44 protein-coding genes and 4 pseudogenes (2 of these 48 only partly in view) are annotated in these 57,671 nt (G+C 59.5%); 19 read left to right on the forward strand and 29 right to left on the reverse strand.

Features of this window, described 5'->3' with window-relative positions:
• Together FLM52_10510 and FLM52_10515 are read left to right on the forward strand one after the other, a co-directional pair.
• Positions 1 to 831 (forward strand): annotated as a pseudogene (locus FLM52_10510) (L-lactate permease) (it extends 863 nt beyond the left edge of the window).
• A 213-nt stretch (positions 832 to 1,044) separates the two neighbouring features.
• A complete protein-coding gene (locus FLM52_10515) occupies positions 1,045 to 1,956 on the forward strand; it encodes a 2OG-Fe(II) oxygenase (GenBank protein NVN56220.1) in 912 nt (303 codons plus the stop codon).
• Positions 1,957 to 2,049: 93 nt separating this feature from the next.
• Here FLM52_10515 and FLM52_10520 read toward each other — a convergent pair whose 3' ends face one another.
• The 4 genes from FLM52_10520 to FLM52_10535 all read right to left on the reverse strand — a co-directional run bounded on the left by FLM52_10520 (position 2,050) and on the right by FLM52_10535 (position 6,305).
• Positions 2,050 to 2,688, reverse strand: a complete 639-nt coding sequence (locus tag FLM52_10520) for a DUF1294 domain-containing protein (GenBank protein ID NVN56221.1) — start codon at positions 2,686 to 2,688, stop codon at positions 2,050 to 2,052.
• Between the two features lie 27 nt (positions 2,689 to 2,715).
• Positions 2,716 to 3,258, reverse strand: coding sequence for a DUF2628 domain-containing protein (locus FLM52_10525; GenBank protein ID NVN56222.1), 543 nt, complete (start codon positions 3,256 to 3,258; stop codon positions 2,716 to 2,718).
• Positions 3,259 to 3,481: 223 nt separating this feature from the next.
• Positions 3,482 to 5,779, reverse strand: a complete 2,298-nt coding sequence (locus FLM52_10530; GenBank protein ID NVN56223.1) for a 2Fe-2S iron-sulfur cluster binding domain-containing protein — start codon at positions 5,777 to 5,779, stop codon at positions 3,482 to 3,484.
• Positions 5,664 to 6,305, reverse strand: coding sequence for a glutathione S-transferase (locus FLM52_10535; GenBank protein ID NVN56224.1), 642 nt, complete (start codon positions 6,303 to 6,305; stop codon positions 5,664 to 5,666). Before FLM52_10535 ends, FLM52_10530 begins: the two co-directional genes overlap by 116 nt.
• A 175-nt stretch (positions 6,306 to 6,480) precedes the next feature.
• Here FLM52_10535 and FLM52_10540 point away from each other — a divergent pair, with 175 nt between their 5' ends.
• The gene (locus tag FLM52_10540) at positions 6,481 to 7,404 is read left to right on the forward strand and encodes a LysR family transcriptional regulator (protein ID NVN56225.1); all 924 of its coding nucleotides are present in this window, start codon (positions 6,481 to 6,483) and stop codon (positions 7,402 to 7,404) included.
• A 6-nt stretch (positions 7,405 to 7,410) separates the two neighbouring features.
• Here the strand turns inward: FLM52_10540 and FLM52_10545 are convergent, their stop codons facing one another.
• Complete coding sequence (locus tag FLM52_10545) at positions 7,411 to 8,331, reverse strand: LysR family transcriptional regulator (GenBank protein NVN56226.1); 921 nt, start codon at positions 8,329 to 8,331, stop codon at positions 7,411 to 7,413.
• Between the two features lie 128 nt (positions 8,332 to 8,459).
• Here FLM52_10545 and FLM52_10550 point away from each other — a divergent pair, with 128 nt between their 5' ends.
• The 3 genes from FLM52_10550 to FLM52_10560 all read left to right on the forward strand — a co-directional run bounded on the left by FLM52_10550 (position 8,460) and on the right by FLM52_10560 (position 11,327).
• Positions 8,460 to 9,380 (forward strand): NAD(P)-dependent oxidoreductase, encoded by a 921-nt coding sequence (locus FLM52_10550; protein NVN56227.1) that lies wholly within the window; start codon positions 8,460 to 8,462, stop codon positions 9,378 to 9,380.
• A gap of 60 nt (positions 9,381 to 9,440) precedes the next feature.
• Positions 9,441 to 10,949 (forward strand): aldehyde dehydrogenase, encoded by a 1,509-nt coding sequence (locus FLM52_10555; GenBank protein ID NVN56228.1) that lies wholly within the window; start codon positions 9,441 to 9,443, stop codon positions 10,947 to 10,949.
• Between the two features lie 222 nt (positions 10,950 to 11,171).
• Positions 11,172 to 11,327 (forward strand): hypothetical protein, encoded by a 156-nt coding sequence (locus FLM52_10560; GenBank protein ID NVN56229.1) that lies wholly within the window; start codon positions 11,172 to 11,174, stop codon positions 11,325 to 11,327.
• Positions 11,328 to 11,629: 302 nt separating this feature from the next.
• On the opposite strand, the gene FLM52_10565 is transcribed toward FLM52_10560, so the two are convergent.
• The gene (locus FLM52_10565) at positions 11,630 to 12,631 is read right to left on the reverse strand and encodes a LysR family transcriptional regulator (protein NVN56230.1); all 1,002 of its coding nucleotides are present in this window, start codon (positions 12,629 to 12,631) and stop codon (positions 11,630 to 11,632) included.
• A 140-nt stretch (positions 12,632 to 12,771) separates the two neighbouring features.
• On the opposite strand from FLM52_10565, the gene FLM52_10570 reads away from it, so the two are divergent.
• Positions 12,772 to 14,199 (forward strand): sodium:solute symporter family protein, encoded by a 1,428-nt coding sequence (locus tag FLM52_10570; GenBank protein ID NVN56231.1) that lies wholly within the window; start codon positions 12,772 to 12,774, stop codon positions 14,197 to 14,199.
• Between the two features lie 168 nt (positions 14,200 to 14,367).
• Complete coding sequence (locus FLM52_10575) at positions 14,368 to 15,732, forward strand: FAD-dependent oxidoreductase (protein ID NVN56232.1); 1,365 nt, start codon at positions 14,368 to 14,370, stop codon at positions 15,730 to 15,732.
• 146 nt (positions 15,733 to 15,878) lie between these two features.
• On the opposite strand, the gene FLM52_10580 is transcribed toward FLM52_10575, so the two are convergent.
• Positions 15,879 to 17,180, reverse strand: coding sequence for an SLC13 family permease (locus FLM52_10580; protein NVN56233.1), 1,302 nt, complete (start codon positions 17,178 to 17,180; stop codon positions 15,879 to 15,881).
• 52 nt (positions 17,181 to 17,232) lie between these two features.
• Entirely contained in the window at positions 17,233 to 18,057 is an 825-nt protein-coding gene (locus tag FLM52_10585; GenBank protein NVN56234.1) for an amidohydrolase family protein, read from the reverse strand.
• Between the two features lie 151 nt (positions 18,058 to 18,208).
• Between FLM52_10585 and FLM52_10590 the strand changes: the two genes are divergently transcribed.
• Positions 18,209 to 18,961 (forward strand): GntR family transcriptional regulator, encoded by a 753-nt coding sequence (locus tag FLM52_10590; protein NVN56235.1) that lies wholly within the window; start codon positions 18,209 to 18,211, stop codon positions 18,959 to 18,961.
• Between the two features lie 142 nt (positions 18,962 to 19,103).
• On the opposite strand, the gene FLM52_10595 is transcribed toward FLM52_10590, so the two are convergent.
• On the reverse strand, positions 19,104 to 19,589 hold the full coding sequence (locus tag FLM52_10595) for a FadR family transcriptional regulator (GenBank protein ID NVN56236.1): 486 nt from the start codon (positions 19,587 to 19,589) through the stop codon (positions 19,104 to 19,106).
• Positions 19,590 to 19,606: 17 nt separating this feature from the next.
• Between FLM52_10595 and FLM52_10600 the strand changes: the two are divergent.
• Together FLM52_10600 and FLM52_10605 are read left to right on the forward strand one after the other, a co-directional pair.
• Positions 19,607 to 20,182: pseudogene (locus FLM52_10600) on the forward strand (TRAP transporter large permease subunit).
• A 415-nt stretch (positions 20,183 to 20,597) separates the two neighbouring features.
• Positions 20,598 to 21,467 (forward strand): DUF4437 domain-containing protein, encoded by an 870-nt coding sequence (locus tag FLM52_10605; GenBank protein NVN56237.1) that lies wholly within the window; start codon positions 20,598 to 20,600, stop codon positions 21,465 to 21,467.
• A 161-nt stretch (positions 21,468 to 21,628) separates the two neighbouring features.
• Here the strand turns inward: FLM52_10605 and uxuA are convergent, their stop codons facing one another.
• Positions 21,629 to 22,744, reverse strand: coding sequence for a mannonate dehydratase (gene uxuA / locus FLM52_10610; protein ID NVN56238.1), 1,116 nt, complete (start codon positions 22,742 to 22,744; stop codon positions 21,629 to 21,631).
• A 308-nt stretch (positions 22,745 to 23,052) separates the two neighbouring features.
• Here uxuA and FLM52_10615 point away from each other — a divergent pair, with 308 nt between their 5' ends.
• Entirely contained in the window at positions 23,053 to 25,008 is a 1,956-nt protein-coding gene (locus tag FLM52_10615) for a TonB-dependent receptor (GenBank protein ID NVN56239.1), read from the forward strand.
• A 120-nt stretch (positions 25,009 to 25,128) separates the two neighbouring features.
• Here FLM52_10615 and FLM52_10620 read toward each other — a convergent pair whose 3' ends face one another.
• Positions 25,129 to 25,878, reverse strand: coding sequence for a siderophore-interacting protein (locus tag FLM52_10620; protein NVN56240.1), 750 nt, complete (start codon positions 25,876 to 25,878; stop codon positions 25,129 to 25,131).
• A complete protein-coding gene (locus FLM52_10625) occupies positions 25,871 to 26,356 on the reverse strand; it encodes a MarR family transcriptional regulator (protein NVN56241.1) in 486 nt (161 codons plus the stop codon). The genes FLM52_10620 and FLM52_10625 overlap by 8 nt, the downstream gene beginning before the upstream one ends.
• Positions 26,357 to 26,593: 237 nt before the next feature.
• Here FLM52_10625 and FLM52_10630 point away from each other — a divergent pair, with 237 nt between their 5' ends.
• From FLM52_10630 to FLM52_10640, 3 genes and pseudogenes are all read left to right on the forward strand, one after another.
• Positions 26,594 to 27,268: an HAD-IA family hydrolase gene (locus FLM52_10630; protein NVN56242.1), complete on the forward strand. Its 675-nt coding sequence runs from the start codon at positions 26,594 to 26,596 to the stop codon at positions 27,266 to 27,268.
• Positions 27,269 to 27,655: 387 nt separating this feature from the next.
• Complete coding sequence (locus tag FLM52_10635; GenBank protein NVN56243.1) at positions 27,656 to 28,606, forward strand: SDR family oxidoreductase; 951 nt, start codon at positions 27,656 to 27,658, stop codon at positions 28,604 to 28,606.
• A 50-nt stretch (positions 28,607 to 28,656) separates the two neighbouring features.
• Positions 28,657 to 29,352: pseudogene (locus FLM52_10640) on the forward strand (hypothetical protein).
• Between the two features lie 372 nt (positions 29,353 to 29,724).
• Here the strand turns inward: FLM52_10640 and FLM52_10645 are convergent.
• The 8 genes and pseudogenes from FLM52_10645 to FLM52_10680 all read right to left on the reverse strand — a co-directional run bounded on the left by FLM52_10645 (position 29,725) and on the right by FLM52_10680 (position 42,551).
• Complete coding sequence (locus FLM52_10645) at positions 29,725 to 31,332, reverse strand: BCCT family transporter (GenBank protein NVN56244.1); 1,608 nt, start codon at positions 31,330 to 31,332, stop codon at positions 29,725 to 29,727.
• Between the two features lie 688 nt (positions 31,333 to 32,020).
• Positions 32,021 to 34,531: a carnitine dehydratase gene (locus tag FLM52_10650; protein ID NVN56245.1), complete on the reverse strand. Its 2,511-nt coding sequence runs from the start codon at positions 34,529 to 34,531 to the stop codon at positions 32,021 to 32,023.
• An 86-nt stretch (positions 34,532 to 34,617) separates the two neighbouring features.
• Positions 34,618 to 36,255, reverse strand: a complete 1,638-nt coding sequence (locus FLM52_10655) for a BCCT family transporter (GenBank protein ID NVN56246.1) — start codon at positions 36,253 to 36,255, stop codon at positions 34,618 to 34,620.
• A gap of 205 nt (positions 36,256 to 36,460) precedes the next feature.
• Positions 36,461 to 36,829 carry a tautomerase family protein gene (locus FLM52_10660; protein NVN56247.1) on the reverse strand — a complete coding sequence of 123 codons (369 nt, stop codon included), beginning with the start codon at positions 36,827 to 36,829 and terminating at the stop codon, positions 36,461 to 36,463.
• A gap of 68 nt (positions 36,830 to 36,897) precedes the next feature.
• Positions 36,898 to 37,659: an enoyl-CoA hydratase gene (locus FLM52_10665; protein ID NVN56248.1), complete on the reverse strand. Its 762-nt coding sequence runs from the start codon at positions 37,657 to 37,659 to the stop codon at positions 36,898 to 36,900.
• 311 nt (positions 37,660 to 37,970) lie between these two features.
• Positions 37,971 to 39,161 (reverse strand): annotated as a pseudogene (locus FLM52_10670) (CoA transferase).
• Between the two features lie 26 nt (positions 39,162 to 39,187).
• Positions 39,188 to 40,945, reverse strand: a complete 1,758-nt coding sequence (locus tag FLM52_10675) for a choline dehydrogenase (protein ID NVN56249.1) — start codon at positions 40,943 to 40,945, stop codon at positions 39,188 to 39,190.
• An 88-nt stretch (positions 40,946 to 41,033) separates the two neighbouring features.
• Positions 41,034 to 42,551, reverse strand: a complete 1,518-nt coding sequence (locus tag FLM52_10680; GenBank protein NVN56250.1) for a CoA-acylating methylmalonate-semialdehyde dehydrogenase — start codon at positions 42,549 to 42,551, stop codon at positions 41,034 to 41,036.
• A 491-nt stretch (positions 42,552 to 43,042) separates the two neighbouring features.
• Here FLM52_10680 and FLM52_10685 point away from each other — a divergent pair, with 491 nt between their 5' ends.
• The 4 genes from FLM52_10685 (at position 43,043) to FLM52_10700 (ending at position 45,936) form a co-directional block, all read left to right on the forward strand.
• On the forward strand, positions 43,043 to 43,939 hold the full coding sequence (locus FLM52_10685; protein ID NVN56251.1) for a LysR family transcriptional regulator: 897 nt from the start codon (positions 43,043 to 43,045) through the stop codon (positions 43,937 to 43,939).
• Between the two features lie 273 nt (positions 43,940 to 44,212).
• Positions 44,213 to 44,581, forward strand: a complete 369-nt coding sequence (locus FLM52_10690) for a PH domain-containing protein (GenBank protein ID NVN56252.1) — start codon at positions 44,213 to 44,215, stop codon at positions 44,579 to 44,581.
• Between the two features lie 86 nt (positions 44,582 to 44,667).
• Complete coding sequence (locus FLM52_10695) at positions 44,668 to 44,955, forward strand: hypothetical protein (protein ID NVN56253.1); 288 nt, start codon at positions 44,668 to 44,670, stop codon at positions 44,953 to 44,955.
• Positions 44,956 to 45,372: 417 nt separating this feature from the next.
• The gene (locus FLM52_10700) at positions 45,373 to 45,936 is read left to right on the forward strand and encodes a plasmid pRiA4b ORF-3 family protein (protein ID NVN56254.1); all 564 of its coding nucleotides are present in this window, start codon (positions 45,373 to 45,375) and stop codon (positions 45,934 to 45,936) included.
• Between the two features lie 190 nt (positions 45,937 to 46,126).
• On the opposite strand, the gene FLM52_10705 is transcribed toward FLM52_10700, so the two are convergent.
• The 9 genes from FLM52_10705 to FLM52_10745 form a co-directional block, all read right to left on the reverse strand.
• Positions 46,127 to 46,795 carry a DUF938 domain-containing protein gene (locus tag FLM52_10705; GenBank protein NVN56255.1) on the reverse strand — a complete coding sequence of 223 codons (669 nt, stop codon included), beginning with the start codon at positions 46,793 to 46,795 and terminating at the stop codon, positions 46,127 to 46,129.
• Positions 46,796 to 46,948: 153 nt separating this feature from the next.
• Positions 46,949 to 47,995, reverse strand: a complete 1,047-nt coding sequence (locus FLM52_10710; GenBank protein NVN56256.1) for a glycosyltransferase family 4 protein — start codon at positions 47,993 to 47,995, stop codon at positions 46,949 to 46,951.
• A 291-nt stretch (positions 47,996 to 48,286) separates the two neighbouring features.
• A complete protein-coding gene (locus FLM52_10715) occupies positions 48,287 to 49,321 on the reverse strand; it encodes a glycosyltransferase family 4 protein (protein NVN56257.1) in 1,035 nt (344 codons plus the stop codon).
• A complete protein-coding gene (locus tag FLM52_10720; GenBank protein NVN56258.1) occupies positions 49,321 to 50,373 on the reverse strand; it encodes a phytanoyl-CoA dioxygenase family protein in 1,053 nt (350 codons plus the stop codon). Before FLM52_10720 ends, FLM52_10715 begins: the two co-directional genes overlap by 1 nt.
• A gap of 61 nt (positions 50,374 to 50,434) precedes the next feature.
• On the reverse strand, positions 50,435 to 52,591 hold the full coding sequence (locus tag FLM52_10725; GenBank protein ID NVN56259.1) for a glycosyltransferase: 2,157 nt from the start codon (positions 52,589 to 52,591) through the stop codon (positions 50,435 to 50,437).
• 330 nt (positions 52,592 to 52,921) lie between these two features.
• Positions 52,922 to 54,337 (reverse strand): hypothetical protein, encoded by a 1,416-nt coding sequence (locus tag FLM52_10730; protein NVN56260.1) that lies wholly within the window; start codon positions 54,335 to 54,337, stop codon positions 52,922 to 52,924.
• Between the two features lie 122 nt (positions 54,338 to 54,459).
• The gene (locus tag FLM52_10735; protein NVN56261.1) at positions 54,460 to 56,112 is read right to left on the reverse strand and encodes a hypothetical protein; all 1,653 of its coding nucleotides are present in this window, start codon (positions 56,110 to 56,112) and stop codon (positions 54,460 to 54,462) included.
• A 136-nt stretch (positions 56,113 to 56,248) separates the two neighbouring features.
• Positions 56,249 to 57,181: a hypothetical protein gene (locus FLM52_10740; GenBank protein ID NVN56262.1), complete on the reverse strand. Its 933-nt coding sequence runs from the start codon at positions 57,179 to 57,181 to the stop codon at positions 56,249 to 56,251.
• Positions 57,181 to 57,671 carry the 3' portion of a glycosyl transferase family 1 gene (locus FLM52_10745; protein ID NVN56263.1) on the reverse strand. 1,345 nt of this gene lie beyond the right edge of the window, so 491 of the gene's 1,836 nt are visible here — the last part of the coding sequence; the start codon falls outside the window, past its right edge; it ends in the stop codon at positions 57,181 to 57,183. The genes FLM52_10740 and FLM52_10745 overlap by 1 nt, the downstream gene beginning before the upstream one ends.

The raw sequence follows: 57,671 nt of genomic DNA on the forward strand, positions 1-57,671 counted from the left end.
CTGGGACTTCCCGAACGCTGACAGCTGGCCCGCGGAGTGGATCGGCAAGCTGGACATGACACTTGTGCCCGTCGAGGGCCGCAACCGCTCTCGGTCGGCATGGGGTGGCTGCCGTACGTGCTGCTCGCGGTGCTGCTGGTGATGTCGCGCGTCATCGCACCGATAAAGGAAGCACTGACCTCTTGGAGCTTCGGCTGGAGCGGCATTCTCGGGGAGGGTGACATCTCCGGCAGTCTGCAGCCCCTGTACCTGCCCGGCGGTATTCTAGTGGTGGTGGTACTGCTGACCATCGTGCTGCACCGCATGCGCATGCGCGATGTCAGTGCTGCCGTCAGCGAATCCAGCCGCACCATCCTCGGCGCAGGCTTCGTGCTGCTGTTCACGATTCCGATGGTGCGCATCCTGATCAATTCCGGCGTCAACGAGGCGGATCTGGTGTCGATGCCGGTGGCGATGGCGCAGTTCATCGCCGATGGCGTGGGCGATATCTACCCGCTGTTCGCGCCGAGTGTCGGTGCCCTCGGGGCCTTCATCGCAGGCTCCAACACCGTCTCCAATCTGATGCTGGCCGATTTCCAGTTCAACGTCGCCCAGGCCCTGGGCATCTCCAGCGCCATGATGGTCGCCCTCCAGGCGGTCGGCGCGGCTGCCGGCAACATGATCGCCATCCACAACGTGGTCGCCGCCTCGGCAACCGTCGGCCTCCTGGGTCGCGAAGGCGTCACGCTGCGCAAGACGATCCTGCCGACGCTCTACTACGTGATCTTCGCTGGCCTCATCGGCATGATTGCCTTCCACGGCCTGGGGGTGATCGACGGCTTGATGGGCTGACAGCACACCGCGTATTACTCTGGCAGACGACAGCAGGCCCGCATTGTGTGCAGGCCTGCTGTCGTGTGGAGATCATCAACGAGATATTGAATGTGTTTACTCCAGAGGGCTGTTTATCAACAGGGTGCGGCGTAATAAATTGCCCAACATCACCGAAACGCCAACCCTCATACCGCAAGTTTCTGGAGCAGATACCCCATGACCCACTCTGTATTGCACCCTACCCGATTACAACAGGCCCGCGAGCTCGAATTGCCTTCCCGCGAGGCCATGCTGCGGCGCGCGCCCTCCGTCCAGCAATTCTGGGACGATCACCGTCAGCTGCTGAGTGACGCCTGGCGTGAATGGGAAGCCGTCGAGCAAGACGACCTCGCCATCCTCGACAGTACCTTGATCGACGAGGCGCTGCGCACTGCCGTCAAGCAGGCGTGGGAGAATCCCGAGCGCGAGACGGACGTCAAGGCGCTGATGACCGAAGTCGCCACTGACGTCTATCAGTTCCAGCTCTTCGATCCCGAACGCATCGCTGACCTGCGCAACCTGCTGGAGCAGGCATGGGACGCCGGCATTCCACTACGCCCGCCGTATGGCATCGTGCTCAATCGACGCGGCGCGATGCTCGACCAACGCTCACAGGGCTACTTGGCGGCACCGAATTTCCAGGCGTTCTACCAGCAGCTGCTCGACACCTACATGCGCCCGATCTCCCGCATGCTGTTCCCGGAGATCATGGGCTACGATGGCCAGACCTTCGGCTTCTCGATCCACTATCAGCCCACCACGGACGCCTCGATTCGACCGCATACCGATGCCTCATCCGTGACGCTCAACATCAACATGAACCTGCCGGACGAGCCCTTCGAGGGCTCTGAACTGGACGTTCTCGATGCCGCCAGCGGTGATGCGGTGCGCTTCTCGTTCACGCCCGGCTCGGCCATGCTGCATCGCGGTAACGTGCCGCATGCCCCGCAGCCGATCACCAGCGGACAGCGCTCCAACCTCGTGCTGTGGCTGTATGGTGAACGAGGCCAGATACCGCCGCAGAGCGCCCAGCGTCGGGCGATACCTGCCGAGGATCGCTGGGTCGCCTCGAGCGCTGAACAGGATGATTACGCTCCGTTCTGATGGATATCGCTATCGAACAAAAACGACAAAGGGGGCCTTTGATAGGCCCCCTTTGTCGTTGTCATGTGATCGAAACGCCGCTCGATCACCCGCTCATGACCATCGGATCATGGCCTCGCCTGGCATGACGGGAAAGCCGAGCAGATCACGAAGGAACGCGGCATCCGGCGAGAGCGTCAGCCAGCTCACGGCGGCGATATTGAGCAGTACCACACACCAGAACACGAACTGGTAGCTTGTCTTGCGCGTCTTGTGGCGCAGACTCTGCTGGGCGATCAACGCGCCCGGCCAGCCACACGCAAGCTCCATGAAGTGCAGGGTATCCTCGCGGACTCTCTGTTCACTCTCAGCAGCGGCCAATTTATCTACCCGATACGCCATGTACGCCACCAGGCTCATGCCCAGATACGCTACAGGCAATATCCATGGCAGACGCTCCTGCCACCATCCTGCACCGAGCACCACCGCAACGGCCAACGCCACCAACCATGCAAGCCCCACCCCGGTTGAAGTGCTGGAAGCTCCGGCCCCATGGGTGCGAAAGCAAATGGCACGTGGACGATTGTTGTCATCCATGCCCAACTGATAATGCACCTGCGCGCTGGCCTTGGGTCGCCCACGCCCCTTATATGCACTGATGTGGGCAAAGACATCCTTGCCACCCGACGCCGGGGTAATGAAGCCGAAGCCCTTGGCATCGTTCCAACGCGTCAATCGTCCTTGAAGGTTCATCGTCTCTTCTCTTCCTGGTCTGGCCCCTTAGCCGATGAAGGTACCGGAGGTATTGCCGCCCCCCTTGCCGCCGGCGCCACCTTCACCGTGGTCGTCATCATCTCCATCATGTCGGCCATCCTTATGCTCTCGCTCGACGTCGCGCTGCCCCTGGGAAACTCCCTGATCCTGAGAGCGAGCGCCGCCTTGTTCATGATCACGGATATCGCCAGCGGGAGACGCCTGCGCATTGGCATACACCGCCAGCGCATCATCGGAATTGCGCGCCTCGACCTGAGCCTGCTCTCGATAGCCCTGGGTTTCCAGCAGGCTCGCGTACCACTGGTTGCCCTTGAGGCTGATGGTCAGATTCAGGCCCAGAAACAGCACATTGGAGATGAGCTGCCCTTCCATGGTCGCCGGAATGAAGACCGAGCTGAGCACGATGAAGCCGAACAGGCTGCCCGCCAGCAACCACATGCGCTTGTAGAGCGCCCAGAACATGCCGAAGAAGAACGCCGGCCAGGACCAGCCGATCTTGACGGCGAGCGTGCCGTGCTGGGGATGCGTCAGAATGCGAAATGAAGCCATCGAGGAGATCCTAGTCTATGGCGCCGGGCCAGCCGTGAGCCGCCAGGGGCGCGGAACAAATGACATACATCGTCCACTATACCGCTGCCCACTTGTCAGGACCATGAACCTCGCTGGCGCTATCTCACTGATTCTCCTCAATCTTGTCAGCCGCGCGAGTCATCGAGCTCAGTCATTCAAGCTCAGTCATTCACAGCGGGCCATTCGCGCCTGACGACACAGCTCACAGCGTCTGGATGACCAGAGGCGCCTCTCCCGCCGGGTAGGCACAGCACATCAGCACCTGCCCCGAAGCCACGCCAGCCTGTGGCGGCTCGGGATACTGCACCTGCCCCTCGACGAGTCGCAGTGCACAGCTACCACAGCGCCCGGAACGACAACTGGACATGGCATTCACGCCTGACAGCTCGGCTAGCTCCAGCAGGCTGCCCTGTTCGGGCGTCCACTGACGTGTGATGTCCGCATCGCTATCCGGCGGCTGGCCGGGTGCCCCGCGCGGCGTGAAGGTGACTTGGGCATGTTCCGGCAAGCTCGCCTGGAAGTCTGCCGATAGTGCAACCGCAGTTGCCTCGCCCTCCTCCAGTGAGCCGAGGCCGAAGAATTCGTGATGCAATTGCTCTCGCGGCAATCCCAGTGTCATCAGGGCGGCGTATTGCGCGCGCATGAAGCCTTCCGAGCCACACAGGTAGACATGGCTCACGGCAAGCTCTGGCAGGCTTGCCGCCAGACTCGCCAGCTCCAGCCTGCCGACCGATTGATGGTGTCCGGCTGCGAGGTCCGCCTCGGTCGGGCGTGACAGGGCGATATGTAACCGCAACCACGCATGCACACGCGACCAGCGCTTGAGCGTGTCGAGAAATGCCAGCTCTTGCCCATCCCGCGCGGCATGCAGGAAGAGCACCTCGCCGAGCGGAGGGTCGCCCGCCTCTGCCTTGTGTATCAGCTCTTCCAGCATGGCGATCATCGGCGTGATGCCGACTCCGGATGACAACAGCACGATAGGTGCGGTCGCGTCCTGCAGGATGAAATCCCCTGTCGGGGGTAGTGCTTCCAGTTCATCTCCCACCGCGATTTCATCATGCAGCAGTCGTGAGGCGAGCCCCTTGGGATCGCGGCGTACCGAGATGCGGTAGGCACTCTGCCCCTCCTGCCAGGCCCGGGAGAGACTGTAACTGCGCATCACCGCTATCTCGCCGATGGACAAGGGCTTGCGTGGCGTGGAGGCCAGACGCAGCGTCAGAAACTGGCCGGCCTGATAGGCAGGTGTCGGTGTCGCGGCGGACTCCTGCTCCGCCTGCGACAACGGTGCCAGATAGAAGGAGGTGATCGACTCGCTTTCGCGCACCTTGTCGATGACGCGCAGTCGGCGCAGGCGGGCGGGCGCCTCGTCAGCGGCCGGCCAGTCACCGGTCTGCTCAAGCGACGGTGAGAGTTCGATCAGACGTCCCTGGGCGGGCAAGACATGCTCGACGTGCAATATCTGCTCCGGCACCACATCCACGATGCGCTCGGCCCCTTCGACCAGTGCTGCTCGCTGGGGATTCCAGTCGACCCGGGCATGTCCCTTGAGCAACAACACCTCGCCCGTGATGAAGTCAGGAATCAACAGGCTGACCCGCGCATCCAGCTCGATATTGCCCAGGGTGTTGAAGAAGCGATTGCCAGCAAAGTCCGGAAACGACAGGCTGCCATCGGCATTCAAATGCACAAAGCCGGGTCTGCCGCCACGATGCGAGACATCCACTCCGTTGGGCGCAGAATCGTCAAGCTCACCTGCGCGAGTGGCGATGAAGAAGGTGTCCGCCCGGGCCAGCAAGGCCCGCGCCGCTGCATCGTGGCATGTCGTCTCATCATTGAGTGACACCTCGCGACTGACCAGCGATTTCGTCTGTCCACCCGCCCAGTCGATCTCACGTTGCTGGATATATTGCGGACAGTTGCCAAAACTCTGGTCGACCCCGATCCGCAGCCCATCCGGCACCCTGCCCGCCACCGCTTGCGGGGCAAGCAGGGTGCCATTCATTCGATTGCGTCGACGACTGGCAAGATCCAGCCCCAGCACGCCGATTCTAGTGCCGGGAGTGAAGTCCAGTCCCAGCAAGTTCTCCAATGCGGGACGCACCTTTACCTGCAGCTCAGCGGACGTGGCGTCACACAGCTGCCCGGGCGGCGCGTAGCTCACCACGGCCCATGGCCAGCCATCGCCGTCAGGCACCCCCATGAACAGCACCGGCAGGCTTTCGAAGAAGGCGACGTGCTGCTCGGGCATCCGCTCGCGGACGTAGGGCGCGACCTGCTCGAGATAGCGCTCTGGTACCCCTGCACGTGCCTGCACACGCTGCTCACCTGCATGAAAGACCTGCCGATGCTCACTCATGGTCAATCCCTCGCGAAGATGTGGAGACTCAGGCCAGTACAGGACTCGTGGCCATGCCGACGAAACCCGGCTCGCCTTCGATACGCGCAAGCCAGCCACGGATATTGGGATAACCTCCCAGGCCGACACCTCCCTCAGGGGCATGGGCGATATAGCTGTAACCCGCGATATCGGCCAGGCTGAGGCGCTCTCCCACCAGGTAATGACGCTGATCCAGATGGGACTCCATCACGGCGAACAGGGCATGTGCACGAGCGATGGCCTGTTCGTGGTCGAAGGGAGCACCGAACACGGTCACCAGACGTGCGGTGCAAGGCCCGGCAGCGATCTCACCCGCCGCCACCGAGAGCCAGCGTTGCACTTCAGCCACGGCCAGTGCCTCAGTGGGCATGAAGCGCTGCTCGCCGTCATAGCGCCGGGTCAGATAGACGAGGATGGCATTCGAATCGCTGAGGAAGACCCCATTGTCCTCGATGGCCGGCACCTGCCCGAACGGGCTGATCTTGAGAAACTCGGGGGCCTTGTGCGCGCCGTTGGCCATGTCGAGATCCACCGTCTCATAGGGAATCTCCAGCAGTGCCAGCAGCAGCTCGACGCGGTGGCAGTGGCCGGACTTGGGATTGCGGAACAGGCGAATGGGAGATGCTTCAGCAGGAAATAGCGAGTTCATGGGTCACCTTCGTGGGCAGTGGAAAGACACGGTCTGAATCGTCTCATGCAGTCGAAACACCACGACCTATCAGACCTCCCCACGGTAATCCAATCACCACAAGGCTAGAATCCTCGAACAATACAATTCATCATTCCATGAAATGATAGTAATCGATGCCAACGAGGCGCGAAGAATGGATAGACTGCAGACACTGGAGGTCTTCGTGGCCGTGGCCGATGCGGGAGGCTTCGCGGCCGGCAGCCGCGCACTGGGGATGAGTGCCCCCTCGGTGACCCGCGGCATCAATGCCCTGGAAGCTCGCCTGGGGACGCGACTGTTCACGCGTAGCACGCGACGCGTGCGTCTGACCGAGATCGGGCAGCGCTATCTGGAGGATGCACGCAGAATCCTGGCGGAACTCCAGGCGGCCGAGGACAGTGTCAGCGGCGCCGCGACTCGCCCGACTGGCGTATTGCGTATCACCTGTCCCACCGAATTCGGTCGCCTGCACGTGATGCCGTTGCTGATGGAGTATCTCGAGCGCTATCCCGAGATGCGAGCCGAGGTGGTGATGGTGGACCGCGTGGTCAACATGATCGAGGAGGGTTTCGATATCGCCGTGCGGATCGGCTCACTGCCCTCCTCGGGACTCTCGGCATTGCGCGTCGGCAGCGTGCGACGCGTGGTATGTGGCTCACCGGCGCATTTCGCCCGCGAAGGCATACCGAATTCGCTGGAGGCCCTGGCCGCCCAGCGCATCATTGCCTCCAGCAATCTGGGCGCTGGCAAGGAATGGCGCTTCGGTCGTGAGGGCGAGTATGCGATACGCATCAGCCCGAGGCTGACGATGAGCAGTATCGCCGCCTGCATCGAGGCGGCCCGCAGTGGCTGGGGCATTACCCGCGTGCTCTCGTATCAGGTCGGCGAGGATCTCGTCGCCGGTCGTCTGCAGGCGGTACTGGAGGAACTCGAACCGCCTGCCCTGCCGATTCATCTGCTGCATAGCGAGGGACGCGGCGCAGTGGCCAAGGTACGTACCTTTCTGGATTTCGCCGCCGAGCGCCTGCGCGCCAATCCCGTACTGAATCCCTCACCGTCAGCGCGATTGACCGACTGAGCCTGCCTATGGCGGGTTGAAGGCCGCCATGTCCTCACGCAGCAAACCAAGCAGCCGATTGGCACCGACGCTCAGTTGCCGACCCAGTCGGCTGATCAGTTGCACATGGGGTGTGACGAACTGAGCTTCCTGCAACGGAATGCGGCACAGCCGTCCAGCATCGACCTCCTCAGCCACCACGAAATCCGGCAGCAGGGTCACGCCGCCCTGCAGCGCGAACTGCTTGAGCATCGCCAGCGCGTTGCAGGTGAGCGTCGGGCTCAGCATCACCCCGGCCTGATACTCCGCCTGGGCGACAATCTGACGGATGCCGAACGACACCTCCGGCAGCGCCAGGGCATGGCCCTCGAGCGCCGCCAGCGTCAGTGGCTTGCGTGGATCCTGGGTCTGACGTGCCAGAGGGTGCTCGGGATTGACCACCGCACACACCGGCTGCGGCCGCGAGGCATGCGTGCGGATCTTGGGATCGCGTGTCGGATGGAACACAAGTCCGAGATGCGCCTCGTCCTCGACGACCTGACGGATCACTTCATTGGTCCCGCACAGATTCACCTTGAGCTCGATGCCCGGATGGCGGGCGGAGAAACGGCTCAAGGGCCCTGCCAGCCCCTCGATGAACCCCTCACCGATCGCCAGCACCAGCGAGCCGCTCTGCAGTCCCTTCAATGACTGCAATGACTCCAGCAACACCTCCTGCTGGGCCAGACGCTCACGGTAATACTCCAGCACTCGCTCGCCGGCCTCGGTGGGCTTGACCCCGCGGCGATGACGCTCCAGCAGCGGCATGCCCAGCTCATGCTCCAGCTGGGAAATCTGACGACTGACCGCCGACGGCGCCACATTCAGGAAATCCGCCGCCGCACGCACACTGCCAAGCCTTGCAGCCTCATGAAAGTGACGGATACGCCGCTCCTGCACCAGACTCATCACGCCTCCAGCATTGCCTTGAAGGCAACATTATAGTGAATTCGGGATTATTGCTGGAACACAGAAGCGCTGTCCATACTCGAGTCACCGGGTAGTACTCCCCCTTTCACCACGACAGGCACACCACAATGACAACAACCGTCGGTGTCATCGGCCTGGGCAACATGGGTGGCGGCATGGCCGCCACACTTGCTCGCCATGACTTCCCCGTCTTCGGGTTCGATCTCTCACAGGCTGCGCGTGACAAGGCCGCTGCGGCAGGCGTCACACCGGTCAGTTCACTGGCAGAGCTGCTGGACAGGATCGACGTCGTAATCCTCTCGCTGCCCAAGGCAGAGCAGGTAGAGCAGCTATGTCTGGGCAAGGAAGGCGCACAGGAAGAGGATCAAGACGCCACTCGTCTCCTTACGCTGGGCAAGCCCGGCCTGATCGTGATCGACACCACTACCTCGACTCCCGAGACCAGTCGCAGGGTGGCGGCGGCGCTGGCGACTCGTGGTATCGACTTCATCGATGCCCCGGTGTCCGGCGGCCCCAAGGGCGCGGCGAGTGGCAGCATGTCGATGGTGATCGGCGCCGAGGAGGAAGTGCTGGCCCGCGCCATGCCGGTACTGGAAGCCATGAGCGGCAGCCGCGTACACGTTGGCAGCTGTGGTGCGGGCAACGTCGCCAAGATCGCCAACAACATGCTCGCGGCCTGTCATCTGATCAGCACGGCGGAGGCCGTCAGCATGGCCGCCAAGGCAGGCGTATCGCCGGAGAAATTGCTGGAAGGCGTGAATGCGGGCTCGGGACGCAGCGGCGCGAGTCAGGTCATGTTCCCCAGCTGGGTGATCAACCAGGCCTATGATTCCGGCTTCACCATGGGCCTGATGCGCAAGGATGTCGGGCTGGCCAGTGATCTGACGGCAGAACTGGGGCTGGCGCTTCCGCTCTCCAGTACCGTCGCGCAGCTCTGGGATGAGAGCCGCGCGACGCTGGATGACAGCGAAGACTTCTGCGCCATTGTGCAACGCACTGACCCGACCCTCTTTGGCCACGGAGAATAAGCCATGCTGACCCAGAACATGACCCCGACCTCCCCGATCGCTAAGCGCATCGCCGAGCTGATGCAGAATTTTCAGAACGGCAGCCAGCCTCATGACGACAACTTTGTCATCAGCAGCCTGATCGGTGGTGAGTTCATCACCGGCACGGGTGAGCCCATCGAGGTGCGCAACGCCCAGGATGACAGCCTGATGCTGTCCTTCCCGGATGCCGATGCGTCTCAGGTCGCGCTCGCCAACGCCGCCACGCGCCAGGCACAACCGCAGTGGGCCGCCATGACCGCCCAGGCACGTGGGCGCGTCATCTATCAGGTAGGGACCTTGATTCGCGAACAGGCCGAGGCGCTGGCCGAACTCGAGGCGCTGAGCGCCAACAAGCCGATTCGCGATGCGCGTGTCGAGGTGGCCAAGGTCGCCGAGATGTTCGAGTACTACGCGGGCTGGGCAGATAAGCTGCACGGCGAGGTGATTCCGGTCCCGACCTCGCACCTCAACTACGTCACCTACGAGCCGCTGGGCACCGTGCTGCAGATCACGCCATGGAATGCCCCCATCTTCACCGCCGGCTGGCAGGTAGCCCCGGCCATCACCGCCGGCAATGCGGTGATCCTCAAGCCCTCGGAGCTGACGGCGCTGTCCTCGCTGGCCCTCGGTGTGTTGATCGAGCGCGCCGGCGTGCCACGCGGACTGGTCAACATCATCGCAGGCTACGGCCATACCATTGGCCAGGCCTTCATCGCCGAGGGCGACATCCGCAAGGTGGTGTTCGTCGGCTCGCCCGCGACTGGCCGCCACATCGCCACCGCCGCGGCGCAGCGCTGCATTCCCAGCGTGCTGGAGCTGGGCGGCAAGTCGGCCAACATCGTCTTCGAGGATGCCGATCTCGAGGTGGCACTACGTGGTGCCCAGGCGGCCATCTTCTCCGGCGCTGGTCAAAGCTGCGTGTCGGGTTCGCGCCTGCTGGTACAGGCCTCGATCTTCGAGAAGTTCACCACTGCACTGGCCGAGGCCGCCACGCAATTCACCCTCGGTGATCCTCAGGACCCGGCGACCCAGATCGGCCCGATCAACAACGCCAAGCAATACCAACATGTGACGTCGATGCTTGCCGGCGCCATCGAGGACGGCGCGCGTCTCGCCGATGGCTCAGCAGACCCCATCCCGGACACCGGCGGCTATCATGTCGCGCCGACGGTACTGCTGGGCGACAACGCCATGGCCTGCGCACAGGAAGAGATCTTCGGCCCGGTCGTGGTGGCCATACCGTTCGAGGAGGAAGCCGACGCCATCCGCATCGCCAACGACAGTCGCTTCGGACTGGCCGGCGCCGTCTGGACGCGCGACGTCGGCCGCGCCCACCGCGTGGCACGCCAGGTACGTGCCGGCACCTTCTGGGTCAATGGCTACAAGACCATTCACGTCAGCTCGCCCTTCGGCGGCTACGGCGAGAGTGGCTATGGCCGCTCCTCAGGGCTGGATGCGCTGCGTGAATACAGCGAAGTGAAGAGCGTGTGGGTCGAGACGGCTGCCGAGCCCGCCGCCAGCTTCGGCTATGGGGCGAGTCTAGAGTAGCAAGATAGCGTCGTGTTGCCTGTCAGCTGGGCAGCACTCAAGACACGCAGTGGTTGACGGGATGCATGGCCTTGAAAAGTCCTGCATCCTTGCTCCCTCCCCGCATGACACCGCAAGGCGCCGTGGATTTCCCACCACGGTGCCTTGCGGCGTTTGACGGCTTGCGCCAGCATCGACTTCTGATTTCCGACTTCCGAGTTCTGAGTCCCGGCATCGCGGCCAGTGGCAAGCAGTACTCCCGTGGCAAGCAGTACTCTCGTGACAAGCAGTACTCCCGAGACAAGGCATTCGTCCATCGCCCCGACGACTCAAGGATACGTGAATGCGCGTCAAGACCGACTTCCCCCCATCGCGTCCGCGAGATCGAGCACACGCTGATTCCGCTCTCGGACGGCACCCGGCTGGCCGCCAGAATCTGGCTGCCGCAAGATGCGGATCGCACGCGTGCCGAGATCGTCTGGCACTACCATGCCGGACGTGGTCAGCACGGGCGTGACAGTGCGCTTGGCGAGACCACCCCGGGCCAGTTCGACGTCCGTGTCGAGAGCCACTACCGCATGCGCTGCGACGCCGAGAACTTCTATCTCGAAGCCGAGCAGATCGCCTGGCAAGACGACGAGGAGGTCCACCGACGTGGCTGGCAGCGTACAGTGCCGAGATCATCGGTCTGAGACGCCCGCTCAAGCGCCTGGCGCATACCTGTCCTGCGAGCGTTGCTGCCAGGACGCCAGCTCCGCCGCCAGATAGGGCATGAAGCGCTGCCCCTGACGCGAGACGGGATGAAAGCGCGAGGTGACCAGCGCGATGTCAAGGGTGATGCTCGGTGTGAAAGGCACGATGCGTATATGGCAATCGTGGCGCGCCAGCATCGCCTCCGCCGTCACCGGATCGATCAGCGCGATCCCCAGCCCTTCATTGACGAGCATCGCGACCGAGGGAAACAGATGGGTCTCGATGCTCGCCTGCAGTGTCATGCCGACCTGCTGGAAGGCCCGCGCGAGTTTCAGCGTGCTCTGATGATGCTGGTCCAGCGTGATGATGGTTTCCCCGGCCAGGTCCGCAGGGCCCAGTGACGTCTTCTCGGCGAGAGGGTTGTCTTCTGGAACTGCAAGCGCCATGCACAGCCGGTACTCCTCGAGTATCAGCTCATCGATGGCGGCGTCCGACTCGATCACGCCGAGATCGAACTGGCCCTCAGCGACCCACTCGGCGATCTTGCGCGAACTGAAGGTCTGCAACGACAAACGACTGTCGGGAAAATCGACAAGATAGCGCGCCATCACTCGAGGCATCACCGTGGGAGACAGCCCCGGCATCGACGCCACGGTGAGCTTTCCGGCATGGCCGTCACGCAGTCCATCGGTCAACTCATCAAGGTGGCCCACCGAGGCCAGCACCTTATCGACCCCTTCGGCCAGATGGACGGCCTCCGGCGTCAACTGGGTACCGTAGTGGTTGCGGCGAAAGAGCAGAAAGCCGACTTCACTTTCCAGATTGGTGATCGCCGTGCTCACCGCGGGCTGGGTGATGGCCAGGCGACGCGCTGCCTGGGAAAGACTGCCCGTACGTACCACCTCCTGAAAGATCTGCAATTGACGCAGGTTGTGCCTGAGTTTCATGACGGCTGGGCTCTCATCTGATGGCAGGGCTCTTGTGGCAGAGCTCTCGCGGCGAGGCCTCATGCCCGGATTCTCGAGACTAGCCTTTCTCGGGCAGACTCTAAATTGTTCTTATGACTTAATAGATCGCCTTTAGTTGTGCTTATACCCTCTGTGGGAGGAAGCTGACCAGACCCTCATAACCAACAACAAAGGGCCACACAATGCATATGATCGACCTCATGGGGCTATTGCTGTATTTCGCGATACTGCTCTACATCGGCTACCGCAGCGCCAAGAAGACCTCCAGCAGTGCCGACTTCGCCGTCGCTGGCAACAAGATCATCTGGCCGGTGCTGTTCGCCACGCTCGCTGCCTCCTTCCTCGGCGGGGGGGCCTCGATGGGTCGCGCCGGCAAGGCCTTCGATGAAGGCTACGCCTTCATGTTCGCGGCCTCTGCCTTCCCCATCGCCACCATCATTGCAGGTCTCTACATCGCACCGCGCCTCAAGCGCTATGCGGGTGCCCAGACGGTTGGGGACATCATGGCGCACCACTATGGCCGCAGTGCTCGCCTGCTGACCGGCGTCTTCTCGCTGATCTTCTGCGTCGGCATCCTCGGGGCTCAGGCGCTGGCCATCGGCACCGTCTTCAATGCCATCTTGGGCATCGACATCAGCACCGGCATCCTGATCGGCATGGCAGTGGTGCTGGTGTACTCCACGGCCGGTGGCATGTGGGCCGTGATCCAGACGGATGTGGTGCAGTTCGTGATGCTCGCCGTCTTCCTGCCCATCACCATGATCGTCGGGCTCGACAAGATCGGTGGCCCCGATGCCTTGATCGCCGCGCTACCCAGCGAGCACTTCAGCCTCATGGGCGATTACACGCCGCTGATGTTCATCAGTATCTTCATCGCCTTCCTGCTCGGCGAGACCCTCGTCCCGCCCTACACCCAGCGCGCCCTGTCGGCACCGGATTCCCGTCATGCCAAGATCGGCTACTCGCTGGCCGGTGGCTTCGGTCTGCTGTTCTATGCCGTCAGCTCCACCATCGGCCTGATCGCGCTGGTGCTCTATCCGCAGATCTCGCCGGATCAAGCCATGCCGGAACTGATTCGCGACGCCCTGCCGCTGGGCCTGACCGGCCTGGTGCTCGCCTCACTGCTGGCCGTGGTGATGTCGACGGCGGATTCCTACCTGAACTCGGCAGCGGTCATCTTCGTGACCGACATCTACAAGCCCTTCCTCAACCCCGCCATGTCCGGCAAGCAGCAGCTGTGGATCGAGCGCGGCGTCAACCTCGCCATCGGCATCGGCGCCATCGTCTTCGCGCTCTACGCCACCTCGATCATCGATGCACTGCTGCTGAGCTACGCGCTGTGGGCACCGACCATCCTGCTGCCGTTCATCTTCGCGGTGCTGTTCAAGATCCGCTGCAAGCGTGCCGGCATCGCCGCGATGCTCGCCGGGGCACTGGCCACCAGCATCTGGAAGTGGAGCAGCCTGGAGCTCGAGGCATTAAGCGGCATCACGCCGCTGATCGCCGGCGTCATCGCCAATATCGTGGTCTTCACCCTTGTCTATCAGTTCTTGAACGCGGCGCCGGATCACAACGGCAAGAATGCCCCGACCCAGCCCACCCACTCCTGAGGACCTGACCATGTTCGGATTGACCCTGTATGTGATCTGCCTGCTGAGCATCCTCACTGCCGTGGGCATCGCCATCGCCTCCTGGAAGTTCTACCGCGACAACTGAGCCACCGGCAGGGTCTGCAACGCTCGGCCCAAGGTCACCCAAGGCCCCGTCGTGCCCTTGTCATGGCCCTGCCACCGTCTTCATCACGCCGAGCATGCCGGGTAACCCGCCCGGCACGCTCGGTCAAGAGAGTCCACGCGATGACCCCGCAATCCCCTGCCGCCGAAGCGGCGAGTCACGCCAGCATTGCCGTCATTGGCGCCGGCATCATTGGCCTCGCGACCTGCCGCGCCTTGCAGGCACGTGGCTATCACGTTCATTTGTATGACCCGAAGCCCGTCGGCGAAGGCACTTCCTTCGGCAACGCGGGTCTGATCGCCAACTACGCCACCTCGCCGATGGCCAACGGCGATACCCTGCGCCAACTGCCGGGCCAGCTGCTGAGCAGGCAGCCCTCCCTTGGCATCGCCCTGCGCCACACCCCTGCCCTAGCGGACTTCGGCTGGCGCTTCCTCAAGGCGGCAACGCCCACCAATTTCCAGCGCCACAAGTCAGATCTGATCGCCCTGCTGGCCAATGCCGTCGAGCGACAGCATGCCCTGATCGATGATCTTCAGGCCCACACATCCGCACCACTTTTCCAGCAGCACGGCTGCCTACAGATCCAACGCGACACCGCCATCACCCCGGCAGCGCTGGAGACGATGGCCCGAGCGAAGCGACATGACGGGGTCGAATGTCAGGCACTGAGCGCAAACCAGCTGCGAGATCTGGAACCGTCGCTCAACTCGAAGGGACTGGCAGGCGGCCTCTACTATCCTGACACCCGCCACCTCACCAGCCCACTGTCACTCAGTCGCCAACTCTACGCACAGCTGAAAGAAGGCGGCCTGGAGTGGACGGCGCAGCAGGTTGACACCCTCACGCCGCTTTCCAGTGGTGGTTGGCGCATCAACACCGCCGCCACCTCGCAGGAGGCCTCGCATGTGGTGATCTGCGCCGGCATCGCGAGCAATACGCTGCTGACGGGGCTCGGCAAGCGACTGCCGGTGGTCAGCGAGCGCGGCTATCACATCGAACTCGCCACCTCACTGCCACTCTCACGCCCGGTGGGTTGGCTGGCGCATCACTTCTACGCCTCGCCCATGGCCGAAGGGATACGCCTGGCGGGCACCACCGAATTCTGCGCGCCCTCGCGTCCCGCATCGTCACAACGCTGGCAAGCCCTGAAGCAATGGGGCGAGACACTCTTCGGTCAGCCGCTGGACGTCGCCAGCCACTGGATGGGCGTGCGCCACTCCACCCCTGATGGCCTGCCGGTAGTGGGCGAAATGCCCGGCTGCCCCGGCCTGCTACTCGCCTACGGGCACGGCCACCTGGGCCTGACACTCTCGGACGAGACGGGCGATCTGGTGGCACGCACAGTGGCGCACGAGCCCCTGCCGGAATACGCGCGCAGCCTGTCGCCCGCCAGGTTCTGCCAATGATCCCGCTGCCCTGAGCAAGCAGGACGACACCCTTGCCCCTGAAGACGAAAGCCCCTGAAGACGAAAGCCCCTGACAGGCGAACCTGTCAGGGGCTTCTTGCGTCAGAGCTTCTGCTTACAGAAGGTGAAGAGAAAATTTCCCTTCCTCAATACACGAAAGCGAACAGGAAATTGAAGATCAGCGCAGCCCCGAAGCCCAACGGCGCTGCCTTGAACAGCAGCTTGGGCAACAGGTCATTGCGACGCTCTTCACTGGGGCATGAACCCAGAATCAGGCTACCGCCGGAAGAGAATGGCGAGATAGCGGTGGACTGAGCACCGATGACAATGGCGACAAACAGGATCATCGGGTCAATTCCCAGCTGGGTGGCCAACGCCGGCACGACAGGGAACAGCGCAGGCGTCACCACTCCCAAAGTGCTGGCGAAAAGCGACATGATCGCTGAGATCACTCCAAATACGATCGGCACCGCGTAGACCGGGATATTGCCGCTCACCCAGGAAGCCAGAAGATCGATCGTGCCGACCTTGATGGCAATCGAGATCAGCATGCCGACGCCACAGATCATGATGATGGTGCCCCACGGCAGCGAGGCGATCGCCTTGCGCTCATCTCCCAGCTTCATCAGCAGCGCGATCACCGAGAACACGCTGGCGATCAGGCCGATGTTGATACGGTCATTCACGTAGGCCACCAACGCATTATCCGGCAGGATCATCGCGGCGATCGGCGGTGCCAATACAGTGACCATCAACAGCAACGTCAGACGCAATGTCAGTCGCTGCTCACGATTCATCGGTGAGGGCTGGGCGGCATCGGAAATCTGTACACCGCCCTGACTCCCTCGCAGCGAGAACAGCACCAGCAGTCCCAGCACCACGATGGGCACGACCATGGTCGCCAGGAAGATGCCGAAACTGTAATGGAAGGCATCACCGGACGAGATACCGGCACCGGTCATCAAACCTTGAAAGATGATGCCACTCTGACTGGAAACGAAGTTGGCCCCCGCCAACGCGCCGTAGTTGACCGCCATGGCACCGACGATCAGCGACAGGCGAGTCTTGTCACACAACAGCAGTGTGATGGGCGCCATGAAGGCCAGTACCGTGTAGTAGCCTGCACCCAACGCCGAGATGATCACCGACGAAAAGAAGATGGCAAACGGCAACAAGGCTGGCACATTGCGACAGCGGTACAGCAGATGTTCCGCCAGCTTCTCAAGCGTGCCGTTGACGATGGCGAAGTTATAGAACAGACAGACCGAGAAGATGATGAAGAAGATCTTCAGCGGCCATAGGCCGATCACCTCGTTGGGCGACATTCCAAGCCAGAAGCAGCCAATCAGATAGGAGAAGGCAATGGCGAACAGACCGATATTCAGGCGCAAGCGATAGCCCAGGACGATCGAGACCACGATGGCCAGTATGACGACAAGACTCGACATGGCGAACACTCTTGTTATGTGGGGACAGGGCAGATGTGGCAGGACAATGAAGTTACAGCTGCAGCAAACGACGCGGGTTGTGGATCATTACCTGTTCGATCAGCTCCGGGCTCAGCAACAGCTCGCGTATGCGCCGGGTCTGGGCTGCATGATCGGCCACGTGTTCGAAACGGGTGTGCGGCCAGTCGCTGCCCCAGATCAGCCGCTGGTCATTGCCCATGGCCTGGCGCAACACGGCGAGCGAACGTCGTGACTGCTCAAGCGTTGCGTCCGAGCGATACGGTGCGGAGACCTTGACCCACAGCTGCGGAGAGCTCAGCAGTGTCAGAAAACGCTGATGCTCAGGAAGTGTCGGGACCAGCTCGCCCTCCTTCGGCAGGCCGAAGTGGTCGATCACCAGTGTCACGCCGGTCTCGATCAAGCTCGGCAGAAAGTCGGCGAGATCGGCCACGCTGCGCTGGATTTCTACATGCCATCGGCGGCGCGCCAGCTCACGATAGAGCGACAGCCATTCCTCCCCTAGATAGTCCGCCGGTGTCGCACCGATCAGATTGAGGCGAATGCCGACCACGCCCTCCGCTTCCATGCGATCCAGCTCCGCCATGGAGATGGCACTGTCGACCACTACTACGCCCTTGAGGCGCTCAGGAGATGCGGCAAGCGCCTGCAGCAGGAAACGATTGTCGGTGCCCAGAAAGCTTGGCTGGACTAGCAAGCCATGTGACAGCCCCTGCGAATCCAGCTGCGCCAGATATGCGTCGACCGTGGCATCATACTCAGGGCAATAGCGACGACCTTCCACCATGGGGAGGTCATGAAGAAAGACGTGGGCGTGGCAATCAACGCCACGACAGGAAGTCAGGAAATCTACAGTCATCAGGGTCACTCACTATCGGTGTGTATGTCAGGAAGCCCGAATATCAGGCCATACCGCCCGAAATTCATGCAAACATATATATGTATTTCGAGTGACAGGTTAGCGTAAAACTTACGCTGATAGCAGAGACCCATGACCAAAGGAGTAATGCATGCCGCAAGCACGGTCAGTTCGGAGGATCACTGGAACGGACAGCCGACTACCGCTTTACCAGCGCCTTCGCGATGAATTCCTTCTGCAGATCGCCGAGGGGCATTGGGTGCCGGGCACCCCCATCCCGACCGAAGCCGAGATGACGCGAGAGTATGAAGTCGCGATCGGCACGGTTCGCAAGGCCATCGAGACACTGGTGCAGGACGGTATCCTGGAGCGCCAGCAAGGACGCGGTACCTTCGTTCGCCGCCCGGAATTCACGCATTCGTTGTCGCGCTTCTTCCGTCAGGTCGACTCACAGGGCATTACCCGGATTCCGGAGAGCGATATCCTGTCATTGGAGAGCGAGCCTGCCAGCCAGCATGTCAGGCAGGCACTGAACCTTGGAGCCAGAGCAGGAGTCATCCACTTGGAGCGTCTACGCCGCCTGGAGGGAAAACCGCTGTTCCATGAGCGAATCTGGCTCCCTCAGAAGCGCTTTGCCGCACTGCTCGAGACCCCGAAGGATGCACTGGGTGACCTGCTCTACCCGACCTACGAAACACTATGTGGGCAGCTGGTCGCCCATGCGCGGGAAACACTCTCCATCGGCGTGGCAGACGCGTCTACCTCTGAGTTGCTAGGTGTAACTCTCGAGACACCAGTCGTGGTGATCGACCGCATCGCCAGTGGCTTTGATGGCACTCCGTTGGAGCTGAGGCGCTCCTACGGTATCGCCAGCGAGTTCCGATATCAGATCGAGATCGCCTGAGGTAATTGAAAGGAAACAGCAAGATGTGACGTTGCAGGTTCAGTCTGCAAGTTGTCATGTCAGTCACCCTCAACGACAAGGCCCCTGATCGGTGACGATCAGGGGCCTTGTCGTTGAGGGTGTAACACCTGACGGGTATTCATCAGGGCGCATGAACGCCTTCGAACATGCGTCGGCGCGCGCCTTCGAGATGCGCCCGCATCGCGTTTTCGGCCGCCGTGGCGTCCTTGTCGGCAATCGCATCGATGATTGCCTGATGCTCGTCCTGGACGATGCGCAGGCGCTCCTCGGAGGCGCGCAGTGACAGGCCGCGCGTCAGATTCATGCCTTCCTTGATGCTCTGATTCAGCGAACGCAGCACGGTGGCGTAGTAATGATTGCTGGCCGCCTCGGTGATCGCCAGATGGAACTCGAAGTCTTCATCCGAGGCCCGGTCATGATTGAGATTGGCCTGGTTGATGGCCTCGAAACGCTGGCGGATCTGCTCCAGCTGTTCCGGGGTGCGTCGCTGTGCGGCAAGCCCCGCCGCACTGGCCTCGACATTGGTGCGAAACTCGAAGCAACGCTGGATGTCGGCGATGCTGGAGATACGTGCGAATTCGAGCACGGCGCTGTCGGGTCGATTGATGACGAAGCTGCCGGAGCCCCACCGAGGCCGCGGTGATCGCGGTGGTCTACGCGCTGGTTCTGGGCTTCGTGATTTATCGCGAGCTGGATCTCACCAAGCTGCTCAATGCCTCCACCGACACCGTCAGGCTGTGCTCGCTGTCGCTGTTCAGCCTGGTGGGCGCGGCCATCTTCGGGTATCTGATCAGCTTCTATCAGATTCCGCCCAAGCTGATGGCAGGCGTCAGCATCACAGACCCGACGGTGCTGTTGATCGTGATGACCATCGTGCTGCTGGTGATCGGTACCTTCATGGATGCCCTGCCCGCGATGGCGATCATGGCGCCCATCTTCTATCCGTTGGCGATGTCGGCAGGCGTGCACCCCGTGCAGTTCGGTGTCATCGGCGTCATGGCGATGGGCCTGGGCCTGATCACACCGCCCTACGGCCTATGCATGATGATCTCCGCCAAGATCGGCGGCATCCCCCTGCTCAAGGCCATGGCGACCACCCTGCTGTACCTGGGCGTGATGTTGGCCGTGATTCTGATGATGATCCTGTTCCCGGAGTTCGTGTTGACCATTCCGCGCCTGATCGCCCCCGATTTCGTCTGATCCACTGCATTATCCGGACATTCTGAAAACTGTTTGAGGAATGTCCGGAGTTCTCCTTTTCTTGCCCAGACGCAACGCCTGTCTTCTCCTCGCGGCTCATCCCTGCCCACTTCACCCCGCCGGCCTCAACGTAGTGCCTGCATGAAACCGCCCTGAAAGTACGCCAACGTCGTGGTTCGTCAAGAAAATTTCTCGCTTCACGGCAAGAACTGCTACGCGTATCGTGACGTCCCTCGGGAAATGTCGCCGGTAACATGCCAAAGATGAACTCACGATTATCGTGTTTTTATTGAAAGTCTTTCATCCATATGCCGCTATATTCGGGCACCTGCCCACTACAGGATTTACGGCGTCAATCGTCAGCACACTGGCGATTCATTTTTCTTTTCCATGTTCAGACAGGCAGGCAATTCTCATGAAACGCCCCTTTTCCCTTGCTCTTCTCGGCCTCTCGGTCGCCTTCGCCAGCATGACCGCCCACGCCGATGACCACGCCACGCTCACACCAACCAGTGAAGTCGTCCAGCAGTCTGACGTCGACTGGGGCTACCTGAACCCGCTGCGCGGTGACAAAAGTCCCGCCGCCGGCGACCTGTGGGGTGATCGCACCAAGGATGGCGCTTCGGGCTTCCTGGTGAAGTTCAACGAAGGCTTCTCCTCACCGCCCCACATCCACAACATCACCTACCGTGGCGTGGTCATCCAGGGCGAGGTCCACAACGATGACAAGAACGCCGATGAGCAGTGGCTGCCCGCAGGCTCGTTCTGGATCCAGCCGGCAGGGGAATCGCACATCACCGCGGCCAGAGACAAGGTCAACATGGCCTACATCGAGATCAATGAAGGGCCCTACCTGGTAAAGCCGGAATCCGAGGCCTTCCACAACGATGAAGAGCCGCTGAATGTCGCAGAGAACAACATGGTGTGGCTTGATGCCAATGACATCCGCTGGATCAACCTGCCGGGCAGCGACGACGCCGAGCAAGGCCCGAAGACCGCCTTCCTGTGGGGCAACCCGGAGGTCGGCCAGCTAAGCGGCCGCCTGGTGAAACTGCCGGCCGACTTCTCCGGCGAGATCGAAAGCCACGCCGACGAATTCCGCGCCGTGGTCATCAAGGGCGACCTTACCCACGAGACCGAAGGCAAGGACGATAGCCAGAGTCTGGCGACCGGCAGCCACTTCGGCTCTCAGGGCGAGATCACCCATGTCATCACTACCGGCGCTGACGGCGAGGCCCTGCTCTACGTGCGCACCAATGGTGATTTCGACATCGTCGAGGACTGAAACCTGAGGTCGTCTGAACTCTTGGCTCTGAGCTCTGAGACCAGAAGCAGCAGACATCCCGACCTGCAGCAAACACGAACGGCCACCCCGATCTCAAGACCGCGGGTGGCCGTTCGTGTTTGTGTTGCGTTGGTATGCGTACCCGCCATCAGGCGACGCGGTCAGGCCAGTCTTTGGACCGCCATTTCGAGGCCACGGATTTCCGCCAGCCCCTTCATGCGGCCATAGAGAGGATAGCCGGGACGGGTCTCGCGGCGTGCATCGTCCAAGATGTGGTGGCCATGGTCCGGGCGCATCGGCAGGGGAGCTCCGCCCGATACCAGGCGACGGCGCTCCTCCGCGACCAGCACGCTGATGATGTCTACCATGTCCAGGTCGCCCTCGAGATGCTCAGCCTCATGGAAGGAGCGCTTGTCTTCACTGTCACGCCCGGTGGCCCGCAGATGGGCAAAGTGGATGTGAGGGGCGAAGCGCCGCGCCATGATGCTCAGGTCGATCTCCAGATTGGCCCCGTAGGAGCCGGTGCAGAACGTCAGGCCATTGGCGGGACTAGGCACGACGCCCAGCAGCCAGTCAGCATCGACCATGCTCGAGACCACGCGCGGCAACCCGAACATCGGCCGCGGCGGATCATCAGGGTTAATGGCCAGACGAATGCCGACCTCTTCCGCCACCGGCACGATGGCCTTGAAGAAGGTGGCCAGATGCTGGCGCAGGCGCGCGGCATCGATACCGTCATAGGCCGCAAGCGCCGCTCGGAACTGGGCCAGCGTGTAGCCTTCTTCCGCCCCCGGCAACCCCGCGATGATGGTGCGGATCAACGTCTCGCGCCCGGCATCATCCAGCGTCTCGGGATGCTGCCGCGCGGCAAGGGTCAGCTTATTGAGCAACGCCACTGCCCCCTCCACGACCTCCGGCGACAGGCCTTCGATCATGGAGGCCTCTTCCGCGACCAGCTCGGCGTGAATCTGCTGGTACAGCGCCCTGCCCTCTGGGGTCAGCGAGAGCTCAACAGCACGCCGGTCGCTGGGGTCTTCGATCTTACGCACATAATGCTTGCGGATCAGCGAGTCGGCGACCCGGCTGGTCGTGCTCTTGTCGAGGTACATCTCGTCCGCCAGCGCCTGCAGCCTCAGCGAACCACGCTTGACCAGCGTCTCCAGCGCATAGCATTGAGCGACGGAGACGTTGTGGTGACAGATGCTTTCCCTGTCACGAAACTGATGGACACGAATGAGCTGATTGACGGCTTCGTACAGCGCTTCTGCTTGATCCACTCTGATGCCTCACGTGACGGTGGTCCTAAAGGGAGGAAGATGCTGGCCAAGATAACCGAGCACGACCAAGAGTGCACCGAGTCCAGCCACCCTTATCCTTCCCCCTTATCCAGCTTCCCTTGACCAACCACCCTATTCGGCCTGCACGTGGCAGTGCTTTGCGCGAGCAACTCAATCGCGACTCTTCCCCCCGAGACGGCTCCAGCAAACCTTTCAGGCAAAGACTGTGCAAGAATCTTGCAATTCAATATTGAGAACGATTAGCATTGCCAGCCGCAATATATAACTATTCATGCAAGGGAATCCACGTGCATCTTCGTCTCCATCCGCTTACCGCAGCCGTCCTCTCCGCCAGCACATTGACCCTGAGCCTCTCGGGCCACGCCTCGGCCGACGACATGTCCACCCTCGTCATCAGCGAAGACCGTCTTGAACAGAATGTCGTGATCAGCGCTGAAGAGATCGATCAGCGCCAGGCAGGCGATCTGGAAGACCTGTTCCGCGCCGAACCGGGCGTCAGTGTCGGCGGCGGCATCGCCATTGGTCAGAAGGTCTATGTACGCGGTCTGGAAGACACCAACCTGAACGTCACCATCGATGGCGCGCGTCAGGGCGGCTACCTCTTCCACCATACCGGCCGATTGACCATTGATCCGGCGCTGCTCAAGCAGGCGGAAGTCGATAAAGGCCCCGCGACCGCCGATGACGGCCCCGGCGCGCTTGGCGGCAGCCTCCGCTTCGAGACCAAGGACGCGCAGGACCTGCTCAAGCCCGGCCAGGACCTTGGCGCACGCGTCTCCGTCGGCACCGAAAGTGCGGCGGATGCCACCTCCGGCACCACGGCGTTCTATGGTCGTCTGGGGGAGAATCTCGGCCTGATGGGATACGTCAGCGGCCGCAACAGCGATGACTATGAAGTTGGCGGTGGCGGTGAGCAGGAACAGACCGCAGGCCAGCAGCGTGGCTACCTGCTCAAGATGTCATTGCTGGACGTCAATGATCAGGACCTGCGCATCAGTGCCGAGCGCACCACCGATCAAGGCACCTATTTCACGCGTCCGCACATGCCGAGCTTCAGCAGTCAACAGCCGACCTACCAGGAAATGGAGCGTGAGACCTTCACCATCAATCATGCTTGGCACCCGGGCAATGATCTGATCGACACCAAGACCACCCTCTACCACACCACTCAGGAACTGGATCGTGTCGAGGCGGGCAGCACCAGCCGCTCCAGCGAATTCGGCGCGGATGTGCGTAACACCTTCCGTCTCAAGACGGGTGATGTGGCACATGCTCTGACCACTGGTGTGGACTTCTACGATCAGGACACCCGTCGTTCCGATGATGCCGGCAGCTCCGGCCCCAACAACGAAGACACGTCACGCAACCTGGGGGTCTACGCCCAGAATCGTATGACACTGGGTCCGTGGGCCCTGTCCGTCGGTGCACGCTTGGATGATTACGACAGTGATTACGGCGAGGCCGGCAGCGTCAGTGGCAGCGAGGTATCTCCCAACGCGATTCTGAGTGTCGATGCGACTGACAACCTCACCCTGCATGCGGGCTACGGCGAGGCCATTCGTGGCGCCAAGGCGCGGGAAGTGATCCTGATCGGCGATGAAGTCGCCATCGCACAGGGGCTTGAGCCGGAGAAGGCACGTCAGCGCGAAATCGGTCTGGATTGGCATCAGAAAGATGCCTTGATGGAGGGAGATCGTCTCGGCTTCGCGCTGACCGGCTTCCATACCGATATCGAGAACTATCAGGCCTATGATCGCCGCAGTGATCCGGCGCTGCTCTACAACCTGGATGGCGAAGTCGAGAGCCGTGGCTATGAAGCCAGCCTGAACTGGGGCGTGGGCGGCTACGACACTCGCCTGGGCTACGCCAAGGTCGTGATGAAGAACAATGAAGGCAACCCGCTGGGCGACGAGATGAACATCGGTGCTTCCACCGGCGACAAGTGGACCTGGGATCACCAGTATCGCCTGCCGAACCACAACGTCACCCTGGGCTATACCCTGAACGCGGTAGAACGTCTGGAGCGTGTGGCTGAAGGCGACGAGGAGAAGCCGGGCTACGTGACGCACGACATCCGCGCCCAGTGGACACCCGCCTCCTATCAGGACCTGACGCTGACACTGGCGGTCAACAACGTATTCGACAAGCGCTACAGCGATCACAGCAGCTTCCTGCTCAGCAGCGGTGACAGCATGCTGGAGCCGGGCCGCGACATCCGCCTGGGTGCCAGCTACAGCTTCTGACCCAGTCCCTGGCTTCACGAACAGCTCGCGATCAGCTGACGGAAAAATGCCCCACAGGCCAGGCCTGTGGGGCATTTTCCTATCTGGGACTCGGTAATATCGCATTTGAGGGAACAGACTTCAGTTCGCCTCTTCCGCCTCGGCATCCTGCTGTTTGGCCAGCTTGTGGCCATCTTCTGACTGCCCGATCTTCCAGTAGCTGGAGACATAGAAGTGGGACTTGGGAATCTCGTAGGCCTGCTTGAGGTGAGCACGTAGCGCTCGCATGCTGCCGAATTCACAGGCCGCCCAGACAGAGATCTGACCTTCCTGTCGGGGCAGTGCGGCAACTTTCTCCAGCAGCGGCCGCCCTTCCGGGTCAGGCTGCGGATTGACCAGCCAATGCAACTCGATCCCCGGCGGGTGCTCCAGCGTCTGGATATCGGCCTCGCTGATCACCTCGATGACGGCGTGACCGCACGCATCAGCCGGTAGCTCGGCTAGATTGACGCTGATCGCCGGCAAGGCCGTCATGTCACCCGCCAGCAGGAACCCGTCGGCCTCCATATTGATCAGCTTCGTCGGGCCGGGGCCGCCGATAGTGATTCGATCCCCCGGCTGCGCATTGGCGGCCCAGAAAGATGCCGGACCGGCATGATCGTGAAGTGCGAAATCGACATCGATCTCGGTCGCACGCTGATGACGAATGGTATAGGTGCGCATCATCGGGCGCTCGCCTTCCCCACGCGGAAACACCAGTTTGATATAGGCGCTCTCCTGCCCCTCGGGGATGGAGTCGATATTCTCCCCGCCCAGGGTGACGCGCAGCATATGCTCCGTCACCTGGGCAGAACGAATCACTTCAAGCTCTCGCATCGCGGGCTTACCCATCTTGCGCACTCCTCTGGCAAACGCCTTCAAGTTGTTCGGCAGCGCGAGTTTCATACTCGCCTGCATTGTGAATCATGGCAGATGCCGTCTTCACGAATGCGGCGACCTCCTCATCGCTGAGGTCGCCCGCCATACGCTGAGCTGTCTCAGCTTCCAGAGCTTCAATTTCCTTGAGCATGCTCTGCCCCGCCTCCGTGGGGGCGAGAAGCAGGCTGCGACGGTCTTGCGGGTTTTTCGACTTGACGATCAATCCCGCCGTCATCAATTCATTGAGCACCCGCGTCACGCGCGCCTTGTCCTGCCCCAGATGCTGCACGATCTTGTGCGCGGTGCACTCGGAGGTACGGTTAATGCCCTTCAGCACCCGAATATGCGTGACTGGCAGATCAAGCTGGTAACGCTGGATACCCAGACGCAGCTGCCTGCGATAGACATGCATCAGCTGATGCAGCACATCATTGAGTGATGCCTGACTCATGTGTCGCTCACCATATGGTTGGTACAAGTCAACTATATTGGCAGATGGTTGACACTGTCAACAAAAACAGGATCGAGAAGCATTCTCATATTAATACCAAAAATCTCATATGCCTATCACTGTTCCTTCCACTACCAGACGCCTATCAGACAACACTTGCCGCGTGAGATGGTGACAGCGAGCAAGAACCTGCTAAGGTCGAAGGCCCCACATTCCTGACGCCCACGAGAGGCATCGATGGCTGAACTCTGCCTGCTGTTTGATTCCGATGGCACCCTGGTCGATAGCGAAATCCTCCTCGCCGAAGCCATGTCCAGCACCCTGCCCCGCTATGGTCTGCCATTTACCAGCGACCGCTATATGAACGAGTTTCGCGGCATGCGTTTCATGAGCATCGTGCGCACGCTGGAGGCAGCACATGGCGTTCTGGAAGAAGAGCCCATACGGCGCATGGAAGGCGAGATGCGAGCGCTGCTGGAAGAGTTGATGAAGGCGCGCCTGACAGCGATGCCCGGCATGTCAGCCGCCTTGATGGAACTTGAGGGCTATCCCTGTGGCGTGGTGTCCAATGGGCCCGAACGCAAGGTACGTCTGGCGTTGGACACTACGCGGCTGGCGCGTTTCTTCGACGGGCATATCTTCAGTGCCTATACCCTGGGCGTGTGGAAACCGGACCCTCGAATCTATCGGCTCGCCGCTGAGCATATGGGCTTTGCGCCTTCACATTGCGTGGTGATCGATGATGCCATCGTCGGTGTACAGGCAGGATTGGATGCTGGCATGCAGGTCATCCACTTCGCCCACCACGACGACGGCCATGAAACGCCGCATGGTGCATTGCGCATGCACCATGCGCGCGAGCTGCCGAGGCTGGTGGCGCAGATTTCCCAGAGACTCGCTGCGCAGTACTAGACGTCGTCGATTCTTCTCTCTCAATTCCCGCTCGCTGAAATTCTGCACCGAGAACTTCTTCATCGAGAAATCCTGCCCCTCGAGGCGGGGTTTTTCATGCCCGGCGTACAATACGGCTGCTCGTGGTGTGACTCGCTTTGCGTGTCGCGCCAACCAGTACTCCCGTTCAAAAATACCGCATGCCGCCCCTCACCCTTTGATATAAATAGGCAAGTTTTAGCGACTAAAGCGCCTATATATCACCTTTCCCGATACCTATAGTGCCTCTACAGCAAACCCGCGCAAGACACGCAAGGCTCGCGCACGGACAGCCAGATGCAGCTGTCTTGCGCGCCCTTGACGTGATCAGAGCGCAACCGCCGCACACCTGATATCAGGATCATGACCATGACTCGCAATATCCCCTTTGGCCCCAAGGGCTGGACCCCAGACAGAATCGGCTCGCTCGTCGGCAAGACCTATGTCATCACCGGCGCCAATAGCGGCGCGGGTTTTCAGGCGACGCGCATATTGCTGAGCAAGGGGGCGAGCGTCGTGATGTTGAATCGCAACCCGACCAGATCAGAGATCGCCATCGCGGCGCTGCAAGAGGAGTTTGGCCCCGCGGCGAATGTCCGCCATATCCGCATGGATCTGGCGGAGCTGGCCTGCGTACGCAGCGCGGCCGCGGAAGTACTGGAGAAGGTCCCGCAGATCGATGCCCTCATCTGCAATGGCGCCATCGCTCAGGTTTCCCGACAGCAACTCACCGTCGATGGTTTCGAAAGTCAGCTCGGCGTGAATCATTACGGGCATTTCCTGCTGTGCGGGCTGCTGTTCGAGCGCATCGATGCCTCCCACGGGCGGATCGTCGTGGTTTCCAGTGAAGGCCACAAGATGGGCCTCAAGACCATCCAGTTCGATGACATGAACTGGGAGCACAACTATCACCCAAACAAGGTCTATAGCCACAGCAAGCTGGCACAGATGATGTTCGCCTATGAACTGCAGAACAGGATTGAGGCCGCAGGCCGCCAGGCAAGAGTTCTTGTCTGCCATCCGGGCGCGTCCAACACCTCACTGATTCGTGACGACGCCAACCTGGCGACTCGACTCAGCTGGGCACTGATGGTGAAGACAGGGATGGCGCAGACGGCAGAGAAAGGCGCTTACCCGGAAGTCATGTGCGCCACCGAGGAGAACCTCAGACAGCATGCCTACTACGGCCCGACAGGGCTGATGAATTTCGGCGGGCCGGTAGGCGAGTGTGAGTTGGGAGCATTCGTTCTCGAGAAAAACGTCATGACCCGACTGTGGCAAGTCTCGGAGCAGGCAACGCGGTTCAGCTGGTCAATCTGATCTTGAACCGACCATCGCCCTTCCCACCCACTTTCAGGGAGGTGAGTTACATGAACGCATCAATGGTACTTTCAGGACTCCTGATGATGATTCCGAACCTGTCGTTCGCCAACAGCCTTTATGACGAGCTGATCCAGCCGGAGACCTCGATTCAGGACAGTGAAGGCAATCTCTATCGCAGCGTGAAGATCGCCGATCAGACCTGGCTTGCCGACAACCTCAGAACGACTCGCTATCAGGATGGCTCGCCCATCAAAACGGCATTCATTCCTGATGATGATCACGACAACCTTCTGCCGTATGGCCGTCTTTACGACTGGCACGATGTCAATGATGCTCGCAATCTCTGCCCAGCGGGCTGGAGAGTCGCCTCGGATGAGGACTGGAAGACACTGGAACGCACCATTGGAATTGCAGAAAAGGAAATCGACTCGACGGGCTGGCGTGGCGATGATGATATCGCCATCACGCTCAAGGCGGCTCAACCCGACTCCCTGTTGACGTCCTTCGATCAGGCACGCATCAATCTCAGCGGCTTTTCTGCCAGACCGGCGGGCGTGAAGTGGAAGGGTTGGTATATCACCTAGGGGGCATACACCGAATTCTGGACCCGCACGGAGGCCACACCGGCGAAAGCGTTTGCCAGAACATTGGCCTACTCCTGGTGGAATCCGCACAAGGGCGAGATCCGCCGCGCGGCACTTGGCAAGAATGGCATGTTCTCGGTGAGATGCATCAAGGAGTGATCAGGTCAAGATACTGGTGTCGCGCTGATGCGGTTTTCAGGTCAGATGAAAACTCCTCCCTCATCAATCGCCCAGCGAGAGATCGCCAACTCAAGACCTGAGGGCCAGACGTTCAGGCCAGGATTGTTGCGTCCTGTCATCCAATCCGCGCGGCTCGACACACTCGATGCTGCCCCTCAACCACCATCAATCCGCACGGACGCAGGCCCACCGCGACCCCACTCCCCCACTCTCTGCCTTGTCCGCCGCTGCCAACGCCTTGTCAGGCATGTCCATACGCCAGAAACGACAACGGCCCCTCATGTTGAGGAGCCGTGAGTGAGGAGCCGTTGTCGTGAAGTCTTGCGACGTATCTGTCAGCGCATCCCGCGGTTACGCCTGACGATTCGTCTTCTTCGGCTTGCGCTGGAAGGCCGGCATGTCATCGATGACCAGTACTGGGTTCAGCTCTTCCTTGGGGAAGTCATTCTTGAGCCAGCGCAGCATGGACAGCCCCAGAATCAGCATCACCGGAATCATCGGCAGCGCCACCACGATGGTGGAGGTCTGGACGGTCTTCAATCCCCCCAGCTGGATCAGAGCCACCCCGACAGCGGCGATCAGGAAGGCCCAGATCAGGCGGAACGAGCGCTTGGGCTCCTGATACCCGGAGAGCTTGCGCGACGTGACCGAAGCCAGCACGTAGGCCGAGCTGTCCAGGGTGGTTGCCAGGAAGATGAAGCACAGCAGAATGAAGGCCACCGTGACCAGCTTGGCAAACGGCAGGGTCTGCAGGATACCTTCCACCGCCAGCGGGATACCGCCGCTGTCCAGCAGCGCCTTGATGTCAAGTGCGCCACTGATCTGCAGGTCCAGCGCGTAACCACCCCACACCGCGAAGAACACCCAGGTGCCCAGCGAGCCGAATACCAGCTCGGCGATGATCAGCTCACGGATGGTACGGCCGCGCGAGATGCGCGCCACGAACAGGCCAACCATCGGCGCGTAGGCGATCCACCAGGCCCAGTAGAAGACGGTCCAGTCCTTCCAGAAGGTGGAATCCCCCGCCGGGTCGGTCCACAGGCTCATTGGGATGAAGTTGCCCAGGGTCTTGCCGAGGCTGTTGACGAAGCCTTCGACCATGAATTGCGAGTCACCGACGAGGAAGGTGAAGGCCAGCAGGAAGATCGCCAGGATCACGTTGACGTCGGAGAGAATCTTGATGCCCTTGGCCAGGCCGAACCAGACACTGGCGGAGAACATCGCCGTCCAGATGCACAGCACCGCGACTTCCAGCCCGAAGTTGGCTTCCATGCCAAGGATGCCACTGACCAGCTGCGAGACCAGCGGGACCGCCAGCCCCAGCGAGGTGCCGACGCCGCCGACAATCCCGAACACGACGATGGAATCCAGCAACACGCCCCAGGCACCATCCGCATGACGACCCAGTACACCGCGTGAGGCGACGGACAGACGCACGCCATCACGCTTCTTGACGTACATGGAGTAGGCGATCGGCAGGCCCGGCAGGCAGTAGAAGGCCCACGGCGTCAGCCCCCAGTGGAACTGACCGAAGGCCAGCGCCCACTCCGCGGCCTCACGACTCTTGGCCGCCACGTGGTAGGCCGGCGAGGTGTAGTAGTAGATCGGCTCGACCCATGCCCAGTTGACGATCGCGATCCCCATCCCGCAGGTGAATATCATCGCCACCCAGCTGAAATAGGAAAAGTCAGGTGTATCCTCAGCCCCGCCCAGGCGGACGTTGCCGTAGCGGCTGAACGCCAGCCAGATGAGGAACCCGACGACACTCAGGCCGGCCACCAGGTACAGCCAGCCGAATTTGCCGGTGGCGAAGGAGAAAGCGGCATTGATCAGCGCGGTGCTGGCCTCCGGGAAGAGGATGACCGGAGCGATGAAGGCCACGATGACCAACACGGCAGGGATGAAGACACGCGGGTCCAGATGATCGCCATCACTGGCGGGGGGAACGGCTTCTTGCACGGCTACCACCTTGGTGAGAAAGCCCGAGCAGGAACGGCGAGACGCCGCTCTTGCTCGGGCTATTCGCTATATTCGATAATTTTTCGTAATGGAAAGAGCGCGGCATTATACATTTTTTTATTCCACGCGCATTATACTTTCCCGGCAACCGCGGGGAGCATGAATCGCGACACGGTATTTTCTCATGAAAACATGAATTTCATTCATCAATCTTGCACTGCGCACCTCACATCCTCGCGCCCTCCTCATGCCTTCTTCGCGCCCTCCTCGACCCAAGGTTCCACCAGACGCGAACAGGCCGCCGACACGTCGATGTCGGCGGCCTGTGGGTCTCAAGCGCTCATGAGCGGCGACTGTCACGCAGAAGCCAGCACCTGACGCGGCAGTCTTTCCGCCCCTTGCTTCGCGAGGGTCACGCCAGCTGATGCATCACTATCAAGAGCAGCATCATCAACGTTAACCTCATGTCACAAGAGGCTCAGCGCTTGAGCACTTCTCATGCGCGGTAAGCTGCCCTCTGCAAGCTCAGGGTCAGACGAGCCGGCCTTGAGCGATCAGCACTGGCTGACGTGATGAGTCACGAAAACGCCCCACCTCGTGAATCACGAGATGGGGCGTTGGAACGTCTCAGACGCTATCGACTGCCTTCAATCGGCGGCCCTCGGTGAACAATCACCGCATGGCGGGATCAGCTTGGCAGGTACTCCTCACTCCAGCTTTCGGACACCACGCCCTCCTCAATCAACTGATCGATCTCTTCATCGCTGTGATCAAGCCCTTTGAGTACCGAGCGAGTCGAGGCGCCGTATTTTTCGGCCGGCGACAGCGGGTAGATACGTCCACGCCGCGGACGGATGGCGTAGGGATCAAGCTGGGTGATCTCGTGACCACTGGGGTGATCCGAGTAGACCGAGAACGAATAGCTGCCGGCATCGATCCCGGTCCGCTCGCCAGCCGGATGGACGTTGTAGGAGCGCAATGTCTCCAGGTTCTCGCACACGGCCGCTGCGATATCCGCCGCCTGCAGCCGCTCGACCCAGTCACTGGCTCGCGCGCTGATGAAACGCGGTGCCAGGTAGGCGGCCCGCTCCTCACGCGGCATTTCCGGCAGCTCTTCCAGCCCCTCGACCTTGCGGAATTTTTCCAGCTCCGACTCATAGACACTGACCAGCAGGATGCCATCGGAGGCCGAATAGAAACGCGCCAGATCATCGTAGCCGGTTGCCTCACGACCGGACGGCTCGTCGAACAGGCCACGGCGCTCATAGTCATAGCAGAACGGCAACTGGGCCAGACCGCTCAGTGCCGACAGCGAGGTCTTGATGCGCGAGGTGCGGCCGGTCTTGAGCTTGCGATACAGCGCGGTGGCTATCCCCAGCGACGCGCCAAAGCCGCACATGACATCGATGGTGCCGACGTGGGCGTGCTCTTCCGGAGTGTCCATGCTGCCGCCGAAGCGCAGCATGATGCCGGTGGTGGCCTGCACCAGATCGTCATAGCCAAGGTAGTTGGTGCGCGGCCCGGGCAGCACGCCACTGAAGCAGTCCAGCTGACAGAAGACGGCGTCCGGATTCAGCTCGCGCATGGCCTCCTCGCTCAGTCCCATGGAGGCCACCTGTCGGTCGGTGGCATTCCAGACCACCACATCACTCTGACGAATCAGCTCATCCAGGATGGCGCGCCCGCGAGGCTGTCTGACGTCGGTCAGCAGCGAGCGCTTCGAGCGCATGTGCGACAGGCCGAAGATGACGGTATTCCAGCAGTCATAGAACGGCTTGGCCGGGTCAACCTTGATGACCTCGGCACCGAAGCGTGCCAGATAGGCTACCGAGTGCGGCCCGGCGATCACGTTGCACAGGTCCAGAATCTTGACGCCTTCCAGCCAGCCATCGCGGGCATTGCGTGCCCGCACCCGTGGCAGCTTGGTCTCGATGCGGGTCAGCACCGACAGCGCATGCGTGACGCTCACCCAGCGCCGCGGCCTGGGCGTCAGCATCTCCTGGCCGCTGTCGGCCATCCACACCATCGGGCCAGGCTGGATCATCAGCCCGAATTCCGGGTCCTCGACCTCGACCATCAGGCCCGCCGTCTCGGCGTGGTCATCGTGGATCCACTCCTGCAGCCAGCGCTGCGGCGCGCCGGGGAACTTGCCCTTGCCGAAGATCTTCTCCCATTCCTTGGAGGTGCGCGTGAGGAAGACTTCCTTCATGCGCGCCGCGATATGGTCCGCCCAGGATTTGGGCAACGGATAGACGCCCAGCGACATGTCGGATTGCCATTCGCTGCTCGGGCGATAGGTATCCGGCTCCTCGCTCATGCCTTCGGCGACCAGCTCATCGTAGAGGCCCAACACCTTCAGGCAGCGCTTGGCGTGCTCGCGGTGGCTCGGACAGACCACATAGAACATGCGGCCATCCTTGCACTTGTAGCTGCGATAGAAGGGATCGAGCAGCTCCTGCAGCTCGTCGTAGTCGAGATTCATCGGCTGGCCTTCGATACGCCGACGCTCGATCTCCTTCTCGCGCTGGGTCTTGTATCGCTCTGGCAGGCCCTCGATCTTGATCGAGTTGTAGCAGAGCCCTTCCATCAGCGCGCAGACCAGCGGCACCTCGATCTCGTCGCCCATGCCGGTCCGCTCGCGGGCCTGCAGCGCCAGTACCACCGAGGAAGCCGCCAGCATGGTGCCGTAGGCCGAGCCCAGCGGCAGCGGCGAGAAGGAGGGGTTGATGCCCATCAGCACTCGGTTGAGGCCCATGTCGGTGAAGACGCCGGAATTGGCGGCGATCACGCTCTCGAAGGCGCGCCAGTCGCGGCGCAGGGTGTCATTGGAGGCAAAGCCGGGAATCGACAGCGTGATCAGCTCATTGCGCTCTTCACGCAGGGTCTGGAAGTCGATGCCCAGCCGCTTCATGACCCCGGGGCGGAAGCTCTCGATCACGATGTCGGCCTCCTCGATCAGCGCCAGCGCCTGCTCGACGCCCTCCTCGGACTTGAGGTCCAGCGAGACGATCAGCTTGTTGCGATTGAGCGTGGCGTTGGCCGGCGACTGCCACATCGGCCCGCCGGGCGGGTCGACGTGAACCACGGTGGCGCCCAGGTCGGCGAGGATCATGGCGACGGCCGGGCCCGCCATGTATTGACCGAAATCGATGACCTTGACGTCAGTCAGCGGCAGGCGGGTTTCGGAGTGGATTGTCATCGGTGCGGTCCTTCTGTCCGGGGGGCATGCGGGTCGCGTCAGCCCCGGTGAGCGTCATATGTTGAGAGAGACAGGAAAAAGTGCACTCAGCGAGGCTTGGCGTCATCGCGCGAGCTGGGAGTCTCCAACACCAGATGCGGTTCCAGCACCTTGCGCGCGAAGTCCTGGCGCAACCAGCGCACCAGCGACCAGGTCAGGATAAACAGCACCGGAATCATCGGCAGCGCGACCACGATGGTCGAGGTCTGCACCGCCTTGAGGCCGCCCAGCTGGATCAATGCCACCCCGACACCGGCGATCAGGAAGGCCCAGATCAGACGCACGCTGCGCTTGGGCTCCTGATAGCCAGAGAGCTCACGAGTGGTCACCGACGCCAGCACATAGGCGGAGCTATCCAGGGTGGTGGCCAGGAAGATGAAGCACAGCAGGATGAAGCTTGCGGTGATCAGCTCGGAGAACGGCAGCGTGGCGAGAATCGCGGACACGGCGCCGGGGATACCGCCGTCGCTCAGTGCAGCCGCGACATCCAGGGTGCCACTTACCTGCAGGTCCAGCGCATAGCCGCCCCAGACCGCGAAGAACACCCAGCAGCCCAGCGAGCCGAACACTAGCTCGGCGATGATCAGCTCACGAATGGTGCGCCCCCGCGAGATACGGGCGACGAACAGCCCCATCATCGGCGCGTAGGCGATCCACCAGGCCCAGTAGAAGACGGTCCAGTCCTTCCAGAAGGTCGAATCGCCCACCGGGTCGGTCCACAGGCTCATGGTCACGAAGCTCGACAGCATGGTACCGAGACTGTTGACCCAGCCTTCCACCATGAACAGCGACGGCCCGGCAATGAAGGTGAAGGCCAGCAAGGCGATGGCCAGAATCACGTTGATGTCGGAGAGAATCTTGATGCCCTTGGCCAGCCCGAACCAGACACTGGCGGAGAAGATCGCCGTCCAGACCAGCAGCACTCCCAGATTGAGCGCAAAGGACGGCTCGATCCCCAACAGATCGCCGAGCAGTCGTGATACCAGCGGCACTGCCAGCCCCAGCGAGGTGCCGACACCGCCGACGATGCCGAACACCACCACGGCATCCAGCAACACGCCCCACCAGCCATCGGCACGCTTGCCGAGCACGCCGCTTGAGGCCACGGAAAGACGCACACCCGGGCGGTTGCGCACATACATGGAATAGGCGATGGGAATCGCCGGCAGGCAATAGAACGCCCAGGGCGTCAGCCCCCAGTGAAACTGGCCATAGGCCAACGCCCACTCGGCGGCCGCATCACTGCCGGCCTTGACGTCAAATGGCGGGCCGGTGAAATAGTAAATCGGCTCGACCCATGCCCAGTTGACGATGGCGATACCGATGCCGCCGGCGAAGATCATCGCGACCCAGCTGAAATACGAGAATTCCGGGGTGTCCTGCGGGCCTCCCAGACGGACGTTTCCGTAGCGGCTGAACGCCAGACCGATCAAGAATACGACGACGGAGAAGCCCGCCAGCAGGTAAAGCCAGCCGAAATTGCCGGTCGCGAAGGCGAAGGCCGCATTGACGGCAGCCTCACCGGATTCGGGAAACAGGATGATGGGAATGATGAGGCCGGCGATGACGAGCACCGAGGGCAGGAAAACCCGCCAGTCGATCTCGTCGCGGGCCTTGTGGGAGGCGCGGGGCTCGCGTGTCGGGCTCCCGCTGCCGGAAGACGTCTTGGGCGCAGAACTGCTCATGTTGATCACCGTTATTGTGGTTGTGCGGTTCGGTGTTTAGGCGAGGTCCACCGCGATTGGCGTATCGCTGGTGGACCACTCAACGCATGGTGTTGAAAGGGGCTAAAGGGTCTGGCTGGCTAAAGTCGGAATCTCTGACGCGTCACATCGATTGCTGTCACTTCTCAGACACGGCACAAACGATGCCGAGGCTCATCAGCCCCGCTCAATCCGGACAGAATTGCGCAATGCCATCCTCGAATGACCAATCGATATCGTGATTCTCCGAGATCGTGATCAGGACGTTGCCGGGGGCAATCCCCGGGTTTCTGCCCAGCGCCTCGACCACTCTGGTGTAGAACGCCTTCTTGGCCTGGTCCGGCTTTCCGCTGCGCATCACCAGATGCATCATCACGCGGTCCTGATCACGTGACTGGAATTCGAGGTCCTGATCGGTACATTCATGGATCACCTGGTAGCGATCATCTGCCGGGAAATCCAGGGTCTCGATGACGGCGGCATTGACCTCATCGGCAATCGCCTTGCGATAAGCATCAGACTTGCCTTTCAGAACATTGATCGTGACAAAGGGCATCATGGCCTCCGCTGGCACCCGGACAAGGGGTGCGGTGAATGAACATCGAACTTGCCAGACCCCGGGGCCTAGCGATGACGGAAGACCGGCGCTCGCTTGGCAACGAAGGCGCTCATGCCCTCCTTCTGGCCCTCGGTCGCGAAGGCGGCCTGAAAGAGCAGACGCTCTTGACGAAGCCCCTCATTGAGCGGGGTCTCGAATGCCGTGTTGACGGCTGACTTGGCCATCTTGACCGCCGGCGTGTTGTAGCCCGCGATGGTATGCGCGGCCTCGAGCGCGTTCTGCATCAACTCATCCTTGGGCACGACCCGCGCCACCAGGCCAATCTCCTTGGCCTCCTGAGCGCCGATGTTGCGGCCGGTCAAGACCATATCCATCGTCATCGCCTTGCCGACCGAGCGGGCCAGGCGCTGTGATCCGCCGATGCCCGGCAGGATGCCCAGCTTGATTTCCGGCTGGCCAAACTGGGCGTCTTCCGAGGCGATGATGAAGTCGCACAGCAGGGCCAATTCACAGCCGCCACCGAGAGCAAAACCACTGACGGCGGCGATGATCGGCTTGGAAATCCTGCGCACCTCGTCCCAGGGCGAGAGAAAGTCATCCATGTAGAAATCAGTGAAAGACTTCTCGGCCATTTCCTCGATGTCCGCACCGGCGGCAAAGGCGCGGGGATTGCCGGTGATGACGATGGCGCCGATGCCCGGGTCGGCGTCCAGCTCGCGGAGGACCGCCAGCGTCTCCTCGGCCAATTGGCGGTTGAGCGCATTCAGGCTTTTTGGACGATTGAGGATGATCAACCCGACGCGCTCACGACGCTCGACGACGATCATCTCGAGACTCTCCGACTCCGGCGCGTCAGAGGCCGACTGCTTGGCTTGGGGTTGCGATTTCACTATCTTGTTCATTCTTGTCTCCCGGTGTGGAGCGGCGTCACTTTGGCGTAAATTCGGCGTACTCACTGCGCATCGCAGATCGTTGTGCCGCTGGACGATGACGCGTCGCTGAATGACGAGGTGTCTGGCGCTGCGCTGCGCTTTTTCTTGGCGGTACCTGATGGCTTGCGAACCGGACGGGCCTTGTATGCAATGCCATTCTCGACGGACGGTCCGGTGTTCTTCTGGCGGTCAGATTCGGGCAGATGATAGGCACCATGGCGTGCCATCAGCTCGTCCAGAATCGCCTCGCGATGCTGGCCAAGGCCCGGCGCACTGCATGGCACCTGACTGTCGATGTCCCGACGTCCCGTGAGCTTGATCGGATTGCCCGCCGTCCTGAATGGCTTGCCGGCCTTGCCCTGGACCTGAACGATCATGTTGCGGGCCTTCAGCTGCGGATGATCGAACAGCTTGTCGATGGTATTGATCGGCGAGCACGGCACGCCCTCCTCATTGAGCAGGTCCACCCAATGCTGAACCGGCTGCTGCACCAGGACCTTTTCCATCTCGATCACCAGTTCCGGACGATTTCTGCAGCGCATGTCGTTGCTGAGAAAACGCGGGTCGAAGGCCAACCGCGCCGCACCGATGGCATCGGCCATCAACAGGAACAAGGTGTCGTTGCCGGCCGCGATGACGAGCTTGCCATCTTGCGCATTGAAGCTTTCAAACGGCGCTAACGAAGGATGACAATCGCCGGTGCGGTGCGGCACCTTGCCCTCGATATCGAAGCGCGCCAGCGCCGTTTCCATCAGCGCCGCCTGGCAGTCGAGCATGCCGATATCCACCCGCGTGCCTTGGGCATCCCGGGTGCGGCTATAGAGCGAAGCGAGAATGCCCACCGCCGCAAACAGCGCCGCACTCAGGTCGCCAAAGCTGGTCCCCACGCGGGCGGGCTCTCCATCAGGCCAGCCCGTCAAGCTCATGATGCCCCCCATGGCCTGCACGACCATGTCGTAGCCGGGCAATTCACTGAAGGGGCCGGTGTGCCCGAAGCCCGAGATCGAGGAATAGATCAGGTGAGGATGCGTTCTGGCCAGGCGCTCAGGGCCATAGCCCAGGCGATCCATCACCCCAGGGCGGAAGTTCTCCACCAGTACATCCGCCTCATCCAGCAGACGCTCAAGCAGCTCGCGATCACGAGGCGACTTGATATCCAGCACGATGCTTTCCTTGTTGCGGTTGAAGCAGCTGAAATAGGCGCTTTCTCCCTCCACGAAGGGACCGAATTCGCGGGTATCGTCTCCGGTCCCGATCTTCTCTACCTTGATGACACGTGCGCCCAGGTCAGCCAGCACCATGGTGCAATAAGGCCCGGCGAGTACCCGTGAGAAATCCAGCACGGTGATCCCGTCCAGCGGCCCCTTCTTGAGTTCCGGTTGCGTCGAGATGGCCATCGGTCAACTCCCAAAGTCGTGGCGTATTACTGTGCGTTCAGGATCCATCCCGCGGCTTTTTCCGCGATCATCAGGGTCGGCGAGTTGGTATTGCCGCTGACGATGGTCGGCATGATGCCGGCATCTGCCACCCGCAATCCCTGGATACCGCGCACACGCAGACGGCTGTCAACCACCGCCATCGGGTCATCCGCGCGCCCCATGCGCGTGGTGCCCACCGGATGGAAGATGGTGGTGCCGATATCGCCGGCGAGTCTGGCGAGCTCTTCATCAGTCTGGTACTCGACCCCCGGCTTGATCTCTTCGGGCTTGTAGCGCGCAAAGGCAGGCTGGGAGGCGATGCGCCGCGTGACCCGCAAGGAATCGGCCGCGACCTTGCGATCTTCTTCCGTGCTCAGGTAGTTGGGCGCGATGGTCGGGGCCTGACGCGGGTCGGCGCTCTGCAGACGCACCGTGCCACGGCTGGTGGGGTTGAGATTGCAGACACTCGCGGTGATCGCCGGGAAGGGATGCAACGGCTGCCCGAAGGCCTCGAGGCTCAGTGGCTGGACGTGGTACTGGATGTTGGGATGGGCGTAAGTCTCGCTGCTGCGCGTGAAGGCGCCCAGTTGTGACGGCGCCATGCTCATCGGCCCGGAACGCTTGAACAGGTACTGCATGCCGATGCCCATCTTGCCCAGCAAGGTGCTGGCCATGGCGTTCAGGGTCTTGGCATTGGTGACCTTGTAGACCGAGCGGATCTGCAGGTGATCCTGCAGATTCTCGCCGACACCGGGCAGGTCCTTCACTACCTCGACGCCATGTTCCTCCAGAAGTGCCCTGGGCCCGACGCCCGACACCTGCAGCAGATGTGGCGAGCCGATGGCGCCGGCACACAGCACGACCTCACGCTTCGCCGAGAGATTGATGACCTTGTCGTCACGCACGACCTGCAGCCCCGTGCAGCGCAGATCGGTTGCTTCTTTCGCCGCCCCTGTTTCAGCCCCCATGCCCTGCTCGCCGCCCGAGAACAGCAGACGATTGACCTGGGTGGAATGCCATAGCGTCAGGTTGCTGCGCTTGAGCGCGGGGCGCAGGAAGGCCTTGGCCGTGTTCCAGCGCCAGCCCGCACGCTGGTTGACCTCGAAATAAGCCACCCCTTCATTGCTGCCACGGTTGAAGTCCTTGGTGCGCGGAATGCCGGCCTGCTCGGCCGCACTGGCGAAGTCATCCAGCACTTCCCAGTTGAGGCGCTGACGCTCGACGCGCCACTCCCCGCCGTGACCATGGAAATCACGCTGCTCAGGATCACTGCTGGCGCCGTCATCCAGCAGCGCGTGATCCTCGTGACGCATGAAGTCAGCCAGACACTGCTCCCAACGCCACTCGCTGTCGCCGGTCACTTCGGCCCAGTGGTCATAGTCCCGCGCCTGACCGCGCATGTAGATCATGCCGTTGATGCTGGAACAGCCGCCCAGCGTCTTGCCGCGCGGATAGATCAGCGAACGGCCGTTGAGGCCCCTGTCCGGCTCGGTGCGGAACATCCAATCGGTACGTGGATTGTTGATACAGTACAGATAGCCCACCGGAATATGGATCCAGTGGTAGTTGTCACGCCCGCCCGCCTCGACCAGCAGTACGCGGTTCTCAGGGTTGGCGCTGAGGCGATTGGCCATCAGGCAGCCGGCGGAACCGGCGCCCACGATGATGTAATCGAATTCAGAGAGATCGTCGCCCGGTTTGGCGGGGCGAGCGTCCTGCTCGCCCTCCGGGGATCGATGCGGATTGTTCTTGTTGTCTGACATGGCGCGTCCCTCTCCAGACAAATGACGTAGGCTGGTAGGTAACCAGAATGCAGATGACTACGATGCAGATGGCCCAGTCGCGAGCGACTTACTTGGCCGTCGGCATGGCGAATTCGGCACCGGCATCGATGGAATCCGACCAGCGCTGCATGATGGACTTCTGTTTGGTATAGAAACGCACACCCTCTTCTCCGTAGGCGTGGGTATCCCCGAACAGGGAGCTCTTCCAGCCACCGAAACCGTGCCAGGCCATCGGAACCGGAATCGGCACGTTGATGCCGACCATGCCCACCTGGATGCGACGCCCGAATTCCCGCGCGACACTGCCGCTCTCGGTGAAGCAGCTCACTCCGTTGCCGAATTCGTGGTCGTTGATCAGCTGGATGGCGGTTGCAACGTCCGGCACGCGGACACAGGCCAGAACCGGGCCGAAGATCTCTTCCTTGTAGATGGTCATGTCCGGCGTAACGTGATCGAACAGCGTACCGCCCATCCAGAAGCCTTCAGTGCTGTCGCCACCGATGTCGTTGCCGGTGAACTCACGCCCGTCGACGACCATCTCGGCGCCTTCCGCGACACCCTTTTCGATGTAACCGCAGATACGCTCATGCGCCTGACGGGTGACGATCGGCCCCATCTCGGCATCCAGATTCATGCCGTCCTTGATCTTGAGCTCGCGGGCACGCTCGGCCAGACGCGGCACCAGGGTGTCTGCCACATCGCCCACCATCACCGCGACGCTGATGGCCATGCAGCGCTCGCCGGCAGAGCCGTAGGCCGCGCCGATCAGAGCATCCACCGCCTTGTCGAGATTGGCGTCCGGCATCACCACCATATGGTTCTTGGCGCCACCCAGTGCCTGGATGCGCTTGCCGTGACGTGCGCCGCGCTCGTAGATCAGGTTGGCGATGGGGGTCGAGCCCACGAAGGACAGGGCGCGCACCTTGGGGTGATCGATCAGCGCCTCGACGGAATCCTTGTCGCCCTGCACCACGTTGAAGACGCCATCCGGCAGGCCCGCCTGCTTGAGCAGGTCCGCTATCATCAGCGAGGCGCTGGGGTCCAGCGGGCTCGGCTTGAGCACGAAGCTGTTGCCTGCCGCAATGGCCACCGGGAACATCCACATCGGCACCATCACCGGGAAGTTGAACGGCGTGATGCCGGCGACGACGCCCAGCGGCTGGCGCATCGTCCAGTTGTCGATGCCGGTGCTGACCTGGTCGGTGAAGTCACCCTTGAGCAGCTGCGGGATACCACAGGCGAATTCGACGATATCGATGCCGCGTGCCACTTCGCCCTGGGCGTCGGTGAATACCTTGCCGTGCTCGCGGGTGATCGCCTCCGCCAGCTCGTCCTTGTGCTCGTTGAGCAGCGCGAGGAACTTGAACATCACACGGGCACGGCGGATCGGCGGCGTGTCGGCCCAAGCCGGGAAAGCGGCGTCGGCAGCGGCCACGGCGGCATCGACATCACTGTTGCCTGCCAGCGCGACCTGACCGGTCACCTTGCCGGTGGCCGGATTGAAGACATCCTGAGTGGCGCTGGAATCGCCTCGGGTCACCTGACCGTTGATGAAATGCTGGATGGGGTTGGCTGCTGTCGTCATGGTGCTGATCTCCGCTGGCGGTGTTTTATCGGAATGAGCCTGTGTCATGCACATGTCTGGCGCTGAAGGTCGTTCGCTTCATCAATGACGTTCGCTTGAACAATGACGTTCGCCTGGTCAATGACGAACGAGGACATGTCATCAGCAGGTGTTCATGAAATTACGCTGCCACGCGCAGGGTGCAATTGAGTAATTCTTGGGTGAGATATAACGATTGCTGATATCCGATTATGCTCATAAACGCCTTGGCTCTCCTCGAGAACCAGAGCAACAATTAAGCGCCGAAAATCAATTAGTTATAGCGAAAACAACGGGAGGAGTGCCGACAGCGGCGGGCGATTCGATCACGAGGGCTGTCCCGGGTGAACACGGCTTACCGCGACCAATGGCCAATAGGTGGCAGAGAACGGATTCAGGCCACAATGCGAGATGCTGGACCAGCAGCACGCGTCTCGCCGGCCAGAAAAATGCCAAACACATGGATGTCACTGATGCAGGACCTGTCCCGACTCAATGCCTTTGTCACCGTAGCGCGCACCGGCAGCGTGTCGCGAGCTGCCGAGGCATTGCACCTCACCCAGCCCGCGATCAGCCTCAAGCTCAAGCAACTGCAGGAAGGCCTGGGGTTAAGTCTGTTCGAGCGTCACCCCCATGGTCTGTTATTGACGGCCGATGGCCAGGCCTTGCTGCCCAGTGCAGAGAAGGCCCTGGCTAGCGCGCGTGGCTTCGAGCAGGCCGCCGCGGCACTGCACAGTACCGTGCGCGGCAAGCTACGCATCGGCACCATCGTCGACCCGGAATTCATTCGCTTGGGCAGCTTGCTGCGCCACCTGCTTGAGCGTGCGCCCAATCTGGAAACGGAACTTCACCACGGCATGAGCGGCTGCGTCCTCAAGGCGCTGTGCCAGAATGCGCTGGAAATCGGCTTCTACCTGGCACCACCCGGAGAGGGACCACGCGATGACTCCCTCTGTTATCGCGAGCTGGCATTCTTCGACTATTTCATTCTCGCCCCCACCGGCTGGTCAGCACGCCTGACGGAGACTGACTGGCCCTCCCTGGCCGCCCTGCCGTGGATCGTGACGCCGGAGAACTCCGTCCACTCACGCCTGTTGGCGCATGCCATGCGTGACAGTCAGTGCACCCCTCACCGTGTCGCGCAGGTGGATCAGGAAGTCTGCATGCTGGATCTGGTACGCGCGGGCGTCGGACTGACACTGGCCCGCGATGTCCTGGCGCTGGCCGAGCGCCAGGAACGTGGCCTCAATATCGTGCCGGATACCCGCCTGCCCTGCGCCTTGAGTGTGGTATGGCGCCACGACAATCAGCACGAACCCTGTGTCGAAGCCGCCCTGCAAAGTCTCGAAGAAGTCTGGCCATCCAAGTAAATGACGCTTTCAGGACAAGTGAGTGAGGCCTGATATTTCACGCGGCAAGCCCAGTCCTGCTGTGCCTTATCTTTCTTGCCTTACCCTCAATCTGCGGCATGCCGACGGCATCGGGCTGCCCGTTCATGCGGGGCTACTCGATTGGTGCAGGATGGATTATTCTATTCGTGTTTCGAGTGAAATCGTGTGCCCCGTCACGAGCGCGTGATGCCTCCTCACGTTCGGTGTCGAGGCCTCATCGGATGACAGTCCTGTCGAATCACAAGGTAAGAAATGATAGATTTCAACAATAAAGGCTTTTTCAAACTCAAACAGAATGATGAATATGCCGAGCGCGTCAATGACCTGCTGATTGATGGCGAAGAGATCATCTCGGCCTACAAATCGATGCGTGACGGCGTCGTCTTTACCAACAAGCGAATCATCGCCGTCAATGTTCAAGGCTTGACCGGCAGCAAGAAAGATTTCACCTCTCTGCCGTACAAGAAGATTGAAACCTACTCCATCGAAACATCCGGCACCTTTGATCTTGATTCAGAGCTCACAATCTATTTCTCGGCACTCGGTACGGTGAGGTTTGAATTCACCGGCAAGACACGCCTTACCGAAATCTCGCAAGTCATCACCACCTATGTGTGCTGATGCCCTACTGCTTCCATTGTGAATTCCTTTGATCAAACGGGGTTACCCAGATGAGTGACATGTCAGTCGAGCAATTCGAAGAAAACATGAAACGTGAACTCGACAAGTTCGTGCGCAGTACCACGGCACCTGCCAAGCCAGTTGCCAAGCCACGTGCCACGCAAAGCACCACGCCTCTCAAGGGGCTCAGGGTGACGCTGGGCGTCAAGAACAAGCGACTGGCATTGGAAGAACCCTTCACGGTGCAGACCGACAGCATCTCCAAGGTTCAAGCCAAAATTCAGGCAGAGAAAGCGGCGCGCAAGGCCGGCTGGAAAATCATCAGCCATGTGATCGACTGGAACGACACCGAACGAGCCCCCGACGCTCGCTGACGACGCGCCAGCCACGGACATCAAATATTCCGCTAATCCATATCGATATAACCGAAAGGCAATCCTTAAGCGCGTGACATAGTCTCTGTAGACACACTCGTTGTCTAGAGGGGATATCGATGAAATACTTTGATGCATTATTCTCGTTGATCGCCGCGGTACTGGTCTCTGCACTACTCCCTTTTGAAGTGGAACAAGGCAATCGTTCTACTCCACAAGCACCGCATGAACGCTCTATTCTGGTGATAGAGGGATTGCTGAAGGAGAGTGAGGACAACGCGTCGGTTGATACGTGAGTCACCATCACTGGATCATCGCGATAGGGAGCCGGCTTGCGGCGTAAACGGACAATCCCGTCAATTGCCAGGATATTCCCGCAGTACGCTCATGCGCAGCGACGTCACTTGAGGAGGCCGAATGGCGGACATTCAACTACGCATTGAATTGATGGACACGGATCCCCTGGTCTGGCGTCGAGTCGTCGTGCCAGAAACGATCAATCTGCACCGACTCCACGAGCTCATCCAGGACGTGATGGGGTGGGAGGAGCGACACCTCTACGAGTTTGAGTGTGACGGCCGCTACTACGCTGAACCCGACGACTTCAGCGAACGCCCCATTACCATGTCGCGAAATGCCAAGCTGAAGACCCTGGTGAAACGGGCCAAGGGAAATGCCTTCCAGTATCTCTATGATTTTGGCGATGACTGGAAACATCGCATTGTCATCGAAGCAACAGGGATGGAAGCTATCTCCCCCTGTCCAAGATGGCTGGATGGCGCCATGGCATGCCCCCCGGAGGATATCGGCGGTGTGCAGGGGTATGCTGCCCTGAAAGCCGCCAGCGCCGGCGAGCAGAACCCTCATGGTCACGAGCTACTTCAGATGCTGGGGGAAGACTTCTCGCCGGAGGCACTGGATGAGGCGGCCATTGAAGAGCACCTCATCCCCTTCCAGGCGGGCTTCAATCGCATGGCATGACTCAAGAGACAATAGCGGCCATTATTGAAGGTGGGTCGGCAAATCAATCGCTTGCGCACTGCCTGGGTGACGCGTTTCCCACCCCAATACACGACAATGCCCCGCCCTGGCGACAGGATGGGGCATTGTTGTAGTGAAGGGATCACATCAGGTGAACTCACCCCCTCTGACGCCCCACTAACCGCCAGCGCTAACGCCGAAACACCACACTCAGATTGTTCGCCGGCATCTCGATCACCTTTTCGAGCCGCAAGCCGTTGCGCTCCGCCTCCTCGATGACCGCTTCCAGATCACGCACGCCCCATAGCGGATTGCGGCGCTTGAGCTGCACATCAAAGCCTTCGTTGCTCGGCGCCGTGTGTTGCCCTCCCCGCTTGTAGGGGCCGTAGAGATACAGCACGCCATCCTTCGGGAGACGCCAACCGGCCTGCAACATCAGCTCGGACGTGACCCGCCACGGCGAGATATGGATCAGATTGATCGCCACCAGCGCATCGCAGGCCACCTCAGGCCACTCAGACAGCACATCCAGCGGGACCGGCACCTTGAGGTTGGGCAGTGCGGCCTCGGCGCGCCATGCCGCGATGGATTCCAAGGCACGCGGGCTGGCATCGCTGGGTTGCCACGCCAGATGAGGCAACCCGTAGGCGAAATGCACCGCATGTTCTCCGCTGCCACTGGCCAGTTCCAGCACCTGACGTCGCTGTGCCAGCACATCCCGCAGGACATCGAGAATCACGTCACGATTGCGGGCGACCGCCGGACTGGCGAGACGCTGACTGTGCGCCAGCTCGACATCCTTCTGCGATGATTGCGACGCGGCGCTTGGCAAGTCAGCGGGTAACTCGGGGATGGCCATGCAGCACTCCTTTCAACAGGGCAAATGACTCAGAACGAAAAGATGGCGAGATCATAACAAAGCGCCGCACCCCTGAGGGGCGCGGCGCTTGAGCAAACCGTGATTGGATCGGGTCATTTCCCCTATCTGAAGCAGGCCACATGACCGCTCCTGCTAGCGGGCACGCGCCACCGTGGAACGTGCGCGCCAGAAATCCAGCACCCGCAGCGGGTCACCCACTTCATGGGCCTTGTGTTGCGCGTTGTGCGCCATGGAACGCGTCGCATCACGATCACCCAGCAGGCGCTCGAGGGCGGCAGTCCATTCTGCCGAGTCATCCCCCACCAACAGGCCATCGACGCCGTCCTCGATCAGATCGACATAGGGCGCCCGTCGACTATAGATGCCCACCCCGCCCATGCGGGTGATATCGAGAAACCGCAGCCAGGAGGCGGCGCGATTGTCGGAATTTTCCATCAAGGGTGCCAGGCCGATGGCGATCCGACGCCGCGAGCAATAATCCTGGAAGCCCTCCCAGCTGACGGCCTCCATCGTCTTGAGGCGGGGAATGTCGCTGAGTGCCAGCGGCAGATGGCGCCCCATCATCAGCTCCACCTCACTGTCGGAATGCCGCGTCTGGATATCGCGCAACATGGGGGCCAGCGCCACGATATCGTCACGATGTGACAGAGTGCCGTGAAAACCGATGCACCAATCGCTCTGCTCGAGATGGTGAAGGTCCGGCAGCTTGCCGGTCAGTGGCGGCGTCAACAGGCTGACCTTAGCATGCAGACTCACCAGAGCGGCCTCCAGCTGCTCGCTGACCACGACGATTTCATCCGCCAGCGTGAACAGTCGCTGCTGCAATTGGGCATCCTCAGAGCCTGCTTCAGGGGGAGAGTTGCCCTCCTCCGCTGACAGCAGCTCAGGTGAATACAGATGATCGACGAGATAACAGATGCGACCGTGCTGCTCGCGGTGTGCTTCCAGCATCTCGATCCATTCCCGCCCCAGGCTCCGCGCGATCAGCAGGCAAGCACCGGTGAGGCGCGCCTGGGCAAGCCTGGGCGAGAACTTCCAACGGCGGGTTTCAAACCGCTCGACACGTGTGCCTTCCTTGCGCAACGCGGCCATGGCAGGCAGGAAGAAGTAGATATCTTCCAGCGCCCGGGCTTCATCACTGAGTACGATCCATCGAGGAGTGGTCGGGAAGGCGGTCATGTCAGTCTCCTTTACTCGAGGCATTCATGGTCCCGGCAGGTTCAGCGTTACCGCCAAACAAGCGCGAGCAAGAGCACACACTGACTCTGGGACGCTTACTTTGAGCTTAATGATTTCTTGGCATCACACCACTCAAATTTTGCTGATGTGTAGCGGATGTAATCAACGTGTTACCTGCGCTGGCCATCAATTCGGCGCTGACAGCACCTGATCGGGCGGCCTCAGGCCCAGAAACGACAAGGCCCGCAGGGTTAGCTGCGGGCCTTGTGGGTTGAGGTCATCTCGCTGAAGTCATCGCGAGCGCCAGAAATTCGTACACGCCTCTACAGCGCCAATATCTCGGGCTTTCTGCAAAGCGCGCTCTGCCATGGCCTGTGTAGCGGCTGGGTCAGCCAGCAATTGCTCCAGCGCTGCCCGCCACTCGCTGGGGTCATCCCCGACCAAGAGCCCATCGACGCCATGCTCGACGACCCCGTCATACGGCGCCCGACGACTATAGATACCGACACCGCCCATTGCGGCGATATCGAGAAACTTGATCCACGACTTGCCGCGATTGAATGGTGTCTCCAAGAGCGGCGCCAGGCCGATCTGGATGCGGCGTGTCGCCTGATACTGTTGAAAGGCCTTCCATGGCAGCGCCTCCGGAGTCTCCAGCCGTGCAATACCGGATAATGATTCCGGCACATGGCGCCCCATCATGATCTCGAGGCGTACCTGGGGATGTGCTGCCATCACTGGCGTGAATGCCGGCGCCAGGTGCGCGATGTCATCGCGATGCGCACGGGTACCGTGGTAGCCGATGGTCCAGTCAGACTGTGTGAAATCGGCCAGCTCAGTTTCTGGCGTCAGCATTGGCGGTGTCAGCAGCGAGGCATTGGCGTGCTCCCGCCCAAGCTGGGCCACCAGCGCCTCACAACAGGCCACTACCTCATCCGCGAGCGCAAGCAGTGCGGGCTGACGCATCGCCAGACCGCTCAGACGCGCGACATAGGCGGCAGGCAATCCATCGGTACGGGTCACGGCGCCAAGATCATCGTCGATCAGATAGACAATACGTCCGAAGCGCTCATGATGACGTTCGAGCAGGCGCACCCAGCGCTCGCCCAGAGAGCGCACGATCAGCAGATTGGCACTCGCCAGGCGCCGCAATGCCCATCGCGTCGGCAGGTGGTAGCGGCGGGTGTCGAAACGCTCGACGATGGCACCCTGCTGGCGAAGAGCAGGTGCGGCTGACTCAAGAAAGTAGATATCTTCAGTGGGTCGAGCACCATCGCTGAGAACGACCCACCGCACACCTGCCAAGGGTGAAGCTTCAGCCGACATCAGGATGGGTCCTGCGCACGCGAGGAGTCACGTGTCACGACATGCCAGGAAGACTCGACACCACGTGCTGCGGCACGCTTGTCATCCCGCGCCCGCTCCGCCTTGAGCACACGATACTGCAGGCGATTTAGCCATTCGCCGCCCAGCCCCGGCAACGGCAGGAAGGGTGTCGTGCGACTCATCCCCCACAACGCCAGACGCGAACTGCCCGCCTCGGCAGGACCACGGCCGTGCATGCCGAAGGTATCCGCGATCAGCAGCGTGTTGGCAGGCACCTTGAACAGCGTGGGCGCATTGAGACCGAAGCGAGCCAGTGCGCCCTCCTCGACCCGGAAGGACCCTCGCTGGGTATAGCGATTGGCATGCTCACGCGCCGTCAGACTCATGTGATATTCCCAATCCAGTCGGCCCTTGTTCAACTGCGTGGACTGAGGCACGAACATGAAAGGCCCGTTGCGCTCGCTCACCTCCTCCAGGTAAAGCCAGAACTTCATGGTCGGCTGGAAGGTATCCACGTGCAGGGACTTCTGCGGGTCTGCCTCATCACTCTCGCGGGCGCCATTGAACACCTTCTCGAGATGCACGATGGGCAGGCGACGATGGCCAGCGCAGAAACGCAGCAGACGCTTGAGCTGTGGGTCAGCCAACACTTGCTTAGCCACCGGCAGCTCGCTCAGGGTCTCCGGGTCCAGCAATACGCGATGCGTGCGGGTATCCCCCTGACAACACTCACGTACCTCACCGGGACCGTGATCATGCACGGTTTCAAGCTCGGTCTTGAGTCGCGCGAACAGCTCTGGCGACAGGAAGTCCTGCTTGAGTAGATAGCCATCACGCAGATAGGCTTCACGCTCCGCTGTCGGCACGCCTCGACTCAACATGGCCATGCGCCAGCGCATGATCCGAGACGCCGCCTTCACCCGCCAGACGTGCAGCCCGCGGCGATTCAGACGCTCGCTCCCGATCAGCGGATTGGCGATGAAGGACTTGGCACCGGTGAATAGCGCAAGGCCCCACAGGGGAGCCTTGAGCAGAAATCGTGAACGGGACATGGCGTTCCTTGCGAGACGATGTTCAATAGGCAGCTACAGGCATGACGGGACGGCACTCTGCTCAGCGTAACGAAAAGTCCTCGTGGACGAGAGTCAGGTTGGGGTTGTAGGCCGGATCATTATCCAGCTGCTCTGCCCAAGTAGTGCGCATGTACTCACATTCAGAGAGCCAGCGTGCTCGCTTCTTCGGCGTATCATCAGCCCCCCTCGAGATGGATTCGTGATGATACAGCTCTGCATAGGGCGTCCACAGATTTCGGTATCCCGCTTCTCGCACCTTGAGACATAGGTCTACATCGTTGTACGCCACGGCGAGCTTTTCTTCATTGAGGCCGTTAACCTCATCAAAGACCGAACGTCTCAACAGCAGACAGGCTGCGGTAACTGCGGACAGATTCTGAGTAGATTTCAGTCGTCCCTGAAAACCATCTTCATCACGGTTGAAGAAGCGGTGGGCATGTCCGGCAATGCTTCCAAGACCCAGGATCACGCCAGCATGCTGAATCGTGCCATTGGGATAATAAAGCTTGGCGCCGACACATCCGATGTCAGGACGACAGACCTGCGACACCATTTCCGTCAGCCATTCACCGTTCATCGGCTCAATATCATTGTTGACCAACCCGATGATATCGCCACGTGCCTCGCGGGCACCGAAATTGTTGATCGCTGAATAATTGAAAGGCTCGTCCCAGTGCAGTACTCGTACGCGCTCATCGCGTGCGGCAACTTCGCGCATATAGGCAAGTGTCTGCGGACAAGTGCTTTGATTGTCGAGAATCAACAACTCGAAATGCCGATACTCGGTATGCGCAAGGATGGCATCGACACACGGCTTGAGAATCTCTACCCCGTCCCGGGTGGGGACCAGCAACGATACCAAGGGTTGTGATTCCGGCAATTGCCATCTCACGCGAACGTTCTCTCCGACAACATCCTTGGCCTCTACCAATACCTTGCCCGGTTCAGCGACAGCCGCCACATCATGGCGTGCAAGGTAGTCACTCACACGTGCCAGATGCCGTGTCCCCCAGCTTCCTTGGTCGGACACTGCTAAGGAAAGATAATTGTCGGGAACATGCACCAGTACCTGGGGAACCCGCCACGCCAGCGACTGATGGCTCTTGTGAGCCGGTTCAATCATCTCCAGTGCCAGCTGATGGATAAGATCGGCAGTGTCCACTGTCGCGGCATGTCCCGTCCCCAGAGAATGGCGGCAGGCCTGCCACTGCTCACGAGACCAAAGCCCCAGATGCCCCAGATACGGTTTGGAAAGCAATAGATCCGGATTCCAGCCAGGCTTGAAGTTCGGTGAATGGCGATGTCCAGCCGAATCAAGACGATCTTCATCGCAATACAGAAAACCGGCCTGCGGTATCTCCCCCAACAACTCTACGAAGCGTGACAGCGCTTCAGAAGCGAGTGCAGCACCCACCGTCATCAACCCGACCCAGTCCCCCAGCATCTCGCTACTGATTGCTTCAATCTGGCCCGCTACGCCATCGGATGAGCTCTCCTCCTCTGTCAGCAGCCTGACGCGCACATCACTCTCGCAGGCGACAACTAACCAATCATGCTGCTGAACGGCCTTGTTCGTCGCTGAGACCACTAACTCCCACTGTATATGCGTCTGAGCTACCAGACTCGCTAGACTATTGCCAAAGGCTTCCTCGCTGACATTTTCATCAATCAGCATTCCCAGGCTGAACACTATATCAACATCGCTTTCAGCCGCTGAGCGAGCAGTAGTGGTAACATTCGTCAGGCTTAGTCCCGGTGATTCGACCATTCCAATCCACTTAGAGTAATCTGACATAATATAGGGATTGAAATGCAAAAACGTCGAATCATAGTAATCTAGCGCTATCTCCTTCCATGTTAGACGATGCGTATGAGCTTCATGATCAAGTAACGATAATATTTCTTTCCTGGTCAACCCTCTACAGACGCGATGATTAGTGGCCAAGCGCTGTATTAATCGATCTTTTGCAAAGCGTGGTGTCAGCCATACCAGCCTGAAATGTTTGAGACGGAAAGTGCCACGGCTGTTGATGGGGCATAGTGTGATACGTCTTACTCCACGTGGCACTCTCAGCATGCGACGCGTGATCTTGCCTGCTCTCAGCGGCAACTCCACCGTATGAATTCGATCGACCGTTTCAAAAGTGATGACCGCCGCAGCCCCGGTGACTGAGCGCTCCATGTCTATTTCGACCATGTTCCAGCCTGGCAACGGCCGAGGCCCTTCCCAGAGAAAAGCGGGTGTGCTGGAAAGCGAACGCCAATCCCCATCGTCAAGAGGCGCAAGGTCACTATCGATTCGCAGGTAACGCGGTACGCGGATATGCAGAGGCAGTGAAAGAAAGGTAGGGGCTTTGGCAGCGGAGGACTGGAGCTGTGATCCCTCAAGAAACGGTGGTGTCGGCAAAACTTTCTTCCATTACAGGTAAAAGATGACAGAGAAAATTGATGTCGAACGACCATACGACAAAACTCTTCCCGCTACACAGGGCGAAGTCAAAGACTGCATCATCATCTGAGGAGGGCTTCAGTGTGCGGTGATATCATCACATGAAGCATCGGAAGAATTTATCTGCTCCAAGACCAATTTCTTGTCCGCAATGCGCCGTTGCATCTTCTTGATGCCTCCCCCCCCGGGGCGAGCCTCCAATGCCTTTTGAAGCAGCAGTAAGGCATCATCCAGCAGGCCCTGTTGCTCAAAATAGGCGCCCAATTCTCGAAGCCGGTCGGCTTCTTTCATTTTGCTGCTGGCGATGATGCCACGCGCGCGCGCACTCAATCCTGTCCGTGCGTCTGGCTCCTCAAAATCAAGGCCCAGGAGATCCAGAAGTTTCAGGAAGGCATAGCCCTGACTACCACTCTGATATTGTGACAAAGCCTCCTCCTTGATAGCGTCCAACTCCTTGGGACACTGCGCCTCAAGGTATGACAAGGGACGATAAGGGTTGCACAATTCAGCTGTACGCGCCCTTTTCTTGCCCTGAGGAGGAAAAAGTACATCTCGGTCCAATGATGGGAAGCGCTGCATGACAGGTTCCATCGCGGAGAGGAACATGTCATTTATTTCTTGGTACAGTGGCCCAGGGATGTCCTGACTCCCCAGCGAATCTTCCTCAGGGTGTTGATCCGAGTATGCCTGTAAAGCCCTATCGATTTCACGACCAATCTTGGGCGGGAGTTCGTCAAGTACAGTATTCAGGATGCGCTTGAGTTCAAGCGCAGAGCGCACATAACTGCGGTTAGTGATTGTGCGCTCAGGTAGCAATGTCTTAATATTCGACAATGTCATGCCTAGTGCTTTCAGAAATAACGACTCTATTTGCGGCTGATCGACACTTGGCTTATGATAAGTTATGAAGTGACAATTATCATCGCCAAAGTAATGTGCCCACTGTATCAGCGGTATCCCTGCACGGCTATGCTTTGCGGTACTCATTACTTGGGCCAGATGACTGGAGAGACGCCATGTCGCGTCATGTCGCTTGATACCCTGATTATAATTTCCCATTAAGTAATCAATTGGGGCGCGCACGAAAGAAATAACACGAATTGTCTCTGGCTCTAGCCCGAGTTTTTCATGTAACAAGGTATGAAATGCTTGTGCTTGATTGAAGAACGACTCAGAGGAAAGGACAAGCTTCATATTCTTCTTACGAGCATGTGACATCCACTTGTTAAGGAGTAATGTAGCAGACTCTAAGTTATTCTCTCGCAAGGCTGATGCCAATTGACCATGACCACCTGAAACACCATTTTGGTCGGCACCATGCTCCGGATAATAATATCCAAATTTTGCTAACGAGTTACATGTATGAAGCATAAACTTTTGCAGAGCGGAGGACCCAGCTTTAGGTGAACCTATATGCAAGTATAGTTTTATAGATTTAGGTGTATCTCCTATAAACTTATTATGCGGAGAGATCCATTTCCTTAAAATACTCATATACTTCCTCTAAATAACACGATTAAATCAACAAGATATAAAGTTACAAAATCAGCCAGCTCCGCATAGACCCTATTTCATCCCTGCAACTGCTCAGACAACAAAACACAAAGAAAGCAATTTTACTTAATACCAAGGCGATCAAACTGTCTAAAAACTTGTTCTAGTGATACGGCGTCTTTAATATTCGAGTATTTAGGTGTAAAATCGAACAATATAGATTGATCTAAGCCAGCTGAAGAATTTTCGATATCAGATGCAACATACTCTGACACCATATTTATCAACCTTTCATTGCCATCAAAACTAAATTCTTTTATATACTTCCCCTCATTAAAGGTTGCTGCATCATCTCTGAGCTTGGATATATTCTCTTCATAATAAACATCAGTGAAAACTCCCCTCCTTCTCAAGAAAATCATTAAAGCCATTTCAAAATGACCAATACTAACGTTAGACTTCACTATAAATTTTTCATCAAGATTATCATCACCTAAAACAGAAAACAGAAAATCTCTGGCGCAATCTCGGTGCGATAAATTCTTATCTTCTCTCACAACGACCTTAGATGCTTTTAGGTGTTTGCGTATTAGCGTTAAAGTTGCATTATACTTCAATAGATGTGACTTGTCAGAAATAACAAACTCATTAACAAAGTCCTCCAACCCCCCCTCATATTTGTCTTCTACAATATTAAAAAACCCGACTACTACAGCTTGACAATATGCAGACTCTAAAAAACGGTACAAATTCTTAAGATAAATATATATGTGTATAGGGCGATTTAGATCTTCAATAAAGGTGTTGAAACTTTCAATAAAATTCTCTTCTTCGATTTTAACGGAGATCATCTCGCTAGATATAACTATAGGTGAACATTTATCAACTTCACACTTGAAATTCTCAGCCACCCTACCCGAAAAATTATGAGAGACAAGCTGATGATGCGCTCTTGCGTTATCAGGTCTACCTGAGCACGGATATATAATATTTGAAAAACCATGAGATCTGAACGTATCTTGGATCGAAGTACTACCTACTTTCGGCCAGCCGCAGTGTATAAAAATGGGGGCGCTTGAAGCTAAGTTTTTTTTATAGATACCTGATTTCTGCATATTCAACCATCGATTTGATACTCCACTTACCCTTACGTACTTATTTTTTGATAGCACATTACTAAAACTAATCTTTCGAACCTTATGGCAATACTGAGAGTTTTTTATTATTTTCGTTAGTACTCCTGGTCCTGTACAGTTTATTACATCATGATTGTATCTCCCTTCGCGGTAGTTTATTATTATATCATCAATCGCCTGACGTATAAACTCAGATCGAGGGGGGCTAACTATGATTCCATTTGCATAATGAGCTGCAGATGGATCATTACTATACCTTTCTAAATCGTCCCTGACCAAAACTGCAACATCACCCGTTATATCAATAGAGCTTATATCATCCAATTGGATCGATATATCCAAATATACCCCGCCAAAAATATAGCAAATCACGAGCCTCGCAATATCTGACCGCGATGCTGGTATCTTATTATCTTTGAACGCTTGATATAACTCATCCCCAAAACTAAACCTTATAATATCCAGCAAATACTCATCATCGAATAACTTGAACTGATTACCAGAATCTTCAACTGTTTTTTTAGTATACTCACTAGCTTTTAGCAATTCTCCGGAAAGTTCTTTTCGAGAGTGAAAGTATTGAAAATATAGCACAATTAACCACCATGGAGTTAGACAAGGAGAACAATGTACAACAATTCAAAAGCAAAAAGCATCAAATACGACCAGGCATTATCTTGCAAATCAAGCTGGCGCCATTTACTCCAAAATATAACTATAAATTGAGAAAGGGCAGCAATGGCTGTAGTCAACCATCACTGCCAGGGAAAAGTATTCAACCCAAATCATTCAATTCTAATTTATTTTCAGATATACAGTTCACAGGATAATAGGAAGTCTTTATTAAACTAGACCCTGATAAACCAAACCACTCTATAAGCCTTTGATTACCCTGCTTGAAATGAGCATCAAACGCCTGCTGCTCCGCAACAGAGAACAGCATGTGCTTGTCCTGGTCACGATCGAGCGTCTCTGACAGAGAGATAATCTTGTCTCTGCGGCGAACAAATTCAGCATTGCCCATCTGACCACGACCAAATCTCTGTACCAACGGCAGACAGCGAGTCGGCAGCGACGGATTGACGATGGCTGTCTCATCGGCCTGATTGGCACCGGGACGATAATCAATGCCGAATGAGGCCAGGAAATCCTGTACCACCTGTCGGCTATAGGGAATCACGGAGAGGTTCTCTCCACCGACGTGCTTTTCCCACTGACGAACGTGATTCAGATAGTTCAACCAGCTCACATTGCGCATGGCGAGGGTGAACAGTGACGCCCCGTAGCGGATGTTGGGGTCTTTCACCAACTGATTGAACAGCGACAACAACAGCTCCGACTGCGGGCGTACTGTGAAGATGACCTTGACCGTCTCGAAATGCTCCGCGACGAATACCTTGAACCGCGGGTTGTTGAAATACATCGGCGACAGCTCGGAAGACAGCAATACGCTTGCAGCTGAGCTTGCCTGCATCTCTACACGTAACTTCTCCAGGGCATCCGCTGGCGACATGTCGCTCTGATAGGCACCACTACCTTTGAAGGACAACGCAAAGGGATGATGAGAGTGATCAGGCCATTGCAGAGATTGCGGATAGAGGATTCCCTTGGCAAGGAAATCCTCATGTTGTGCCTGTATCTGCGACTGAACGGCAGATGTCCCCGTCTTGGACCAACCAACGTGAAGGTACAGAGTATCTTTTTTCATCATTCACCAATAAACGGGTTGCGGCCGATCTGGCTTACCAGAGCGCCCCATTTCAGAATCTGGGCTTCGTCGAGTGCATCTTTGCCCGTCAGCACATCTGGCATACCCAGGGAGCGCCACTTGTCCATCGGATGAAGAATATGGAAGGTCGCCAGGCCCATGTCGCCTGGGCGCTGTGCATCGGCCACGACATTGTCACCGATATGCAGATGGCGCCGTCCCTCTTCACGAGCCAGGTCCTCCTTGACCATCGCCCACATGGTGCCACTGTCCTTGCGCTTGCCTTCCTCGCTGGACACCATCAGACGGTAAGCCGCCGAGATACCGGCCTTGCGCAGCATCAGACCGACCTGGTCACGCGTGTAGTAGGTGTCGGAGATGACCCACAGAATATGCCCGGCTGAACTCAGATGATTGAACAATTCTACCATCTCGTCCTTGGGCTGGATCATCGCGAGATCCAATTCGAACTCACGCTTCATCCATCCCT

This window comes from bacterium Scap17, assembly GCA_013376735.1.
Taxonomy (GTDB): domain Bacteria; phylum Pseudomonadota; class Gammaproteobacteria; order Pseudomonadales; family Halomonadaceae; genus Cobetia.

Coding starts and splice junctions, on each gene's coding strand:
- FLM52_10520 (NVN56221.1), bottom strand. CDS start 2,688: ATGAACCTTCAAGGACGATTGACGCGTTGGAACGATGCCAAGGGCTTC.
- FLM52_10525 (NVN56222.1), bottom strand. CDS start 3,258: ATGGCTTCATTTCGCATTCTGACGCATCCCCAGCACGGCACGCTCGCC.
- FLM52_10530 (NVN56223.1), bottom strand. CDS start 5,779: ATGCCCCTGAGGGAGGTGTCGGCCTGGGAGGTTATCCCAATATCCGTG.
- FLM52_10535 (NVN56224.1), bottom strand. CDS start 6,305: ATGAACTCGCTATTTCCTGCTGAAGCATCTCCCATTCGCCTGTTCCGC.
- FLM52_10540 (NVN56225.1), top strand. CDS start 6,481: ATGGATAGACTGCAGACACTGGAGGTCTTCGTGGCCGTGGCCGATGCG.
- FLM52_10545 (NVN56226.1), bottom strand. CDS start 8,331: ATGAGTCTGGTGCAGGAGCGGCGTATCCGTCACTTTCATGAGGCTGCA.
- FLM52_10550 (NVN56227.1), top strand. CDS start 8,460: ATGACAACAACCGTCGGTGTCATCGGCCTGGGCAACATGGGTGGCGGC.
- FLM52_10555 (NVN56228.1), top strand. CDS start 9,441: ATGCAGAATTTTCAGAACGGCAGCCAGCCTCATGACGACAACTTTGTC.
- FLM52_10565 (NVN56230.1), bottom strand. CDS start 12,631: ATGAGGCCTCGCCGCGAGAGCTCTGCCACAAGAGCCCTGCCATCAGAT.
- FLM52_10570 (NVN56231.1), top strand. CDS start 12,772: ATGCATATGATCGACCTCATGGGGCTATTGCTGTATTTCGCGATACTG.
- FLM52_10575 (NVN56232.1), top strand. CDS start 14,368: ATGGCCCTGCCACCGTCTTCATCACGCCGAGCATGCCGGGTAACCCGC.
- FLM52_10580 (NVN56233.1), bottom strand. CDS start 17,180: ATGTCGAGTCTTGTCGTCATACTGGCCATCGTGGTCTCGATCGTCCTG.
- FLM52_10585 (NVN56234.1), bottom strand. CDS start 18,057: ATGACTGTAGATTTCCTGACTTCCTGTCGTGGCGTTGATTGCCACGCC.
- FLM52_10590 (NVN56235.1), top strand. CDS start 18,209: ATGCCGCAAGCACGGTCAGTTCGGAGGATCACTGGAACGGACAGCCGA.
- FLM52_10605 (NVN56237.1), top strand. CDS start 20,598: ATGAAACGCCCCTTTTCCCTTGCTCTTCTCGGCCTCTCGGTCGCCTTC.
- FLM52_10620 (NVN56240.1), bottom strand. CDS start 25,878: ATGGGTAAGCCCGCGATGCGAGAGCTTGAAGTGATTCGTTCTGCCCAG.
- FLM52_10625 (NVN56241.1), bottom strand. CDS start 26,356: ATGAGTCAGGCATCACTCAATGATGTGCTGCATCAGCTGATGCATGTC.
- FLM52_10630 (NVN56242.1), top strand. CDS start 26,594: ATGGCTGAACTCTGCCTGCTGTTTGATTCCGATGGCACCCTGGTCGAT.
- FLM52_10635 (NVN56243.1), top strand. CDS start 27,656: ATGACTCGCAATATCCCCTTTGGCCCCAAGGGCTGGACCCCAGACAGA.
- FLM52_10650 (NVN56245.1), bottom strand. CDS start 34,531: ATGACAATCCACTCCGAAACCCGCCTGCCGCTGACTGACGTCAAGGTC.
- FLM52_10655 (NVN56246.1), bottom strand. CDS start 36,255: ATGAGCAGTTCTGCGCCCAAGACGTCTTCCGGCAGCGGGAGCCCGACA.
- FLM52_10660 (NVN56247.1), bottom strand. CDS start 36,829: ATGCCCTTTGTCACGATCAATGTTCTGAAAGGCAAGTCTGATGCTTAT.
- FLM52_10665 (NVN56248.1), bottom strand. CDS start 37,659: ATGATCGTCGTCGAGCGTCGTGAGCGCGTCGGGTTGATCATCCTCAAT.
- FLM52_10675 (NVN56249.1), bottom strand. CDS start 40,945: ATGTCAGACAACAAGAACAATCCGCATCGATCCCCGGAGGGCGAGCAG.
- FLM52_10680 (NVN56250.1), bottom strand. CDS start 42,551: ATGACGACAGCAGCCAACCCCATCCAGCATTTCATCAACGGTCAGGTG.
- FLM52_10685 (NVN56251.1), top strand. CDS start 43,043: ATGCAGGACCTGTCCCGACTCAATGCCTTTGTCACCGTAGCGCGCACC.
- FLM52_10690 (NVN56252.1), top strand. CDS start 44,213: ATGATAGATTTCAACAATAAAGGCTTTTTCAAACTCAAACAGAATGAT.
- FLM52_10695 (NVN56253.1), top strand. CDS start 44,668: ATGAAACGTGAACTCGACAAGTTCGTGCGCAGTACCACGGCACCTGCC.
- FLM52_10700 (NVN56254.1), top strand. CDS start 45,373: ATGGCGGACATTCAACTACGCATTGAATTGATGGACACGGATCCCCTG.
- FLM52_10705 (NVN56255.1), bottom strand. CDS start 46,795: ATGGCCATCCCCGAGTTACCCGCTGACTTGCCAAGCGCCGCGTCGCAA.
- FLM52_10710 (NVN56256.1), bottom strand. CDS start 47,995: ATGACCGCCTTCCCGACCACTCCTCGATGGATCGTACTCAGTGATGAA.
- FLM52_10715 (NVN56257.1), bottom strand. CDS start 49,321: ATGTCGGCTGAAGCTTCACCCTTGGCAGGTGTGCGGTGGGTCGTTCTC.
- FLM52_10720 (NVN56258.1), bottom strand. CDS start 50,373: ATGTCCCGTTCACGATTTCTGCTCAAGGCTCCCCTGTGGGGCCTTGCG.
- FLM52_10725 (NVN56259.1), bottom strand. CDS start 52,591: ATGGTCGAAATAGACATGGAGCGCTCAGTCACCGGGGCTGCGGCGGTC.
- FLM52_10730 (NVN56260.1), bottom strand. CDS start 54,337: ATGAGTATTTTAAGGAAATGGATCTCTCCGCATAATAAGTTTATAGGA.
- FLM52_10740 (NVN56262.1), bottom strand. CDS start 57,181: ATGAAAAAAGATACTCTGTACCTTCACGTTGGTTGGTCCAAGACGGGG.